The organism is Arthrobacter sp. Soc17.1.1.1 (assembly GCF_036867195.1).
Classification (GTDB): domain Bacteria; phylum Actinomycetota; class Actinomycetes; order Actinomycetales; family Micrococcaceae; genus Arthrobacter_D.
On sequence record NZ_JBAJII010000001.1, the window covers coordinates 568,829 to 624,107 of the forward strand.

The window sequence follows — 55,279 nt, forward strand, 5'->3', positions numbered from 1 at the left end:
AGCGCCGCCATCAGGAGGAAGGCGATCGGCAGGCAGAAGTAGGTGGCGAGCACGAAACCGGGCCACACCGTCCCCTGGAGGAAGGCGGTGGCGAGGATCGCCGCGAGCGAGACGAGTCCGACCGCGGCGAAGGCGACCGCGAGGATCAGCACGACGGACCGGCCGCGGGATCTCCCGTCCTGTGTGTCGCCGGTGCCGTGCCGGGGGTCGGGGGAGTGGGCCGGTGCCGGTTCGTCGGGGATCATAGCCGTCCCAGACTACAAGAACCACGGCGGCGGTGGCCCCGGGGGACGCTATATCCTAGGGGGTACAGACTTCCCCGGCCGGACCGAGCGGCAGTGCGCCCGGGCATCGGGACACCCGAGCGCTCACGGATCGGGGCCAGGACCGCAGGCGCTCGCCGCCCGGTACAGCTAAGAAGAGGTAGACGACGTGCCCATCGGCAAAGTGAAGTGGTTCGACGCGGACAAGGGCTTCGGGTTCCTGTCCACCGACGACGGCAAGGAGGTGTTCCTGCACGCCTCGGCGCTGCCCGCCGGGGTGAGCGAGGTGAAGGTCGGGACGAAGCTCGAGTTCGGGGTGGCCGACGGACGGCGCGGACCCCAGGCGCTCTCCGCACGCATCCTCGAGCAGGCCCCGTCGGTGGTCAAGGCCACGCGCAAGAGCGCCGATGACATGGCCGTCATCACCGAGGACCTCATCAAGCTCCTCGACGGGGTGTCCAACGGCCTCCGCAAGGGCCGCTACCCCGAGAAGGCGCATGCCTCGAAGGTCGCGGCCGTGCTGCGCGCCGTCGCCGACGACCTCGACGCGTAGGCTTCGATCATGACCTCGAGCAACCTTGAGACTGCCGGCGCCGCTGCGTCCACCGATGCCGGGACGCCGGCCGAGGTGTCGACGACCGCTCCGGTCGAGGCGCCGCGCAAGCCCCGGGCATCGCGTCGCATCCCCAAGTCCGACGTCGTGCTCGAGTCCGCCGTGGACCGTGCCCGCCTCGGCATCCTCGAGGTCGCTCCCGAGGAGCAGGTGGGCCGCCACGTGTCCGCGGTCGTCGAGGGCGAACGTCTCGTCACGCACCGGTTCGAGGCGTTCGTGCCGGGCTATGGGGGATGGCACTGGTACGCGAGTGTCGCCCGTGTGGCGCGCAGCAAGGACGTGACGGTGTGCGAGGTGGGTCTCCTGCCCTCCGCAGCGTCGCTCATCGCGCCCGAGTGGCTGCCGTGGTCCGAGCGTGTGCGTCCCGAGGACTCCCAGACGGACGGGCCGGTGCCGGCCGACGGCGCGGCGCAGGCCCAGGACGACGAGGCGTCGTCCGCTGCGGCCGGGACAGGGCTGGGCGCCGACGCCGCGGAAGTCCCCGACGCCGGGTGACCGCGTCGTGGCTCCGTAGCGGAAGGTGGGGGACGTGAGTACCTTCCGATCGCTCGGCATCCACAACTATCGGCTCTGGTTCGTCGGGGCCCTGATCTCCAACATCGGCACCTGGATGCAGCGGACGGCCCAGGACTGGCTGGTCTACGACATCCTGACGCCGCAGAACGCCTCGGCGCTCGGTATCGTCATGGCCCTGCAGCTGGGTCCACAGCTCGTCATCGCCCCCTGGGCGGGCCTCATCGCGGACAGTGTCGACCGGCGGCGTCTGCTCGCCGTCACACAGGTGGGCATGGCGCTCCTCGGTGTGGGGCTCGGCCTGATGGTCCTGCTCGACGTCGCCGTCCTCTGGCACGTCTATGCCTTCGCCCTGGCGCTCGGTATCGTCTCGGCCTTCGACGCCCCGGCGCGGCAGGCCTTCGTGTCCGAGCTCGTGCGTGACGAGTACCTGCCCAACGCGGTGGCCCTCAACAGCGCCTCCTTCAACGGCGCACGCCTGATCGGTCCGGCGATCGCGGGCCTCCTGACCGCCGGGGTCGGCCCCGGGTGGGTGTTCCTGATCAACGCCCTGACCTTCGGCGCGATGGTCTACGTGCTCCTCGCGATGCGCAGTTCCGAGCTGAACAGGCAACCGCGGCAGGCGCCGGGCAAGGGCAGGATCCGGGCCGGGTTCGCCTACGTACGGCACCGGCCCGACCTCATGATGGTGCTGCTCGCGATCTTCATCGTCGGTACGTTCGGCCTGAACTTCGCCGTCTTCATCGCCTCCATGGCGCGCACGGAGTTCGGGCAGGACGCCGGGGTCTTCGGCGTCCTCTCCTCCGTGATGGCCATCGGATCGGTCGCCGGGGCGCTGCTGTCCGCGCGGCGGGACCGCCCGCGCCTGCGCTTCGTCTTCGGGGCGTCGGCCGCCTTCGGTCTCGCGTGCATCCTTGCTGCCCTTGCGCCGACCCTCTGGCTGTTCGGGCTGGCGCTCGTGCCGGTGGGCCTGTTCGCGCTGACGCTGATGACGAGTGCCAACGCCTACGTGCAGACCACCACGGATCCCGTGATGCGCGGCCGCGTCATGGCCCTCTACTTCGCCATCTTCCTCGGTGGGACACCGCTGGGTGCGCCGGTGGTCGGCTGGGTCTCCGACGCCTTCGGTCCGCGGTGGAGCCTCGGGGTCGCCGCTGCCTCGGGGTTGATCGCGGCAGCGGCAGGGATCTTCTGGGCGTGGCGCTATCACGAGGTGCGGCTGCGCTACGACCGGTCCGCACCGCGCCGCCTGCGTCTCGACCACGAGGCCGGAGCGGGCGACAGTACTCCGTAGGGTTCGGGGACTGCACGTCACGCCCGGCCCATGATGCGTCACCGACGGCGATCACCAGGACCTGCCGGTCCGGCTGGTTCGGCTAGCCCGGAACGGACAGCATGTCCCGCCGCCCGACGTCCGCATCGATGGCCTGGCCTGCCCGCCAGAACAGGTTCCGCCGCGGTCCGACGGCGCGTCCCCCGCCGGTGAGCGGAGTGAACCACGGGATGCCGGCCCGTGACTGGACGTCCCAGGCGCCCCGATGGACGGTGTGATGGTGGTGCGAGCACAGCAGGACACCGTTGTCGATGCTGGTCGATCCGCCACGGGACCAGGGTGTCAGATGATGGGCCTCGCACCAGCCGGCGGGGATCGAGCAGTCGGGGAAGGCGCAGCCCCCGTCACGTGCGACCAGTGCACGGCGGAGGTGGGGAGGAAAGAGCCGCTGTGCCCGGCCGAGATCCAGCACCTGGCCGCGTCCTCCCAGGACCACCGGGATGAGGCCGGCGTCGCAGGCGAGTCTCCTGATGGTCCGGGCACTGGCCTGTACCGAGAACACAGTGGAGCCGGCCTGCTCGGTCATGCCGACGAGGTCCTGGTAGGCGATCGTCACCATGACCTGCGGACGGTGCCCTCCGGTTGCCGGGAGGCCTGGGGCGGACAGGGCGATCCTGCAGGCCGCTACAAGGCCGTCCAGCAGGTTCTGCGCCCTCGTGGGGGCAGCGCCGACCCCGGCTGTGGGTGTCGGGGGACCGCCGTCGCCGGCGGCCGGGGTGTTCGCAGGCTTCCCGCTGCTGCCGGTCCCGCGGGGATTGCCTGCAGAGTTCATCACGGTGGCGAGGTGCTCGAACTGCTCATCGGTCGCGCCGATCTCGAGGACGTGCAGGCCGTGGCGACGGCCCCTGAGGAAGACACCCTGCCGGGCACGCAGGATCTTCTCGGTGGGCTCCTGCCCGTCCTGGTCGAGCACTGATTCCCAGCGCCGCGCCAGCACCCGCAGGACGTCCTCGTCGGACTCGATGCCCTGACGTGTGAGGTGGTGCTCCATGGATGCGAGCTGATCCGGTGTCGCGAAGGAGTGCACCCGCTCGATGGCCTGCGCGATGACGGTGGCCGCCCGCCCACTGATCAGGCATGCCCTGGACGCGTCTCCGAGCACTCCGAGCGGCGCAGGGACGGTCGCTCCCGTGGCCGACAGGCCGGGCAGTACGACCGCAGCCAGGGCCAGCCGGCGTCTCGCCTCCGCCCGGCCGATGCCCAGCACGGCCCGCAGGAACTCCGCGCAGTCCCTGTACCCGGTGCCGGCCCCCTCCCGCACGGGTGTCGACGGCTGTTCCACGCCGGGCGCAGGCGCCGCAATCCGAGTTCGAACCGGTGCGGACGCGAGGCCGGCATCCGGGTGTTCGTCCGCCTCCAGATGATGGTCCGCAGCAACGCCGGCGACGAGGATCTGCAGGTGATCGACGATCCTGGACACGTGCTCGACCTCGACGACGAGGTCGCGGGCCTCGGTCCTGGACAGGACGTGGTGCCGTCGGCCCAGGGCACGCGCACAGTCGGCAAGGGCGGTGCGCGCCGAATCCAGCGAACTGCCCGCTCGCCTCAGTGGTCCGGTCGGTGCGACGGCCATGGCTCCATTTTATGGAACGCGTGTTCTATTCCGCAGGGCAGGACGTGGATGTGGAGGAGCAGTCATGCGATGGTGTCCACAGAGCGCGGGCCTGTGGACGACCGGCCCTAGAGGAGGTTCTCGACGACGTGATCGATGCAGGCGATCAGGGCCGAGACGTCGTCGGGCTCGATCGCCACGAACGTGGCGACCCTGAGCTGGTTGCGGCCCAGCTTGCGATAGGGCTCCACGTCGACGATCCCGTTGGCCCGGAGGATCGCGGCGATGCGTGCTGCATCCACGGCGTCGTCGAAATCCACGGTCACGATCACGTTCGAGCGGTCTTCGGGACGGACGACATACGGGCGGGCGACGGCGGACGCCTCGGCCCAGCGGTACAGGCGCCCCGCCGAATCCGCCGTCCGTGCGGCCGCGAAGGGCAGCCCGCCCTGCGCGTTGAGCCACTGCACCTGCGCGTCGAGCGTCACGAGCGTGGACAGCGACGGCGTGTTGTAGGTCTGGTTCAGGCGCGAGTTGTCGATGGCGGTCTGGAGGTTCAGGAAATCCGGGATCCAACGGTCGCCGGCATCGATCCGCGCGGCGCGTTCGAGTGCGGCGGGGGAGAAGAGTCCCAGCCACAGGCCGCCGTCGGACGCGAAGTTCTTCTGCGGCGCGAAGTAGTAGACATCGGCCTGCGCCACGTCCACGTCGAGGCCGCCGGCGGCCGACGTGGCGTCGACGACCACGAGTGCACCGTCGTCGGCGCCGTCGATCCTCCGGACCGGAGCGGCGACACCGGTGGACGTCTCGTTCTGCGGCCAGGCGTAGGTGTCCACGCCGGCCTCCGCGACAGGGTCCGGCCGCGTGCCGGGTTCCGACGTGATGACGGAGGACGCGTCCAGGAACGGCGCCCTGCCGGTCGCGGAGGCGAACTTCGAGCCGAACTCGCCGAAGGACAGGTGCTGCGCCTTCCGCTCGACGAGCCCGAACGTGGCGACGTCCCAGAATGCGGTGGATCCGCCGACGCCGAGGACCACCTCGTACCCGTCGGGGGCGCCGAAGAACGTGCTGAGACCCGACCGCACCCGGCCGACGAGGTCCCGGACAGGGGCCTGCCGGTGCGAGGTCCCGAGCAGGGACCGACCCGCCGCCACGAGGGCGTCCACCTGGCCGCTCCTGACCTTCGACGGGCCCGCGCCGAAACGGCCGTCCGAGGGCAGGAGGTGGTCGGGGATGCGGGGCGAGTCACTCATGCGATGCTCCAGCTGTTGGGCGGCAGGTACGGCCTCATTCTGCCCCAGCGGTCCCGGGCCCTCCATTTGTTAACCGGCCGCGGGAAGCCGCCCCGACGGCGTTCCGCCCGATTGCCGGGGCCAATGCGCCATGGGTTAACCTTGGGAGGCGTGGGGCGGAGCAGTCCGTGGCGGCTTTGGCCTGCCTCACCGGCGTGAGGCATTCCAGCCGCGCACCCGCACCGCACCAAGGAGCTGAACCGCATGACGGACCTCATCGACACCACCGAGATGTACCTGCGGACCATCCTTGAACTCGAGGAAGAGAACATCGTCGCCCTCCGCGCGCGCATCGCCGAACGCCTCCGCCACTCGGGCCCGACCGTCTCGCAGACCATCGGCCGCATGGAGCGTGACGGTCTGGTGGTCGTCTCCGGTGACCGGCACCTCGAGCTCACCGAACTGGGCCGCCACAGGGCCACGGGTGTCATGAGGAAGCACCGTCTGGCGGAGCGGCTGCTCAGCGATGTCATCGGCCTCGACTGGGCCTACGTCCACGACGAGGCCTGCCGCTGGGAGCACGTGATGAGCGAGCGGGTGGAGCGGCGGCTCTACGAACTCCTCGGCAAGCCCTCCGAATCGCCGTACGGCAACCCGATCCCCGGCCTCGCGGCCATCGGTGGGGTCGAGTCCGAGCGGTTCACCGACGGCGTGGTGACCCTGCTGTCCGCCATGGGCACGTATGCGCCCGGGAATCAGGTCACCCTGGTGCGCCTCGCCGAGCCGATCCAGGTGGATCCTGAACTGCTCACGCAGCTCGACGAGGGCGGCCTCCGCCCCGGAGCGCAGCTCACGCTCGAATCCGTGGGCGACTACGTGTCCGTCCGTGTGCCGGGGGTCGAGGGCGCCCTGGAACTGCCGCCCGAGGTCGCCTCGCACGTGTTCGTCTCCGTCGCTGCCTGAGGGCGCCGGGGTCGCCGCCTGGGGTCGCCGTCAGGCGGCGCCGGCCGGCGGATCCGCCGGGTCCCGAAGCGCCACCACGCCGGTGCACAGGCGGTCCCTGGAGTCGGCGTCGTCACCAAGAACACACCATTCCGTGATCGTAACGTGACAAACGGGTGTTTTTGTTGTAGCTTTCATCTCGTGCCAAATTCGCTCTAGATCCGGCACCCTCCTGCAAATCGCCTAGCTCTGCCATTGCTCGAGGTCCGTCCGCACCATCGCATGGCAGAGGCGGGGGAACCAATTTCTGGGTTTCGTAACCGAAATCCTTGGGGTTAAGTCGCTGCTTCACGCAGTGGCCGGGTGACTCCCATCCGAATCCGACAGCTCACCTCGCAGGCGTTGGGAGAGGCAATCCAACGTGTCCAATAGCTCTTCACTGGGCCGCCACCGTGCGGCCCGGAACGTCAGCGCGCTGACGAACCTGTCCACTGCAGTCACCTCGAACGCCGGATCGGTCGGCCGCCAGGCAGCCGTCATCGTCGCCGCCTCGGGCCTCGTCCTCACAGCCGGCCTCCCGGCCCACGGCGCCACCCCCGCAGAGCGTGAAGTAACCTCCTCCACGGCGTTGACCGTGAGCCGGGTCGTCTCGGCCGAGGTCACCGTCCCCGCCACCGCCACGGTCTCCTTCGACCGCGTGGCCGTCGAGGTCACCGCCGCCCCCGAACCCGTCGTCGAGGCACCTGCGCCCGTCGTCGAGGAGCAGGCACCCGCCGCGCCGGCCCCGGTCGCAGCACCCGTCGCCGTCGCTCCCGCCCCGGTCGCAGCGCCGGCCGCACCCGCCCCGGCGGCAGCACCTGTCGTCGCCGCTCCCGTCGCAGCGCCGGCTCCCGTGGCACCTGCCGCAGCGCCCGCCGCCGTCGCACCGGCCCCCGCGGCTCCCCAGCCCGCTCCTGCCCCCGCCCCGTCCTCCGGCGTCGCTGCCGGCCTGGTCGGCTCGGCGTACGCCCAGATCGGCGTGGCCCAGGACTGCACCGCCATGGTCGAGAAGGCACTGCGCTCGGTCGGCAAGTCCGTGGGCGATCTCGCCCCGGGCCAGTTCTTCCAGTTCGGCGACGTCGTCGGGAGCCCTGCGCCCGGTGATCTCGTCATCACCGGCGGCCACGTGGCCATCTACGTCGGCAACGGCCAGGTCATCAGTGGCGGCCTGAACGGTATGAACACCGGCCTCCACTCCCTGTCCGACCTGCCCGGCGCCAGCTTCGTCCGCGTCCGCTAGAAACCCACACCCGGAGTTATCCCCCATGCCTTCATCCGTCATGCCCGCACGCCACAGAGCAGAAGCGCGGTCCGCCGCCGGCTTCTCGGAGCTCGCCAGAGCAGTCACCTCGAACGCGACCGGGATGGGCCGCCAGGCCGCCGTCATCGTCGCCGCTTCGGGCCTCGTCCTCTCCAGCGGCGTCGCCGCCAACGCAGCCGACGTCCAGCCCCAGCGCGACGTCGCCGCGTCCAGCATCTCCCTCGCCTCGGCCCGCACCGCCGTCGTCGCGCCCGCCGAGCCCGTCGTCTCCTTCAACAGGACCGCGGTCAAGGTCAACGCGAAGCCCGTCGTCGCCCCCCAGGAGCCCGTCGCCGCAGCGCCGGTCGTCGAGGCCCCGGTGGCCGCAGCGCCCGTCGCCCCGGCTCCCGTCGCCGCCGTCGAGGTCCCCGTGGCCGTCCAGGCCGCAGCTCCCGTCGCCGCACCGGCACCCGTCGCCGCACCGGCAGCAGCCGCTGCTCCGGTCGCCCCGGCCCCGGCACCGGCAGCCCCCGCGGCTCCCGCCGCGTCGTCGGGCGTCGCCGCGACGATCGCCGCAGCGGCCAAGGGCCAGCTGGGCGTCACCCAGGACTGCACCCGCCTGGCCAGCAACTCGCTGGCCGCCGCGGGCATCAACTTCCACGGCTGGCCGGCAGGATACCTCTCCCTGGGACGCACGGTCAGCGCCGGCGAGGCCATCCCCGGTGACCTCATCTACTACGCCGACGGCGGCATGGGCATGGCCCACATCGCCGTGTACATCGGCGGCGGCCAGGCCGTCCACGGTGGGTTCAACGGCAACTCCACGGTCATCGCCCCCGCCGAGCTCGGCTCGGGCGGCGTGTACATCCGCGTCGGCGGCTGACCGGCCGACGGAGACGATCACGGGAGGACCGGCACCATGTGCCGGTCCTCCCGTGCATTCCCGGCATGAGCGGGTAGCAGATCCGGCTGTGCGCCACATGCGCGCCGCGGAATGCCGACGATTAGCCGCCTGCGTGTGTTTTGCTTACCCTTGCAGTGTCAATCCGAAGCACGTCTCCCGAACCCCGGGATGGCAACCGGTTGCGGGAACAGGTCAGCATCGAGGCTTTGTTCATGCGCACTCTTGTTCTGAATGCAGGGTATGAACCACTGGCGGTGGTCACCTTCCGCCGGGCACTGGTGCTTGTGCTCACGGGCAAGGCCAGCGTCGTCGCCGAGGACGACGATCCGGTCGTCGGACCGACGGAAGTGCTGGGCCGGCCGTCGGTGATCCTCCTCAACCGGTACGTGAAGGTCCCGTACCGGCACGACGTGACCGCCACGCGACGCGGGGTCCTGCGCCGCGACAACCACCTATGCGCCTACTGCGGGAAGACCGCCTCGACCATCGATCACGTGCAGCCGCGCTCCAAGGGCGGCGCCGACACCTGGGAGAACCTCGTGGCGTGCTGCCTCACGTGCAACAACGCCAAGGGCGACAAGACGCTCAGCAGCCTCGGCTGGAAGCTGAGGGTGGTCCCACGTCCGCCCCGCGGGCCGCAGTGGCAGATCCGAGAACTCGAGAAACCGGCACCGCAGTGGAGCGAGTTCCTCGCGGAGAACGCCGCGTGACCCCGGGCGCGCCGCCGTTCGACGCCGTCGTCCTGGCCGGGGGCCGTTCCACCCGCCTCGGCGGCGTCCCGAAGGCCGGCCTGGTGCTCGACGGCGAGACCCTGCTCGAGCGCACCTGCACCGCTCTCGCCTCGGCCCTGCACCTGACCGTCGTGGGGCCCGTGCCCGACGACCGCCCCGCGACGCGCCGAGCGTCGTTCGTCCGGGAGGAACCTGCCTTCGCCGGGCCGGCCGCCGCCGTCGTCGCCGCGTTCCGCGCCTCGTCCGACCGCGCCGCGACGCGGCCCGCGGCGCCGTGGTGCGCCGTCGTGGCCTGCGACATGCCCCGCGTCGGTGAGCTGCTCGCACTCCTCCTCGCCGAGGCTGCCGAGGGCGGCGACACCTCGCTGGTGGCGGTCGACGGCGGCCGCGACCAGCCGCTGGCGGCGCTGTACCGCACCGACGACCTCGCCGCCGCCGTCGATGCCGTGCTGGCCCGCGGGTCCGCCGACAACCTCTCGATGCGAAGCCTCCTTGCTAGTGTGAGCACCAGATACATCCCGGTTCCGCCGGGCACGACGCACGACGTCGACACCTGGCAGGACGCACGAGCGCTGGGTGTCGACGTCCCCTGACACCACCCGGAGGGCCCATGGACGACCGCGAGAAACTGCTGCACGAGTGGACCGAGAAGCTGCTCGCCGCCTTCGAGATCGAAGGGACCGACGTCGACATCGACGCCGTCCTCGGTCTGGCCGGACGGGCCGCCCACGGCGTGGTCCGGCCTGCGGCACCCCTCACCACGTTCGTGGTCGGCTACGCCGCCGGGCTCGCCGTCGGCAGCGGGCAGGCCGACGAGCAGGTGGCCATGCGGTCCGCGACGGCGGTGGCCGATGCCCTCTGCGCGCAGGCCGCTGCGGAGCGAGGCACCGCATGAGCGAGGCAGCCGCAGGACGCGGCGTCGACTGGGCGACCGCCCGCACGCTCGCGCACACCGCAGGCCGCCCCCTGCCGTTCCAGACCGTCACCCTCGCCGACGCCCTCGGGCAGACCCTCGCCGAACCGGTCCATGCACTGCAGGCCATCCCGCACTACGCGTCGTCCGCGATGGACGGCTGGGCGGTCAGCGGCGAGCCGCCCTGGACGCTGGTCAGCCACGCGGAGCCGGAGGAGCACCTGCGGGGCAGGCCCTCACCGCACGCCGATTCCGGCGGGGTGTCGCTCGCACCCGGCGAGGCGACGTTCATCCTCACCGGAGGAGTGGTGCCGCAGAACGCCCACGGCATCCTCCGCACCGAGCACGGCGCCGTCCGCGGCGGCACGCTCGAACGGAACGGGTCCGCACGACCCGACGAGCCCTCGCTGCACGAGCACGTACGGCCGGCAGGGGAGGAGGCCGAGGAGGGCTCCGAGGCCATCCCCGCGGGAGTCGTGCTGAACCCTGCACAGATCGCCCTGGCCGCGGTGTGCGGGCACGACACGCTCGCCGTCCTCAGGGCACCGCGCGTGTCGCTGCTCATGACGGGCGACGAGGTGATCGAGCACGGCCTGCCGCACCCCGGCCAGGTGCGGGACACCTTCGGCCCCCAGCTGCCCGGGTTCGTGGCGATGCTGGGCGGCCATGTCGACGTCGCGGGCCGCGCGAAGGACGATCTCGACGACGTCGTGGCGGCCATCAGCGCGGAGCCGACCGACGAGTTCTCGCTGGCGCGCGCCTCTGGCGACGTGCTGATCACGACCGGCGGCACCGGCAGCTCCTCCGCGGACCACATCCGCCGCGCGCTCACGGAACTCGGCGCGGAGATGATCATCGACGGCATCGCCATGCGGCCCGGGCACCCGACCCTGCTGGCGCGCCTGCCCGACGGACGCTTCCTCGTGGGGCTCCCCGGCAATCCGCTGGCCGCCATGATGGCCATGCTCACCGTCGCCGCACCGCTGCTCGCCGGACTGCGCGGAGCCGCGCTCGACGAGCCCCGGACGGTGGCGAGCGCGGACGCCTTCGAACCGCTGCCCGGCAGGAGCCGCCTCGTGCCCTACCGGCTGGAGGCCGGCCGGGCGGTACCGAGCACCCACCAGCGCTCGGGCATGCTGCGCGGCCTCGCCGCCGCGGACGGCGTCCTGGTGGTCCCGCCCGAGGGCTGCGCGGCGGGCGACGACGTCCCCGCCCTGTCCCTGCCCTGGCCCGCCCCCGGGATCTGAGGCCCCTGTCCACCTCCCCGCGGCGACGCCGGCGGACCGGACGACCGCCCGGGGTCGACTAACCTCGTTCTAGGACCGAGGCACGGACCGATGCAAGGAGCGCACCATGAACCGGGTCACCCAGCGACGCCGCATCACCAAGTTCCGCGTGGGGGCGCAGACGGGGCGCCGTGAGGACGTGCTGGCGGGGGAGGAGCCGCTCGAGATCCGTCTCGGCGGGAGCGCCTTCACCGTGACCATGCGCACCCCGGGCGACGACTTCGACCTCGTGGCCGGGTTCCTCGTCTCGGAGGGCGTGGTCTGGGAGCCCGGCCAGCTGCCGAGCCTGCGGTACTGCGCGGGCGTGGACGACAACGGCCAGCAGACCTTCAACGTGGTGGAGGCCCAGCTCCGGCCCGGCGTCGAACTGCCGGACACGGCGATGGAACGCCACGTGTACACGTCGAGCTCGTGCGGCATCTGCGGCACCGCGTCCATCGACGCGGTGCGGAAGTCCTCGCGGTTCGACCTGCACGAGGACACCGCGCCCGTGGACCTCGGGATCCTCGCGTCCCTGCCCGACCGGCTACGCGGGAGCCAGAAGCTGTTCGACCGCACGGGAGGCGTCCACGCCGCGGGTCTGTTCACCGCCGAGGGCGAGCTCCTGTGCCTGCGGGAGGACGTGGGTCGGCACAACGCCGTCGACAAGGTGGTGGGCTGGGCGCTGCGCGAGGGGATGCTGCCGCTGCGCGGGACCGTCCTGCAGGTCTCGGGCCGTGCCTCCTTCGAACTCGTCCAGAAGGCGCAGCTCGCCGGCATCCCCGTGCTGGCGGCCGTCAGCGCGCCCTCCTCGCTCGCGGCGGACCTCGCCGACGACGCCGGACTCACGCTCGTGGGCTTCAGCCGCGGCACCACACTGAACTGCTACTCGCACCCCGACCGCATCGTGGCCTGAGGGCCCTAGAACGGGTTGAGCAGGCGCTGGACGAACCTGCGCGTCCGTTCCTCGCGCGGATTGCGCAGCACCTGGTCGGGGTGGCCGTGCTCCACGACGACGCCGCCGTCCATGAAGACGACCTCGTCGGCGACCTCGCGGGCGAACGCCAGCTCGTGCGTCACGATCACCATGGTCCACTGCTCCTCGGCGAGTTCCTTGATCACGGTGAGCACCTCCCCGACGAGTTCGGGGTCGAGGGCCGACGTCGGCTCGTCGAACAGCAGCAGATCCGGCTGGAGCGCCAGCGCACGGACGATCCCGACGCGCTGCTGCTGGCCGCCGGAGAGGTTGAACGGGTAGTCGTCCCGCTTCGCGGCGAGGCCCACCCGCCCGAGGAGCCGCTCGGCGTCCGCGACGGCGTCCTTGCGGGGCCGCTTCCGCACCCGGACGGGACCCTCGATGATGTTCTCCAGGACCGTCATGTGGGGGAAGAGGTTGTAGTTCTGGAAGACCATGGCGCTGCGGTCCCGCAGCGACAGCGCCTCCTTCCTGGTGACCTTGCCGCCGAACTCCACGGACGGCCCGCCGCTGAAGGCGACGGTCCCGCCGTCGGGCGTCTCGAGGCCGTTGAGGCACCGCAGCACCGTGGTCTTGCCGGAGCCGGACGGGCCGACGAGCGCGACCACCTGACCGCTGCCGATACGCAGGTCGATGGATTTCAGCACCCGGGTGTCGCCGAACGACTTCTGCAGGCCGGTGACGGTCAGGAGGGGCTCAGTGGGCGACATAGCGGTCCAACCTCTTCTCGAGTGCGGACTGGCCGCTGGACAGGACGAGGCAGAACACCCAGTAGATGGCGGCGGCCTCGACGTAGAGCAGCATGAACTGCTGCGAGAACGCGGCGATCTGCTGGGCCTCGCGGAACAGCTCCGTCACGAGGATCAGCGACGCCAGGGATGTGTCCTTGACCAGGCTGATGAAGGTGTTGGAGAGCGGCGGCACCGAGACGCGGGCGGCCTGCGGCAGGATGACGCGGCGCAGGGTGAGCGCACGGGACATGCCGATGGTGTGGCCCGCCTCCCACTGGCCCTTCGGCACGGAGAGGATCGCGGCGCGCAGGATCTCCGCGGCATAGCCAGCGACGTTGAGCGAGAACGCGATGATCGCGCTCGGCCACGGATCGATGGTCAGGCCGATGGACGGCAGGCCGTAGAAGATGACGAACAGCTGGACCAGCAGGGGGGTACCCCGGATGACCGAGACGTAGAAGCGGGCGATCCCGGAGAGCACCGCCTTGCCGCTGATCCGCATGAGCGCGATGACGAGTGCCAGCGCCAGGCCGATCACGAACGAGGCGAGCGAGAGCGGGATGGTGCCCGTCAGGCCCCCGGAGAGCATGGGCCAGAAGGAGGTGCGCAGCAGTTCCCAGTCCATCAGTCAGACCCTCCGCGGCCCGTCGGGTACCTCCACGCCGGCATCACTCGCTGACGTCGGTGCCGAAGTACTTCTCGGAGATCTCCGCGAGCGTGCCGTCGGCGCGCAGCTCGGCGAGGGCCGTGTCGATGGCGTCCACGAGCTCGGTGCTGCCCTTGCGGACCGCGACGGCGCTCTGGGACTGCTCCTCCGTGGTGGCCGCGATCTTGATGCCCTCGTTGTTGTTGGTCTTCTGGTAGTCGAGGTAGGTGAGCTCGTCGTTGATGGTGGCGTCCACGCGGCCCTGCTCGAGGAGCGTGACGGACTGCGCCCAGCCCTCGACAGGCTCCACGTTCGCGCCGCTCTCCGTGGCGAGCTCGTACCAGTTGCTGGTCAGGGACTGCGCCGTCGTCTTGCCGGAGAGGTCCTCGAACGAGGTGATCTCGGTGTTGTCGGCCGTCGTGACGATCACGCCCGAGCTGACGGTGTATGGCTCGGAGAAGTCGTACGTGGCCTTGCGCTCGTCGGTGATGGAGACCTGGTTGGCGATGACGTCGAACCGGCCGGCCTCGAGGCCCGCGAAGATCGCGTCCCACTGCGTCTCCTCGAACTCGGCCTCGACGCCCATCTTCTCCGCGACGGCGGTGATGACCTCGACGTCGTACCCGGTGAGCTCCCCGCTGCCGCCCTCGTGGAAGCTGAAGGGCTGGTAGGTGCCCTCGGTGCCCACGGTCAGCACACCGGAATCCTGGATCTCCTGCAGCGACGACGACGCCGCCGATTCCGACGATCCGCCGTCACCGGCCGGGGACGACGACGAGCAGCCGGCGAGCGCGAGGGTGAGGGCTGCGGCGGTTCCGAGGACGGACAGGCGATACTTCATGGGGGCTTCCTTCGGTTGCATGGGCGGACACGGCAGGCGGGGAAATAGAAGACGCCGGGAACGGCTTGAACCCTACGTACCTCCGCCCCGGCCGGGACCGGAGTCGAACACTACTGGCGTCAACACCGGAGCATCCACTTATTGTTCCGAAGTGTTGCGCCACGGGTCCAGACACCGGCAATCCCACGGTGGGACTGGCATCCCCGGAAGGAATCGCAATGAGCATGGAAGGCGCGGCCTGGAGCTCGCTGTACAGGATCTCGACCGCGAAGGACGCGAAGCACGGCTTCTCCCGGGAATCGGTCCGCCGGATCCTCACGTTCGCCGTGCCCTACCGGTCGAAGCTCGTGCTGTTCATCCTGCTGTCCGTGGTGGGCGCGTTCCTCGCGGTCGCGACGCCGGTGCTCGCCGGCCAGGTGGTCGACGTCATCGTCGCCGACGGCGAGACGAGCACGGTCATCTGGCTCGCCGTCGTCATCGCACTCGTGGCGGTGGCGGACGCCGCGGTGTCCCTCGTGACGCGCTGGTACTCGGCGCGCATCGGCGAGGGCGTGATCCTGGATCTCCGCACCGCCGTGTTCAACCACGTGCAGAAGATGCCGATCGCCTTCTTCACCCGCACCCGGACCGGCGCCCTGGTGAGCCGCCTCAACAACGACGTCATCGGCGCGCAGCAGGCCTTCAGCGGCACGCTCTCCGGGGTGGTCACCAATCTCGTGGCCCTGATCCTCACGCTCGCGGTGATGCTGAGCACGTCCTGGCTGGTCACGGTGCTCGCCGTCGTCATGCTGCCCGTCTTCCTCGTGCCCGCCCGCCGCATGGGCAGCCGCCTGGCCGCCCTGCGCCGCGAGGCGGCGGACCACAACTCGGCCATGAGCACGCAGATGACCGAGCGTTTCTCCGCCCCCGGAGCCACCCTGGTGAAGCTCTTCGGCCGGCCGGACGAGGAGTCCGAGGAGTTCCGCGTCCGCGCCGCGCGGGTCCGGGACATCGGTGTGCGGACGGCGATGCTGCAGTTCGTGTTCTTCACGGCCCTCATGCTCGTCTCCGCCCTGGCCCTGGCCCTGGTCTACGGGCTGGGCGGCTTCCTGGCGCTCGCCGGCCAGCTCGACACGGGTGAGGTGGTCACCCTCGCGCTGCTGCTCACGCGCCTCTACGCGCCCCTGACGAGCCTCGCGAACGCGCGCGTGGAGATCATGAGCGCCATCGTCAGCTTCGAGCGCGTCTTCGAGGTGCTCGACCTCCAGCCCCTCATCCAGGAGAAGCCCGACGCCGGCACCGTGCCCGCGGGCCCGGTCGCGGTGGAGTTCGACGACGTCCGCTTCGCCTACCCGTCCGCGGACAAGGTCTCGCTCGCGTCCCTCGAGGAGGTCTCCACGCTCGACACGCGCGGCGGCGAGGAGGTGCTGCACGGGGTGTCCTTCCGGATCGAGGCCGGGCAGACGGTCGCCCTCGTGGGCACCTCGGGTGCCGGCAAGTCGACCATCGCGCAGCTCCTGGCACGCCTGTACGACGTCGACAGCGGTGCGGTGCGGCTGTCGGGGACCGATGTGCGCGACGTGACCTTCGCGTCGATGCGGGAGACGCTCGGCATGGTGACGCAGGACGGCCACCTGTTCCACGAGACGATCCTCGCCAATCTCCGGCTCGCACGACCGGAGGCCACCGAGGACGAGGTGTGGGACGCCGTCCGGCGGGCTCGGCTGGAACCGCTCGTCCGGTCGCTGCCCGACCAGCTGGACACGATGGTCGGTGAGCGCGGCTACCGGCTCTCCGGCGGAGAGCGGCAGCGCATGACCATCGCGCGGCTGCTGCTCGCCCACCCGCGCGTCGTCATCCTCGACGAGGCGACGGCGGCGCTCGACTCGACGTCGGAGGCGGCCGTGCAGGCAGCACTCAGCGAAGCACTCGAGGGACGCACCGCCATGGTCATCGCCCACCGCCTGTCCACGATCCGCAGCGCGGACATGATCCTCGTGGTCGAGGACGGCCGGATCGTGGAACGCGGCTCGCACGACGAGCTGCTGGCCCTCGGTGGCCGCTACGAAGAACTGCACCGTACCCAGTTCGCGGTGCGGAAGAACGTGGCGGTGGACGAGGAACCCGAGGCCCTGAGCGAGGTCTAGGCCCGCCCCTCCCGCGCCTCCCGCATCGTCAGGAGGGCGGGGACCACGAAGTCGGTCAGCAGCGGGGCGAGGTCCCGGCGCGCCGTCGCGTCCCCGAGGTCGAGCCAGTCGACCTCCTCGATCTCGGCCGCAGGATGCGGCTCGCCGGTCAGCGGGCACAGGAAGACGGTGGCCACCAGATGGGTGTGGGACTCGTTGGCGGCCGGCCCTTCCCAGGTGCCGAGCAGGGTGAGGTCCTGCACCCTCGCCGCGAGACCCAGCTCCTCGGCCAGCTCGCGCACGCCGGTCTCTGCCGGCGTCTCATCCGGCTCCGGCTTGCCGCCCGGCTGCATGAAGAGCGTCGTCCCGCGCTTGCGCACCAGGAGCAGGCGCCCGCGGTCGTCCAGCAGGCACAGGGCGGTGACCGTGATGACCGGAAGGTCAGCCATCGGCCTCGGCGACGTCCTCGCGCAGGAACCCGATCGTGCCGCTGTTCCACCCGATGCTCTCCGGGTAGAGCACACCCGTACCGTCCGCGTTCCCGACCTTGAAGTGGACGGAGAACGTGTCCATGTCGGCCGTGACGTCGACGAAGACGGTGACGGACTCGCGGAGGATCTTCTCGAGCTCGGCGTAGTCATTGGTGTCGGTCCTGACGACTACATCCGACTGATACCCGGCACCGTATTTGCCGAAGTCCGCCTCTGCGGACGTGACCCCCGGTACCTCCTCCAGTGCCGCGGCCCATCCCTCGGGGTCCGCCTTCGCTCCGGAGGAGCACGCGGGGAGCAGCAGCGCCAGTGCGAGAACGGCGGTGGTCCGGAAGCGCTGTGTGCCCTGCATCATGAATTCCTTCGGCTGATGGGAACGACGACGCCCGCGACGACCTCGATGTCCCTGGGCACGGCGGTGACCGTGATGGTGGGCAAGCGGGCCATCAGTCGCCCGATGCGGCGGCGACGTCCTCGCGCAGGAACGTGATGGGGCTGGTGTTCCACCCGATGGCCTCCGGGTAGAGGGCGCGTGTTCCGTCCGCGGTCCGGACCGAGTAGTCGAGGGCGAACGTGTCCATGTCGGCCGTCACCTCGACGAAGGCGGTGACGGATTCGCGGAGGATCTTCTCGAGCTCCGCGGAGTCGTCGGTGTCGGTCCTGACAATGACATCCGCGTGATTCCCCGGACCGTAGCTGCCGAACTCCACGTCCGCGGTCATCACCCCGGGTACCTCCTCGAGTGCTGATGCCCACGCCTCGGTGTCCGCCTCCGGCGTGTTGGAGCAGGCAGGGAGCAGCAGGATTGCCAGTGCGACCACCATCGCTGTCCGACCGCGCTTCAGCCTCTGCTTCATCAATGACTCCTCCTTACAGGAACGACGACGCCCGAGACGTCGGACGGGTCGGATGAGAGGAACCGCCCGAAGGACTGGTCCCCGTAGGAGTCGGCGGGGCCACCGGCCGACTCCGCCGCCGAGATGGACGTGACGTATCTGTCGGGATCGTGGTTGCCCATCGCGTCGTACCAGGGGGTCCCGTCCGGATTGGGCAGGGTGATGACGTCCGCATTGTTCGGTCTCTCATGAAAGGTCTTGTCCACGCTCAGCCCGCCGAGGTCGAGGCGGGGCACCACATCGGAGGCGTGCTGGAAGGCGACGATGTCGATGTCCCCGGGTACGGCGGTGATGTCGACGGGCGAGCCGAAGGTCAGGACGTTGGTGACGGCGAACTGGTCACGGAACGCCGGGTCCCCGGCCAGTTCCATGGCGATCATGCCGCCCTGCGAGTGACCGGACAGCAGGACGGGCGCACCGGACGGGATGCCTGCCTCCATCATCGCCAGACGGACCGCTTCGGAGGCCGTCGACGACTGGCCGGACGCGACCTCGAGGTTGCCCGTCAGATCGGCGGGGATGTCGCCGGTCGGCGCCCAGGTCTGCGTACCCGGGATCGAGACGATGAACGAGGGACCGTCAGGGCCGTTCACCGTCGTGATCCGCACGGCGCCATTCTCTGCGCCGTCGACGTCCGCGTCGCCGTACGCTCTAACAGTGCTGTTAGCGATAGCTGACAGAGAGCTCGGCATCACGACCGGCGCGAAATCATCGTCCTTCCCGTCGACCGCTACTCCCCGTGAAGCGTCCGGAAGCGGGATCGCGTCGCCGACCTCCGCTTCGCCGTCGTCGAGGATGTGCGGATCGGCCTTACCGACGGTGCCGACCCGGTAGGCGAGGTTTCCGGCGCTTCCCGCGAGAAGCGCGCCCCCGGCCACGACCTCCGTGACCGAGGGTGGCTCGGTCCCCAGGAAGAGCCCTCCGAAGTGCAGCAGATCCTCGGTGACGTCGGGCAGGGAGCCGGCGATCTCTTCCGGAACCTCCATCCCACCGGCGATGATGAACTCGCCAGTGTCGGTCAGCCGGTCGACGCCCCAGTCGAGGCCGTCCCCGGCCCAGTCACCGATCCGCGTGACGCCGTCGCCGATCGTGTCGATCGCGCTGTCCACGCCGTCGACGGCGTCGCCCCACAGATCCGAGAATGGATTGCCCGGGTCCTCGTCGACGGAAGGGATCCCGGACCGGCCGGCTCCGGCGGTGGTCAGGGCGCTTGCGTCCTCCTGCTGGTCGGCGTCGGCCAGGGCCGTGCGCGACGTCTCGTGGAGGGCGATCCCGACCTGGCGCAGGACCGGTGCGTGCCGACCGAACCAGGCGTGGCGGAACTGCTCGGCGTCGGCCCCGCCCCAGGACGTTCCCCGGATCGCGGTCCCGACGAGGGACGCCATGTCGTCGAGCGAGCGCGAGGACACGTCGAGCAGGCGGGCGAGGTCCCGGACCTGCCCGGGGTCCATGCCGATCAGGCCCGTCATGCCGCACCTCCTCGAGCCGCGGCTGCAGCAAGTGATCCGACGAGCGCGAACCCGAGTTCCCGGGCGATGTGCCCGGCCTGCACGGGGACGACGACGGTGACCGGTCGTCCGTCCACGCGCCGGGTCCTGATGGAGTACAGCTGATCATCGTGCAGGGCCCACATCCCCGCCCAGACGGTGGGCGTCCCGCCGCCGGTCGAGGCCAGTTCGGCCGTGACCTGGGAGGTGTGGTGCAGGGCGACGTCGCGCGCCTCCGCGTCGTCGACCCCGGGTCCCGCACCGAGGACCGAGGTGGCGTCCGCTGCGCCGGCGCGGAGCTGGGGGAGGGGCGGGAGGACGCGCCGCACGCCGTCCCAGAAATCGTCCGTGGAGAAGAGGTTGACCTCGACCGCCGGTTCCTCGGCCGTGAGCCGGATGCCGCCGTCGAGCGTCGAGTCGAACGCGCGGCGCCGGTGCACGCAGACGATACGCGCTCCGGCGATGCTGAGGGTGCTCTGCCCGGAGATGCCGTTGTAGGTCGCGGTGAGGCGGACGACGACGTCCGGCTGTGCCACCACGGCGAGGGCCTGCTTCCAGGTGTCCGTCAGCCCGTCCCCGGCGGCCATCCCTGCGACGGACAGCTCATGCCGGGCGGCGCTGTCGGAGCCGTGGCGATCACCCGGCGCATCACCGCCGCCGCTCCCGGCCCGCACGCCCAGGGCCTGCGCCACCTGCCAGGCCGAAGGCGAGATCCTCACGAGCCGCGCCGGCGCCCCTCCGTCATTCCCCATGCGGTCCAACCTACCCGGACGCGACGAGGGGGAGGATGGGCAGTCCTGCCCATCCTCCCCCTCGAGCGTGCCTGTGCCCCTGGCCGGAATCGAACCGACGACCTTCCCTTTAGGAGAGGGACGCTCTATCCTACTGAGCTACAGAGGCCGGGATCGGTGGAATCCACCGATCCGGCGGTCCTAGCTTACCCGCTCGCCGCGCGGTTTCCCCGCCCCACCGACACCCCGGAGATGCGCGGGCAGGAAGACTGCCGCCGCGCCCGCCAGCAGGCTCAGGGCGAGCAGCACCCACCGCAGCACCGTCAGCGTCGATGCGAGCAGCACGGCACCCGGAGCGGCGGCCGCCTGCGCCAGCGCGGTGTCGATCGCGATGTTCTCCCACAGGTCGACGACGACGAACAGGATCACCGGGCTCCACAGGAGCCAGCGCAGCCGGCGGCGGCCCGCGTTGAGCTGGACCAGCAGGAGCCAGGCGAACGCGAAGATCAGGGGGAAGAGCGTGCCCGCCGTGCGGTGGAGGTAGCTCAGCTGGCCGCGGGCGTCGTCGTCCATCTCCCCGTGCAGGCGCTGCACGTACGCGGTGTCGTAGCCGCCGATCATCATGTCCGGCATGGTGAGGCCGCCCGAGAGCTGCGTCATCTGGCCGAGGGTGAGCAGGTGGAAGTACCAGAAGAGGAGCAGGGACGCGATGGCGGCGGGGACGATCACGAGCGTCCCGTTGCCCTGCCTGTTCCGCGCGGGCGCGGCAGGCAGGGGGGATGGGACGGGTGTCGCGCCCGTCGCGTGCTTGCGTGCTATCTGAGCCCTTGTCTTTCCCACTCCTCCAGTATGGGTGGAAGTGCCCCACCCGTCCCCGGAAGGGCGAGTGTCGGGGGCACGGCCTAGACTTGATGCACCATGGACATGCTCTTCGATCCCTACGTCTCCCCGCCCACGCCCGCCGAGAAGAAGCGAGCACGCGAGGCGGCGATGGCGGGGACGGCGGAGCCCGCGGACCCCGCCACCGAGCACGTGCCGTCGCGTGTCGGCGTCGACGAGCACCGCGCGCAGGAACTCCTGGTGGGGCTGAACCCCCAGCAGGAGGAAGCAGTCAAGCACGGCGGGTCGCCGCTGCTGATCGTCGCGGGAGCCGGCTCCGGCAAGACCCGCGTGCTGAGCCATCGCATCGCGTACCTGCTCGCCACCGGCCGCTCCCACCCGGGGCAGATCCTCGCCATCACGTTCACCAACAAGGCCGCCGCCGAGATGCGCGAGCGCATCGAGGGGCTGATCGGTGACGTTGCCAAGCGCATGTGGATCTCGACGTTCCACTCCTCCTGCGTGCGGATCCTGCGCCGGGAGGCAGCTTCCGTGGGCCTCAACTCCAACTTCTCCATCTACGACTCCGCCGACACGCTGCGCCTCATCACGCTCGTGGCCAAGGGACTGGACCTCGACCCCAAGAAGTTCGCCCCGAAGGCCATCCAGCACAAGATCTCCGCGCTCAAGAACGAGCTGATCGACGAGGAGGCCTTCGCCTCCGACGTGGACCCCTCCGATCCCTTCGAGCAGGCCGTCGCCGAGGTCTACTCGGGCTACGCGCAGCGCATGCGCCAGGCCAACGCGATGGACTTCGACGACCTGATCGCGCAGACGGTGTTCATGTTCCGTGCCTTCCCCGGCGTGGCCGACTACTACCGGCGCCGCTTCCGGCACGTCCTCGTCGACGAGTACCAGGACACCAACCACGCCCAGTACGCCCTGGTCCGGGAGATCGTCGGCGTCCCGGGCGAATCCTCCGACGACCCGGCCGAGCTCACGGTCGTCGGCGATTCGGACCAGTCCATCTACGCCTTCCGCGGCGCCGACGTCCGGAACATCGTCGAGTTCGAGAACGACTACCCGAGTGCCCGCACCATCCTGCTCGAGCAGAACTACCGCTCGACCCAGAACATCCTCAGCGCCGCCAACGCCGTGATCTCCCGCAACCCGAACCGGCCGGAGAAGCGGCTGTGGACCGCCGAGGGCAGCGGCGAGAAGATCATCGGGTACGTCGGCGAGAACGAGCACGAGGAGGCCCGCTTCATCGCGGAGGAGATCGACCGGCTGCAGGACGAGGACGGCATCCGTCCCGGCGACGTCGCCATCTTCTACCGCACCAACGCGCAGTCACGGTCCATCGAGGAGATCCTGCTGCGCGTCGGCCTGCCCTACAAGGTGGTGGGCGGCACGCGGTTCTACGAGCGCAAGGAGATCAAGGACGCCCTGGCGTACCTGCGGGTCCTCGTGAACCAGGACGACGTCGTGAATCTCCGCCGCATCCTCAACGAACCCAAGCGCGGGATCGGCGACCGCGCCGAGTACGCCATCGCGGCCCTGAGCGAGCGCGAGCGGGTCAGCTTCATGGAGGCCCTGCGCCGGGCGGACGAGGCACCGGGCATGGCCACGCGCTCGGTCAACGCCGTGGCCGGGTTCGTCAAGCTGATCGACGACCTCGCGGAGGTGGCCAGCGGCTCCGGCGCGTCCGCCGCCGTCGAGGCGGTGCTGGAGCAGACCGGGTACCTCGAGCAGCTGCGGACCAGCAACGACCCGCAGGACGAGTCCCGCGTGGAGAACCTCGCGGAGCTCGTCGCCGTCGTCCGCGAGTTCGAGCGCGACAACCCCGAGGGCACACTGGGGGACTTCCTGGAGCAGGTGTCCCTCGTGGCCGACGCCGACCAGATCCCCGACGCCCCCGAGGGGTCCGCCGCCGACGTGCAGCGTGCGGTCGAGGAGGCCCGGCGCCAGGGCGTCGTCACGCTCATGACCCTCCACACCGCCAAGGGCCTCGAGTTCCCCGTGGTGTTCCTGACGGGCATGGAGCAGGGCATCTTCCCGCACCAGCGCTCCGCCACCGACCCCAAGGAGCTCGCCGAGGAACGGCGGCTGGCCTACGTGGGGCTGACGCGCGCGCGGCAGCGCCTCTACGTCACCCGTTCCGAGGTGCGCAGCATGTGGGGGCAGAGCCAGTACAACCCCGAGAGCCAGTTCGTCAGCGAGATCCCGGAGGAGCTCATCCTGTGGAAGCGCGAGGGCGCCGCGAAGCCCGCGTGGACCACGGGCGGCAGTATCAGTGGTCCGCGGTTCAGCGGCTCCTACTGGGGCGCGAGCGGCGGGGGCTTCGACGGCGGTACCACCTCACCGTCCAAGGCGGTGGGGCGTGTGCAGCCCCAGAAGGAAGTCGTCTCGGTCACGGCCGGGGACAAGGTCAATCACGCGAGTTTCGGCAACGGCACGGTACTGTCCGTCGAGGGCGCCGGCGACAAGACGGTCGCCAAGGTCCGGTTCGACGTCGGGGAGAAGCGGCTGCTGCTGCGCTACGCGCCGCTCACCAAGGTGGCCTGAGCCCCCGGCCGCAGTGGGGGAGGGTCCGATCATGGGGAAGACCGGTACACGCGGGACCATCCGCCTCGGGGTCATTCGAGGGCGTGCCGTCCGGGCCGGCGCGACCGCCGCGGCCGCCCTGCTCCTGGCGGGCTGCGTGCAACTGCCTGCAGCGGGGCCGGTGGCGGCTCCGGCGGACCTCCCTCCGGCGGAGGAGCTCGCCGCGATGGAGGTCCTGGCACCCGAGGACCTCGGCCTCCCCGAGGACGCCCCCGCCATCGCCGTGCTGGCGGCGGACCGGAGCGCCTACTGCGCCATCAGCACCAAGCAGGGCCGTGTCTTCGCCAATCCCGTGGACCCGCTCATGGCCGGAGGGGAGAAGGACGACAACGAGCTCGAGGTCGACGCCGCCTACTGCGAACTGGCGGCCTACCCGGCGCCCGCCGAGGTCACCGACGACTGCAACGGGACGAACCTCGGCTTCAAGGGCGGCACCCTCATGCTGACGGCCGACTCCTTCGCCCACGGGGGCTGCAGGATCGGCCTGACCCCGATGGAGGCCGAGTTCACCGCCGGCACCGCCGCAGAGGACGGCCCCCTCGCGAAGCTCCCTCTCCTCGAGCGGGGACAGGCCGTGGAACTACGCGGATTCCGCTGCGGTCTCGGCCGGGACGGCATGATCTGCGGCAACATCGCGAGCGGCAGGGGATTCGTCGCCGACCGCGCGACGGTGACGGAATTCGGGTGAAAATCCCCAACGAACGGCAGGCCGGTTTCTACAAAAGATAGAACTGTGGCCTTACTCACTAAACCGGTACTCTGGGGAGGGCCTCGGGCCCGAGAGGCTACAGTTCCCTCTTGTACACCTGCTTCGACGTAGAAGGACTTCAACTCAGTGGACCTGTTCGAATATCAGGCGCGCGATCTTTTCGAGGCACACGGAGTTCCCGTGCTCGCCGGTATCGTGGCGCACACCCCGGAAGAAGCTAAAGCAGCGGCCGAGAAGATCGGCGGCGTCGTCGTCGTCAAGGCCCAGGTCAAGGTCGGCGGCCGCGGCAAGGCCGGCGGCGTCAAGGTGGCCAAGACCCCCGACGAGGCCTTCTCCTACGCCTCGGACATCCTCGGGATGGACATCAAGGGACACACGGTCCACACGGTCATGATCGCGCAGGGCGCGGACATCGCCGAGGAGTACTACTTCTCCGTCCTGCTCGACCGCTCCAACCGCAACTACCTGGCCATGTGCTCGGTGGAGGGCGGCATGGAGATCGAACAGCTCGCCGTCGAACGCCCCGAAGCGCTCGCGCGCATCGCCGTCGACCCCGGCACCGGGATCGACCAGGCCAAGGCCGAGGAGATCGTCGACGCCGCAGGCTTCGCCCCCGAACTCCGCAGTGGCGTCATCAACACCATCCTCAAGCTCTGGGACGTCTTCGTGAAGGAGGACGCCACGCTCGTGGAGGTCAACCCGCTGGTGAAGACCGGAAGCGGCGACATCCTCGCTCTCGACGGCAAGGTCACCATCGACGAGAACGCCGGCTTCCGGCACTCCGAGCACGCCGCGCTCGAGGACAAGGACGCCGCCGATCCGCTCGAGGCCAAGGCCAAGGAGCACGACCTCAACTACGTCAAGCTCGACGGCCAGGTGGGCATCATCGGCAACGGCGCCGGTCTGGTCATGTCCACCCTCGACGTCGTCGCCTACGCCGGCGAGGCCCACGGCGGCGTGCTGCCCGCCAACTTCCTCGACATCGGCGGTGGAGCGTCCGCCGAGGTCATGGCCGCCGGCCTCGACGTCATCCTCGGCGACAGCCAGGTCAAGAGCGTCTTCGTGAACGTCTTCGGCGGCATCACCGCGTGCGACGCCGTCGCCAACGGGATCGTGAAGGCACTCGAGATCCTCGGCGACGAGGCCAACAAGCCCCTCGTGGTGCGCCTCGACGGCAACAACGTCGAAGAGGGCCGCCGCATCCTCGCCGAGGCGAACCACCCGCTGGTCACCCTCGCCGACACCATGGACGAAGGCGCCGACAAGGCTGCCGCGCTGGCCTACGGAAAGTAAGAGAACCCCCATGTCTATCTACCTCACCAAGGACTCCAAGGTCATCGTCCAGGGCATCACGGGCGGTGAGGGCACCAAGCACACCGCCCTCATGCTGAAGGCCGGCACCCAGGTGGTCGGCGGCGTCAACGCCCGCAAGGCCGGCACCACCGTCACCCACGGCGACGTCACGCTGCCCGTGTACGGCACCGTCGAGGAAGCCATCAAGGAGACCGGCGCCGACGTGTCGATCGTCTTCGTCCCGCCGGCCTTCACCAAGGACGCCGTCGTGGAGGCCATCGAGGCCGGCATCGGCCTCGTCGTCGTCATCACCGAAGGCGTGCCCGTGCAGGACTCGGCCGCCTTCTGGGCCCTCGCCCAGTCGAAGGTCGACGCCGACGGGAAGCAGATCACGCGCATCATCGGCCCGAACTGCCCCGGCATCATCACGCCCGGTGAAGCGCTCGTCGGCATCACGCCGGCGAACATCACCGGCAAGGGCGGCGTGGGCCTCGTGTCCAAGTCCGGCACCCTGACGTACCAGATGATGTACGAGCTCCGCGACCTCGGTTTCTCCACCGCGATCGGCATCGGCGGCGACCCGGTCATCGGCACCACCCACATCGACGCCCTCGCGGCGTTCGAAGCGGACCCCGAGACCAAGGCCATCGTGATGATCGGCGAGATCGGCGGAGACGCCGAAGAGCGTGCCGCCGAGTTCATCAAGGCGAACGTCACCAAGCCGGTCGTCGGCTACGTGGCGGGCTTCACGGCCCCCGAGGGGAAGACCATGGGCCACGCCGGTGCCATCGTCTCCGGATCCGCCGGGACCGCACAGGCCAAGAAGGAGGCCCTCGAGGCCGCGGGCGTCAAGGTCGGCAAGACGCCGTCCGAGACCGCGACGCTGCTCCGCGAGGTCTACGCCACGCTCTGATCCTGGTTCCTCGGCAACAGCCTCCTCCGCTCGCGCGGGGGAGGCTGTTCTGTTTGCGGGGACCCTGCAGGCGCGGATGGTCCTGCCGTGTCAACCCGCGTCGGGCCGCCGCCGCCCCGCGAGAGTGCCCGCGGGGGACGTAGCGTGAGGAGTGCGCCGCTCGAAGCGGAACAGTGGCGCCGGATGATGGCACGGGCGGCGGCGGCGGCGCGGCGGAGTCGGAGGAGCAGCAGGAGATGAGCGGACGATGAGCAGTACGACGAGGCACGGCACGGCGGCAGGCGCCGACGGCGCCACGCAGCGCAGGTACCTGCGGCGCGCCACCTGGGTGGCCACGCTGGGCGGTCTGCTCTTCGGCTTCGACACCGGGGTGATCAACGGGGCCCTGCCGTTCATGGTGGACGACCTGCGGCTCACGGCCTTCACGGAGGGGCTCGTGGCGAGCTCGCTGGTGTTCGGAGCGGCGTTCGGGGCCCTCGCCGGCGGCAGGCTGGCCGATGCCTACGGGCGGAAGAAGATGATCATCGTGCTCGCGATCGTCTTCCTGGTCGGGACCCTCGGCACCGCCCTCGCCCCGGATGTCACCGTCATGGTGGTGTCGCGGCTCGTCCTGGGGCTCGCCGTGGGCGGCGCGTCCGTGATGGTGCCGATCTTCCTCGCGGAGCTGTCACCCGCCGGACGGCGCGGACAGGTGGTGACGCGCAACGAACTGATGATCGTGACCGGACAGCTGCTCGCCTTCAGTACCAGTGCCTTCCTCGGGAACGTGTTCGGTGACAGCCACGGCATCTGGCGCTGGATGCTCGTCCTGGCGACCCTCCCGGCCATCGGCCTGTGGATCGGGATGCACTTCGTGCCGGAGAGTCCCCGCTGGCTGGCCGGTCAGGGCGCCTTCGGTGGCGCCCTGGGCGTGCTGCAGCGGCTCCGTCCCCCGGCCGTGGCACGGCAGGAGTACGAGGAGGTCAGGTCGATGGCCATCGAGGACCGCGAACGCGACGAGGCGGGCTTCCGCGACCTGCGCGTGCCGTGGCTCCGCCGGATCGTGGTGGTGGGCCTCGGCCTCGCCGTCATCCAGCAGATCACCGGCGTGAACTCGATCATGTACTACGGCACGCAGATCCTCGTCGTCGCGGGCTTCGGGACGCAGGCGGCGCTGACGGCGAACATCGCGAACGGGGTCATCTCGGTGGGTGCCACCTTCGTGGGGATCTGGTTGCTGGGCAAGGTGGGGCGCCGGCCCATGCTGCTGGTGGGCCAGATGGGGACGACGTCGGCCCTGCTCACCATCGGGATCGTCTCGCTGCTGGTCCCCGAAGGCACGGTGCGGGGCTTCCTCGTCCTGTCCCTGACGGTGACGTTCCTCGCCTTCCAGCAGGGCGCCATCTCGCCCGTGACCTGGCTGATGCTGTCGGAGATCTTCCCCATGCGCCTGCGCGGCCTCGGCATGGGCGCCGCCGTGTTCGTCCTGTGGATGGTCAACTTCGCCGTGAGCCTCAGCTTCCCGATCCTCATGGAGGCCATCGGGATCTCGAGCACGTTCTTCGTGTTCGTGGTCCTCGGGATCGCGGCGATCGTCTTCGCCCGCCGCTACATCCCCGAAACCCGCGGGCGGAGCCTCGAGGAACTCGAGCAGGAGTTCAAGTCCGCCACGGGGACACCCCGGCGGTAGGGCCGCCGCCGCGCTGCTTGTACAGTGGCGGCAGGGGAACCTTTACTTGCGTCAGGCAACTTCCAGGAGATCACATGCGCGCCACCATCATCCACGGACCGGGCGATATCCGCGTCGAGGACCGCGACTACCCGACCATCATCCGTCCCACCGACGCCGTCGTCCGCGTGACGGCCTCGTGTGTCTGCGGCTCGGACCTCTGGCCCTACCGGGGGGTCCGGCCCACCAAGGAGCCCAAGGCGATCGGCCACGAGTTCGTCGGTGTGGTGGAGTCCGTCGGCGACGACGTGGCGGACCTCGCGGTCGGCGACTTCGTGATCGCGCCCTTCGTGGACAGCTGCGGGAAGTGCCCGCAGTGCCTCAACGGCGTGACGGTCGCGTGCGACCATCTCGCCGGCTGGGGCAGCACCGACGAGCACGGCGACTTCCTGCAGGGCGGCCAGGGCGAAGCCGTGCGCGTCCCGCAGGCCGACGGCACGCTGCGCAAGGTCGAGGGTGTCTCGGAGCCCGACGCCGCCCTGACGGCCAGCCTCCTGACCCTCTCCGACGTCATGTCCACCGGACATCACGCCGCCGTGTCGGCGAACGTGGGCCCGGGCAGCACCGTGGTGGTGGTCGGTGACGGGGCCGTGGGCCTCTGCGGCGTCCTCGCGGCCAAGCGCCTCGGCGCTGCACGCATCATCGCGATGTCACGCCACGAGGACCGCCAGGCGCTCGCCCGTGAGTTCGGGGCGACCGACATCGTGGCCGAGCGTGGCGACGAGGGCGTGGCGAAGGTGCGTGACCTGCTCGGGGGAGTGCTCGCCGACTCGGTGCTCGAGTGCGTGGGCACCAAGGAGTCCATGGACCAGGCGCTGCGCAGCACGCGGCCCGGCGGCCACCTCGGCTTCGTGGGTGTGCCGGCAGGCGGACCGGAACTGCCCATCGGCGTCCTGTTCGCGAAGAACATCACGGTGGGCGGCGGCATGGCTCCCGCCCACACCTACATCCCCGAACTGCTGAAGGACGTCCTCGACGGGACGATCAACCCCGGGCGCGTGTTCGACGTCGAGATGCCCCTCGAGGACGCCGCCGAGGCGTACCGGGCCATGGACGAGCGCCGGGCCATCAAGGTGCTGCTCAAGCCCTGACCCGCTGGGCCGGGCCCTCCCGCACGGAAGGGCCCGGTCGTCGGACCCGGGTGCGACGACCGGGCAGAATGGGCACATGACGACGACGCCCGGCACGGACCCCTACCTCATCGCGCGCGAACGGATCATCCATGCGCCCGCCGGACAGATCTTCGAGGTCCTCGCGACCCCGGCCCTCCACAGCGTGATCGACGGGTCCGGGACCGTGCGCGGCGAGCAGCCCGGCGGTCCGGCGCGACTGTCGCTGGGCGCGAGATTCGGGATGGACATGAGGATGGGCGCGCCCTACAGGATCCTGAACCGGGTGGTCGAGTTCGAGGAGGGCCGCCGCATCGCCTGGCGGCACTTCTCGGCCCACGTCTGGCGCTACACGCTCGAACCCCACGGCGACGCGACCCTGGTGCGGGAGGAATGGGACGGCCGCGCCGTGCCGTGGAGGTTCGTCTTCCGGCTGACCGGCTTCACCCGCAGGCACCCCGCGAGCATCGAGGCGACACTCGGCAAGCTCGAGGACCACGTCCTGCAGCAGCGCGACGCCGCCTAGCTGTACCTGACCGGCACCCCTGGGGGGATCGCCGCCCTCAGGGGACGCGCAGTTCCTCGGGCTGGACGACGATGTCCACTAGGGCCCCATTGCGCCAGACCGTCATCTCCATCCGGCGTCCGATCGCCGTCTCGACCATCAGCCGCTGGATCCCCGTCGCGCTGCGGACGGGGAGATGATCCAGGGAGATGACGATATCGCCGGCGCGTGCCCCGGCGCCTGCGGCAGGGCTGCCCGCGACGACGGAGGCCACCTGCATCCCGGTGCGCGATCCCACGCGGGCCGCGAGTTCGGGGCTGAGGCCGATCTGGGCCCCGACCACCCCCAGCCATGCGCGCCGGACCCGGCCACGGGTGATGAGCGCGTCGATGATCTCCCGGGTGGTCGCATTGATCGGTACGGCCAGGCCGAGTCCGATGCCGGCGACGGCGGTGTTGACGCCGACCATGCGCCCGGCACTGTCGGCGAGCACGCCTCCGCTGTTGCCCGGGTTCAGGCTCGCGTCGGTCTGGATGACCTCGTCCACCACGCGCCCGGAGAGTGTGGGCAGCGACCGGCCGAGCGCGGACACGATCCCCGCGGTGACGCTGCCTGCCATGCCCAGCGGGTTGCCGAGCGCGACCACGAGCTGTCCGACGCGCAGCTTCGCGGCGTCCCTCCAGGGCACGGGCGGCGGGGTGCTGCCGTCGGCCTCGAGGACGGCGAGGTCCGACAGCGGATCGCTGCCCACGACGCGCGCCCGGAGGACGGATCCGTCGCCGAACGCGACCTCGGTGCGCTGTGCGCCGGCGACCACGTGGGCGCTCGTCAGCAGGTGCCCGCTGGTCGAGATGACCGACGCACTGCCTGCCCCGGTGCCGCGCGCGGTCTGCACCGACACCGCCGCCACCGACGGCAGGGTGGACTCGGCGATCCGTACGACCGCCGCCGAGTACGCGTCGAGAGCCTCCTGCTCGTCCATAGGGACCATTGCAGCACCGCACGGGTGGCCGGGGGGAGACACGTTCGCGCAGGGCGCACGCGGAAGCTTCCTGGTCAGGCCACCGAGGTGCCGAAGAGCAGGCCGAGCAGGTAGGTCACGCCGGCGGCACCGAGTCCGATGGCGAGCTGCCGCAGCGCGAGGCGCAGCGGTGACGCGCCGGAGAGCAGGGCGACCACGGCGCCGGTGGCCATCAGGGCCAGCCCCACGAGTACGCAGGCCACGACGACGGCGGTCAGGCCGCCGAGGCCGACGAGATACGGCAGCACCGGGATGATGGCGCCCGAGGCGAAGAAGCAGAAGCTGGAGGCGGCGGCGCCGAGGCCGGTCCCGACCGCCTCGTGCTGGTCGACGTCCTCGTCCTCCTCGGGCTGCAGGGAGAAGCTCGGATCGCAGTCACAGCTGTACAGGCCGAGCCGCTCCGCCGCCCGGTGCTCCGCCGCCGCCGGCGTCATGCCGCGCGCCCGGTAGACGAGCACCAGCTCGTTGGCGTCGATGTCCAGTTCCTTGGCCGCGGTGAGGGTGATCTGCGTGGGGCGTGTCGCCGAGAGCAGCTCGCGCTGCGAGCGGACCGAGACGTACTCGCCGGCGCCCATGGACAGGGCGCCCGCGAGCAGCCCGGCCAGGCCGCTGAACAGGATGAACGAGGTGGAGACGCCTGTGGCACCGATACCCATGACGAGCGCGAGATTGCTGACGAGGCCGTCGTTCGCCCCGAAGACGGCGGCCCTGAAGTTGCCGGAGAGCCGGTTGCGGCCACGGGTGGCGAGGCCCCGCACCACCTCCTCGTGGATCTGCTCGTCGGCCACCATGGCGCTCGTTGCGGAGGGATCCGTCCCGTAGGGGGAGCGGCCTTCGGCGCGCTGCGCGAGGGCCAGGATGAAGACGGACCCGAAGCGCCGCGCGAGCAGGCCGAGGAGCCGGTTGCGGAAGGAGGGGCGCTGGGGGCGTCCGACGTCGTCGCCGAGAAGGGCCAGCCAGTGCGCCTCGTGGCGGCGTTCGGCGTCGGCGAGGCCGAGGAGGATCTCCCGCTCCTCGCCGGTCCGGCGTCGGGCGAGGTCCCGGTAGGTGGCGGCCTCCGCACGCTCGTCGGCGAGGTACTGGCGCCACCGGCGGATGTCGTCGCGGGAGGGGGACTGTTCGGGGGGTGTCACGGGTGCTCCGGTGGGTGTCGTGCGCCTGCGCATCCGGCACCGAAGCGGGGGCTCCGGCCGGTGGACGCAGGTGCGTCGGTTCGGCCGAAGGTCTCGCTCGCCGGGTGGACCGGTGGATTGCCGGGCACCATCGGTGCCAGTATGTCGACAGGCCGCACGTCCTGACGACGTGGAGCTACTCCCCTTCGACCCACCAGTCTACCCGACCACGCGCCCCGGCCCGGGCAGGCGAGGATGGACGGAGTGCGGGTACCGTGGCCCGGCCACCCGCGATATCCTCGAACGGATAACAGAAAGCAGGCTTATGGATTTGGCAGCCCGACCGTGGGTCGCACGCTACGCACCGGACGTGCCGCGCGTCTTCGACGTACCCGACGGCACCCTCCCGGACCTGCTCGACGCCTCGGTGCGGGAGTACCGGACGGCACCGGCCCTCGAATTCTTCGGCGCCCCGACCACATACCGGGAGTTGGGGGAAGCCGTGGCCCGGGCCGCCGCGGGCCTCGCCTCCCTCGGGGTGGGCCCGGGTGACCGCGTGGCCCTCGTGCTGCCGAACTGCCCGCAGCACATCATCGCGTTCTACGCCGTCCTGCGGCTCGGCGCGATCGTCGTCGAGCACAACCCCCTGTACACCGACCGCGAGCTGCGGCACCAGTTCGAGGACCACGGGGCCACCGTGGCGATCGTCTGGGACCGCGTGGTGCCCCGCATCCAGCGCCTGCCCGCGGACATCGCCGTCACCACCGTGGTGTCGGTCGACCTCGTCAGCGCCATGCCCGCCTCGCGCCGCCTCGCCCTGGCCCTGCCCGTGCGCCGGGCCCGGGAGGCGAGGAACGCGCTCACGACGACGGAGAAGCTCACCGGCCTGCGGAAGCTCGTACGGTGGCGGGACCTGCTGCGTCACGGTCCGCTGTCGCCCAGGCATCCGCGCCCCGCGGCGGAGGACACCGCGGTGCTCCAGTACACCAGCGGCACCACCGGCGTGCCCAAGGGCGCGGTCCTCACGCACCGGAACCTGCTCGCCAACGCGGCGCAGGGCCGGGCCTGGGTGCCCGGCCTCGAGGCCGGACGGGAGACGGTCTACGCCGTGCTGCCCATGTTCCATGCCTACGGCCTGACCCTCTGCCTGACCTTCGCCATGAGCATCGGGGCGAAGCTCGTGCTGTTCCCCAGGTTCGACGTCGACCTGGTCCTCGACGCCGCGAGGAAGAGCCCGCCCACCTTCCTGCCCGCCGTCCCGCCCATCTACGAGCGGCTCGCGGCCGGAGCTGCCGAGCGCGGGGTCGACCTGCGCAGCATCCGCTTCGCGATCTCCGGCGCCATGAACCTGCCGCAGTCCACCGTGAAGACCTGGGAGGCGGCCACGGGCGGCTACCTCATCGAGGGCTATGGCCTGACCGAGACCTCGCCCGTCGCCGCGGGCAACCCGATCGGCCCCACACGGCGCCCCGGGACCGTCGGGGTGCCCTTCCCCGGCACCGACGTCCGGATCGTCGACCCCGAGGACCCTGCCCGTGCCCGGGCACCGGGGGAGGCGGGGGAACTGCTCGTCCGCGGACCCCAGGTGTTCCAGGGCTACTGGCGGCGCCCCGACGAGACCCGCGCGGCCCTGCTCGACGGCGGCTGGTTCCGCACCGGCGACATCGTCAGCATCGACGGGGACGGCTTCCTCACGATCGTGGACCGCATCAAGGAGCTCATCATCACGGGCGGCTTCAACGTGGCGCCCTCCGAGGTGGAGGACGCCCTGAAGGCGCACGCGGACGTCGCCGATGCGGCCGTCGTCGGCCTCCCACGCGCCGGCGGCGGCGAGGACGTGGCGGCCGTCGTCGTCCTCGCACCCGGCGCACGCCTCGACGAGGAGGCCCTGCGCTCGCACTGCCGCGGCCTGCTCGCCGCCTACAAGGTCCCGCGCACCATCGTGCAGGCGGAGGACCTCCCCCGATCGCTGATCGGCAAGGTCCTGCGCCGCGAGGTGCGCACACAGATACTCAACGATGGCCCTCGTGCCGAAGGAGAAGGTGACAGTCGATGACTCAACCCGTAGACATGCGGGCGGGTACATCCGCCCCGAAGGGCCCGTGGCGTGACAGCCTCGGTCACGCCAGCATCCGCTCGGTGCAGGTCCTGATGATCCTGGTGCTGGCCGTGGTGGCGGTGTACGCGCTGATCCAGGTGCGGCTCGTGGTGATCCCGATGCTGCTCGCGCTCATCCTGGCCGCCGCGATCGGGCCGTTCGTCAACTGGCTGCGGCGGAAGGGCTGGGGTCCGTCCCTCGCCACCGGCGTGTCCTTCCTGCTGCTCCTGCTGGTGTTCGGCGGGCTCATCACGGGCATCGTGTTCGCCGTGATGGGACAGGCCGGCGAGCTCGTCTCCAGTGCGACCGAGGGCTTCGACCAGCTCTACGCCTTCGCGCAGAACGGTCCCATCCCGATCGACGACGCGCAGATCCAGCAGGCGCGAGACGCGGCCGTCGATTTCGCCACGAGCAGCACCGCCGGTGCCGGTGCCATCTCGGGCCTCAGCGCGGCCGGCAACTTCATCGCCGGGGCCCTGCTCATGGTGGTCATCCTGTTCTTCTTCCTCAAGGACGGCGAGAAGATCTGGGCCTTCATGCTGCGCGCCTTCAAGGGCAAGCGCCTGGTCAAGGCCCGCCGCGTCGGCTACAGCAGCATGGCCGTGCTCGGCGGCTACGTGCGCGGCACGGCGATCGTCGCACTCGTCGACTCCGTGTTCATCGGGATCGCACTTGTGATCCTCGGTGTCCCTCTCGCCCTCCCGCTCGCGGCGATCGTTTTCATCGGTGCCTTCATCCCGCTGGTCGGCGCGACCCTCGCCGGTGTGCTCGCGGCCCTGATCGCCCTCGTGGCCAACGGTCCGTTCGTGGCCCTCATGGTCATCGTCGTGGTCATCGTGGTGAACCAGCTCGAGGGCAACTTCCTGCAGCCCGTGGTCATGGGCCGCACGCTGCAGGTGCACGCCCTCGTCATCCTGCTCGCCCTGACCGCCGGCACCATCCTGGCCGGGATCATCGGTGCGATCCTCTCCGTGCCCGTCGCCGCAGTCGGCTGGGCCGCCATCAAGGCCTGGAACCAGGAGAAGGACGACGAGATCACGGAGCGGGAGGTCGCGGAGGCCGAGACGCTGACGGCCCTCGACGAGACGGGCCACGGCCTCAGCTCCACTCCGAAGGAGGAGCACGCCCAGAAGAAGGCGGAGGCGGCGATCGCCGTCGAGGAGGCACACGAGAGGCCCGGGACGCAGGAGCGCAGGGTCGAAGGGCACGACGACGGCGACGACCCCGACGGCACCGACCGGTTCGAGGGCTCACGCGCCCTCGATGACGCCCGCCCGTCCGACACCGCCCGGCCGTCCCGCACCACGGGACGTCACGGAGGATCCTCGCCGGCAGGAAGCTGACGGTCCGGACGCCCTCGGGCACGGATGGACAGAAGGGGCTCCCGGCATCGGCCGGGAGCCCCTTCTGCAGATCGGACGGGTCAGCGCGCCGCGTCGACCGGGACGTCGTCGGGCACCTCGCCGGCGACCCGCCGGTCCCAGGACGCCATGACCTCCGGGTCCGTCGGTCGCGTGGCGAGGGACACCGCGCAGTACACGATCGCTGACACCGCGAGTCCCCAGTAGATGGGGTAGTTGGAGTAGATGCCGTCGTACCGAACCTCGGCGGTGATCTCCAGGTAGGTCATGACGCCGAGCGTCACGAGGGTGCCCGCGGCCATCGACGCGCCGGCGCCCACACCGTTGCCGCGGCGCCAGACGAGGCCGCCGAGGATCGCCACGAGGAGTCCGCCCACGAGGATGTCGTAGGCGATGGTGAGGGCCGCCACGACGTCCTGCACGATCACGGCGAGGGCGATCGTCACGAGCCCCAGGCCGAGGACCCACCAGCGGCTGGAGGCGACGTCGTGCTCAGAGGCCGCGCGCTCGGTACTGCCCTCGCCGCCCGTGCCACCCCTGCCGAACCAGCCGGCCACGAACGGCACGACGTCGGTCCTCGCCACGGTGGCCGCGGCGATCAGTGCGCCGGAGGCGGTGGACATCATGGCCGCGACGGCCGCGGCGAGCACGAGCCCGCCGATGCCGATGGGCAGGACGTTCAGGGCGACGTCGGCGTAGACGTCGTCGCGCGACTCGATGGCAGGCAGGATCACGCTGGCGCTCATGCCGATGACCGCACCCGCGACCCCGTAGAGGATGCAGTAGATGCCTGCGGCGGAGCCGCCCCAGCGTGCGATTTCCGGGGTGCGCGAGGTGAAGACGCGCTGCCAGATGTCCTGGCCGATGAGGAGCCCCAGCGTGTAGACCACGAAGTAGGTGATGATGCTCTGCGCGCCGATGCCGGTGATGCTGAAGAACTCGTCCCCGGCGCGTTCGGCGATCCCCGAGAAGCCGCCCGCCGCAGCGAGGGAGAACGGCAGCATAAGAGCGAAGACGCCGATGGTCTTGATGACGAACTGGGCCATGTCGGCCAGCGTGATCGACCACATGCCGCCGATCGTCGAGTAGACGAGCACGATCGCGCCGCCGACGGCGATGGACAGCGCGCGGTCCCAGCCGAAGAGCACCACGAAGATGGTGGCGTAGGCGCCGGTCGAGGTGGCGCAGAGCATGAGGGTGTACGCGAGCATCACGATGCCCGACACGCGGGTGGCGCGGTGCCCGTAGCGCAGGGTGAGCATCTGCGAGACGGTGTAGATCTTGAGCCGCTGGATGGTGGGGGCGAACAGGAGGCTGAGCAGCAGCACCCCGGTGCCGATGGCCACCACGAGCCACATGCCGGAGATGCCGTACTGGTAGCCGAGGCCCACGCCGCCCACCGTGGAGGCCCCGCCGAGGACGACGGCCGCCATGGTGCCCGTGTACAGCAGCGGGCCGAGACGCCGGCCGGCCACGAGATAGTCGCTCGCGTTGCGCGTGCGGGACTTGCCCCACCAGCCGAAGCCCAGCATGGCGACGAGATAGGCCACCACGATCGCTATATTGAGTGCCTGCATGGAGGAGCCTTCCGGTCGAGATTCCCGCGTCGATGCCCTGTGAGCAACTAATGTTGCCTAGTAAGCTACTCGTGACGCGGGTCACGCGTCAACCATGGCACGACCGTCGAAGGCCGCCGTCCTCCCGGGGACGAGAGGGCTTCCCGGAGTGCCGGAGGAGAGGACACGCATGAAGGCACTGCCCGTCGAGCCCAGCAACATCCCGGTCGCGATCGGCTCGCGGATCCGTGCCGCACGGCAGGCGCAGCGCATGACGATCGAGCAGGTGGCTGACTCCACCGGCCTGACGAAGGGGTTCCTCAGCAGGGTGGAGCGTGACCTCACGTCGCCGTCCGTCGCCTCGCTCGTGACCCTGTGCCAGGTACTCTCCATCTCGATCGGGGACCTGTTCCAGGTGCCCGAGACACACCTGACACGGTCGGCGGAGGCTCCGCGGATCAGCCTCGGCGGGGAGGGCATCAACGAGCGGCTCATGACCGCCCGCTCGGAGCGCCGGCTCCAGATGATCCGGGCCGTCGTCGAGCCCCGCGGCAAGGGCGAGGACGAGCTCTACTCGGTGGACTGCGAGGTGGAGACCCTCCACGTGGTCCAGGGCCGCTTCGTCCTGATCTTCTCCAACACCCGGTACGAGCTCGAGGCCGGGGACACCGTCACCTTCCCCGGCCGCGAGCCCCACACGTGGCTCAACCCGGACGACCGCGAGGCCGTGGTGCTGTGGACGCTCGTCCCGGCGGCCTCGCGCGCGTAGGCGCTCAGCCCACATGCACCCAGGGGCGCTTCGTCACGTCCGGCTCGGCCGCACGCAGCACCTCGCGCGTGACGGGAGCGATCTCGCCCTCGCCGGTGAAGAGGAACTTGAACAGGTTGGCCACCGGGTCGCCTTCCGTCCAGCGGAAGTAGACGTGGGGCATCAGCCCCGTGATGTCGCGGATGTGCAGCATGACGGCCGCGATGGTGTTCGGCACGTTGGAGCTGTGGACCTCGAGGATGCGGTAGCCGTGCCGCACCACGCCGCGCACGCGCAGCTCGGTCTCGAACTCGGACGAGTCGTCCACCGTCACCTCGATGAAGAGCGGGCGTGCTGAGCCCGGGAAGTGCGAGACGGCGCAGGCATGCTGGAGCTTGTGCCGGTAGGCGGAGCCACTGAGGCGCTTGGGTTCGTGCGCGATCAGCAGGATGTCGCCGTCGTCCTGCGAGCTGACGAAGGACAGCGCCGCCTCGTCCATGCGGATGCTCGTGGCCCGCAGCTCGAACGCGCGGCGCGAGCGGGAGACGAACGAGATCACGATGATGCCGAGGATGAAGCAGGTGGCGATCTTCAGGCCGTCGGGGCGCTCGATCATGTTGACGGCCGTCGTCAGGACGAACACCACCGTCGCGATGCCGAAGCCGATGGTCAGGCCGCGCTGGCGCTTGCGGTGGGCCGAGAGCGTGACCGCCACGGAGGCGGACGTGATGAGGGCCAGGACACCCGTGGCGTACGCGCCGCCCTGGGCCTCGACGTCGGCCCTGAAGAAGAAGGTGACGAGGACGGCGATGAGCGTGATGACCAGCACGAGTGGTCGCACGGCCTTCGCCCACGCCGGGGCCATGCCGTAGCGGGGCAGGTAGCGCGGCACGAGGTTCAGCAGGCCGGTCATCGCCGAGGCGCCGGCGAACCAGAGGATGCCGATCGTCGAGATGTCGTACGCGGTGCCGAAGCCGTCGCCGAGGTAGAGGTGCGCGAGGTAGGCCAGGGCGCGGCCGTTGGCCGGGCCGCCCTCCTCGAAGGCCTCGGCGGGGATCAGCAGCGTGGTGACGAAGCTCGAGGCGACGAGGAAGCCGCTCATGATGAGCGCCGCCGAGGTGAGGAGCTTGTGGGCGCCGGCGATCCGGCCGGCCGGGTCCTCCTCGGTGTCGCCGGGCTTGCCGTCGATCTGGGGCATGACGACCACGCCCGTCTCGAAGCCCGAGAGACCGAGGGCCAGGCGCGGGAAGATCAGGACGGCCAGGCCGAGCATGATCAGCGGGTTGCCGTGCTGCGTGGTCAGTGCCGTCCACCAGTTCCCCACGAGGCCGCCCTGCTGCACGATCTGCACCACCGAGATGACGACGACGCACAGGTTCAGCACGAGGAACGCGGCGACGAGTGCGACGGCGATACCGATGGCCTCGCGGAAGCCGCGGAGGAAGACCCCGGAGAGCAGCCCGAGGAACACCACGGTGATGAGGACCTCCTGGCCCTGCAGCCAGGCCGGGGCGAAGGGGTTCTCGATCAGGTGCGCGCTCGCATCGGCGGCGGAGAGGGTCATGGTGATGAGGAAGCTCGTGGCGGCGAAGCCGAGCAGCACCAGCACGAAGACCTTGCCGCGCCACTTGGGCAGCAGCTTCTCGAGCATGGCGATCGAGCCCTCGCCGCGCGGGCTCTCCGACGCGACGCGCTTGTACACCGGGAGTGCGCCGAAGAGCGTGACGGCGACGAGGACGAGGGTCGCGAGCGGGGACAGGACGCCGGCGGCGGCAGCGGCGATGGCGGGCTGGTAGCCGAGGGTCGAGAAGTAGTCGACGCCCGTGAGGCACATGACCTTCCACCACGGCTGGGTCCGCTCCGGCTCGGGCTGGTGGGTGCTGGGCTGCGCCGGCTCGTTGAGCAGCCAGCGCCCGAGGCGCTTGCTGCGCTGTACCTGGGGCTGTACCTGGGGCTGTGCCTGGGCCCGGGGGCTGCGTACGGAGGAACTCACTCGATCACCGTAGGTCCCGCCGGGTCCCCGTCGGCCCGTCTTAACGGTTCCTTAACAGGCAGACCCGATGGCGTCGGTCACAGCCGCCTACGACGCCGCGGTGCGGGGGATGTCCACGTGCCTGATCTTCGACGGTTGACCCCCTTTCCCCGCGGCAATAGCCTTATGCAAAACCTTTGATGCATATTGGGCAACTCCGCACGGGCGAGAGGAGCCCGGACGGGATGGAAGCTGTGGAAGAACTGCGCGTCACCGGAGGCGGGCACGTGGGCCCGATCGACTCCTCCCGCATCCCCCGCTACGCAGGGGCGGCCACCTTCGCGCGCCTGCCGCGCCTCGACCAGGTGGACCGGGCCGACGTCGCCGTCGTCGGTGTCCCCTTCGACTCCGGCGTCTCCTACCGGCCCGGCGCCCGGTTCGGCGGCAACCACATCCGCGAGGCCTCGCGCCTCCTCCGGCCGTACAACCCGGCCCTCGACGTCTCGCCCTTCGAGCGCGTGCAGGTGGCCGACGCCGGTGACATGGCGGTCAACCCCTTCAACATCCACGAGGCCATCGAGACGGTGCAGCAGAACGCGCTGGACCTGACCGCCGACGGCGCGCGCCTGGTCACCCTCGGCGGCGACCACACCATCGCGCTGCCCCTCCTGCGGGCGGCGGCCGAACGGGCGGGCTCGCCCGTGGCCATGCTGCACTTCGACGCCCACCTGGACACCTGGGACACCTACTTCGGCGCCGAGTACACGCACGGCACGCCCTTCCGCCGCGCGGTGGAGGAGGGGATCCTCGACACCGAGGCCATCTCCCACGTCGGCACGCGCGGCCCGCTCTACGGCGTGCGGGACCTCGAGGACGACCGCCGCTTCGGCTTCGGCATCGTGACGTCCTCGGACGTCTACCGCCAGGGCGTCGACGAGGTGGTCGACAAGCTCCGCACGCGTATCGGCAACCGGCCGCTCTACGTCTCGGTGGACATCGACGTCCTCGACCCCGCACACGCGCCCGGCACCGGCACGCCCGAGGCCGGCGGCATCACGAGCCGCGAACTGCTCGAGATCCTCCGCGGGCTCCGCGGCCTGAACCTCTTCGGCGCCGACGTCGTCGAGGTGGCGCCCGCCTACGACCACGCCGAGATGACCGGCGTGGCGGCCTCCCACGTCGCCTACGATCTCGTGACGCTGATGGCCGACACCCTCACGCCCGCACCCGCTCCGATGACCGAGGACCACTGATGGAGATCACCGACGGCGCCGCATCCGCGCCCCCCGCCCCCGTCACCGGCCAGCGCAACGGCGGCGACCTCGTGGTCGAGACGCTCTCGGCCCTCGGCGCGACGACGGTCTTCGGCATCCCCGGGCAGCACGCACTCGGCCTGTTCGATGCGCTGTCCCGCTCCGACCTGCGCTTCGTCTCCTCGCGCGTGGAGAACAACTCCGCGTTCGCCGCCGACGGCTTCTCGCGCGCGACCGGCGACGTCGGCGTCCTGTTCCTCTCCACGGGTCCGGGCGCACTGACCTCCCTCGCCGGCCTGCAGGAGGCCTACGCGACGGGTGTCCCCATGGTGGTCGTCGCGAGCCAGATCCCCCTCGAGGGCCTCGGTGCGCGCCGCAAGGGCATGCTGCACCAGCTCGACGACCAGAAGGCCTCGGCCGCGAACGTCACCAAGAGCCAGCGGCTCATCCAGCACGCCTCGGGCATCCCGTCGGCCATCCAGGACGCCTGGACCGAGGCCGTGTCCTCACCCCAGGGGCCCGTGTGGATCGAGGTGCCGCAGAACGTGCTGCTGGATCCCGTGATGGTGCCCGAGGTCGAGGACGCACTCGCCGAGCCCTTCGACAACCCGCCGCGGATCGAGCTCACCCGCGAGGCCGTGGCCTGGCTCCGCGACTCGAAGCGCCCGGCGATCGTCGCCGGCGGCGGCGCGCGGCGCGGCAGGGCCGAGAAGTGGCTGCTCTCGATCGCCGAGAAGCTCGGCGCGCCGGTGGTCTGCTCGCCGGGCGGCAACGGCGCCTTCCCCTGGACCCACGAGCTGTCGCTGCAGTCGTGGGTGGAGGACCGTCACGTCACCGAGGTGCTCGAGGACGCCGACGTGCTGCTCGTGGTCGGCTCGTCCCTGGGCGAGGTGACGTCCAACTACTTCACCCTCGAACCGCGCGGCCGCATCATCCAGATCGACGCCGAACCGCGGGTCCTCGAGTCCAACCGGCCCGCGCTGGGGATCCGCGCCGACGCCGGCCAGGCCCTCGCGGCCCTCGACGAGGCCCTCGAGCCGCTCGACCGGGACCGCGAGCCCGGCTACGACGCCGCCGCCCTCGTCGCCACGACCTTGGCACGCGTGGGTGCGCGGCTCGACGCGCAGGACCTCGCCAAGGAGCGCGCGTTCATGCAGGACATCCGCGACGCCGTCCCGGCGGATATGCAGACGTTCTGGGACATGACCATCTCCGCCTACTGGGCCTGGAGCTGCTGGGACGCGCGCGAGGGCCAGTTCCACTCCGCGCAGGGCGCCGGGGGCCTCGGCTTCGGCTTCCCCGGTGCTATCGGTGGCTCGATCGGCCTCGAGTCGCGCGGACTGCCCGCACGGGTGCTCGCCGTCTCGGGTGACGGTTCCGCGATGTACTCCATCGCCGAGCTCGCCACGGCCCGCCAGCACGACATCCCCGTCACCTGGCTGATCATCGACGACGGCGGCTACGGCATCCTCCGCGAGTACATGGAGGGCGCGTTCGGCAAGGCGACGGCGACCGAGCTGGCCCGGCCCGACTTCGTGGCCCTCGCCGAATCCTTCGGTGTCCCGGCGCGCCGGGTGGCCCCCGAGGACGTCGGCGCCGCCCTGCGCGAGAGCCTCGCCGCGGACGGCCCCAACGTCGTCGTCGTGGAGACGCTCCTGCGGCTCTTCGCGCCCACGCACCTGGATTCCTAGGGTTTCCTTTTCCTCCACGGGATGACAGGGTCGGAAGCACCACTGCCTCGAGGAGGGAACGCAATGTCATTCAGCAAGGGCGACAAGGTCACCTGGAACACGTCGCAGGGCACCACGGAGGGGAAGGTCGTGGAGAAGCACGACAAGGAGTTCACCTTCGACGACCAGACGTTCAAGGCGTCCAAGGACGAGCCCTACTACACGGTGGAGAGCGCGAAGTCGGGCAAGCAGGCGGCGCACAAGGAGAGCGCGCTGTCCAGGAAGTAGCCCGGGAGGACACACAGGGCGCCCCGCACCGGCGGGGCGCCCTGTGTCGTCTCCTGCGGCTCCGCTACTTCAGGGGATCGTGGCCCCAGTTCATCAGCGAGTAGCGCCACTTCGAGGACCCGATGTCCTCCTTGGTCGGCCGCTGGGCGAGATGCCGGTGCACGTACCCCACCACCTTGTGCATGTGCCTGACGTCGTCGTCCTTCAGGTCGTCGCGCCTCGTGCCGAGGATCTCCACGATGCGGCGACCCGATTCATGGCCCACGGACTCGTCCGACCCCGACTCCTTCTGTCCCACCGCCTGTGACTCCTCGGTGTCAAGCCATTTCTTCAGTTCGGAGGCGCTCATGTTGACGGCGTCCTTCCACTGGGGCCATACCTCGTCGAGATCGTTCGTATCCTCGGCCATCCGTCCCGGACCTTTCGTAGCAGTTCCGCGGACGGGATCCCATCCGCACACCATCTGAAGCTGGCAATAGCTTAATCCTAAGCAGGCTGATAAATGTAGAGGGGTAGGTGGAACCACGTCTAAGGAGCTCACATCATGGCAGGAAACCTTTTGGCACGATCGGCCCACGACCTCGGCGCTGCAGCGTGGTTCGGCGGTACCCTGATGGGCGCGGTCGGACTCAACGGTGCAACCGGCAAGGCGAAGGACCCCAAGGAGCGCACGCGCCTGTCCGCGCTCGGCTGGGCCAAGTGGACCCCGGTCCAGATCGCGGCGTTCGCCGTCCACGCCATCGGCGGCATCGGGCTGATCATCGGCAACAAGGGCCGTGTCGCGGCCCAGGACTCGGTCGGTTCGAACACCGTCTGGAAGTCCGTCGTCACGGTCGCGGGCATGGCGCTCTCGCTGTACTCCGGCATTCTCGGCAAGAAGGTCGGCGAGCTCGCTGAGCAGGGTGGAGAGGGCGCAACCGAGCCCCGCCCCGGTGCCAGCGACGAACTGGCCAAGGCACAGTCGCAGCTCAAGGCCACCCAGTGGCTCCTGCCCCTCATCAGCGGCATCGTCGTGGTGATGGGATCCAAGCAGGGCGAGATGCAGCGTCCCGAGAACGTCAAGAAGGGCCTGCTCAGGAAGTAGACCCTCCGGCCCTCGCGGGTCTCGAGCGACCCCCGCTGCGTCCGTGCCGGCCGACACCCGAGAGTGTCGGCCGGCACCGGTCCGCGGGGGTTCTGCCGTTAAAACGAAGGTTCTCCCGTCGAGGCGGCTCACTGCATGGTGAAGGCCCGGGCCACGCCCCCGTGCACGGCGTCGTTCCGGATGAGCGCGCCCAGCACGGCGTTGCGCGGGCGCATGAGCGGCGCCGGCAGGGGGCGTCCGAGGGCCATGTTGAGGTGCGCCTTCCGCCGGGCGAGCGCCGCCTGCGCCCGGCGCTCCCTCTCGTAGGAGGCCAGCCGTGCGGCGACGTCGTCGCCGTCCCGCAGCGATGCCGTGATGATGGGGACGAGCCGGACGGCATCGAGCCAGCCCAGGTTCATGCCCTGCCCGCCGATCGGGGACACCTCGTGCGCTGCATCGCCCACCAGGACGGTGCGGCCGGCGACGAACCGTTCGGCCAGGCGTGACTGGACCTCGAACGCACTCAGCATGGAGTTGGTGCCGGGATCGACGTCGACGCCCGTCCGGTCCCGGATGAGCCGGGTCAGGTCCTCCGCCGTCGGCCGGTCCATGAGGCAGCCGACGCGCACCACCCATCGTCGGATGCCGCCGGGCAGGGGGAAGGACTCGACGATGCCGCCGGTCTCGAGGTAGAGGACGGCGTCGTCGCCGTCGTCGGTGGAGTCCTGGAAGTCGCCCATGACGTAGCAGTCCGGATAGCGGCGCAGGGGAGCGCGGATGCCCGCGTCGTCGCGGACGGAGCTGCGGGCACCGTCGGCGGCGACGAGGAGCCTCGCCTCGAGCGCGGCATCCCCGCCGGGCGTCCTGGTCACCGCGAGCACATGGTCGCCGTCGTCGTGCGTGGAGAGCACCGAGACGCCCCGCCGCACCGTGCCGGGGAACCGCTCCTGGAGCCGGCGCTCGAGGATCTCCTCGGTGACCGCCTGCGGCACGGCCAGGACGTACTTCTCACCGCCGGGCAGGGTGGAGAAGGACACCGTGCCCACGTGGCGTCCGGCGCTGCGCGCCACGCCGTCGCGGATGAGCACGCCGCGGGAGCGGAGCTCGTCGGCGATCCCCCCGGCCTCGAGCGCGCGCAGGGCGGGCGGGTGGATGCCGATGGCCCGCGAGTGGTCGCTGCGCGCGGTGCGGCGCTCCAGCACGATCGCGTCGAGGCCCGCCTGTCGCAGGAGCAGCGCCGTGTACAGCCCGACGGGCCCGCCGCCGACGACGATCACGTCATGCATGGCCGGAGCCCCCGTGCCCGTCCCGGCGATCGAGCACCAGGTGGTTGATGAACGGCATCGCCGTGCGTACCTGCCAGCCCGGCCGGTCGGCGACCGCGGCCCTCAGCTCGGCCGGGGTGTAGCTGCGGCGGATGGAGGTCAGGCCGTCGCGGCGGATGTAGGACCCGGGCAGCGGCAGTGTGCCCACCGAGAACAGGCCGTACCCGACGGGATGGCGTGCGATGTCGCTGTGCACGGCGATGCGCCGGGTCAGCCGGTCCGAGTCGTCGAGCAGGGCGGTGAACGCGGCGCGGTCCAGGTGGTGCAGCACATGGTTGGAGACGACGGCGTCGAACACCTCGCCCTGCGCCACGAGCTCCGAACTCAGGGCGCGGCGGAACGACAGCCCGGGGAGGGAGGGCCGTGAGACCGCGTAGTCGTGGGCCCGCTCGTCGGGATCGATCGCCGTCACCTCGAGGGTCAGGCCGTCGAGCCGCGCCCAGCGGGTCAGAGCGCGCGGCACGTCGCCGCCGCCCGAGCCGATGTCCAGCAGGGTGTTGGTGCGGTCCGGCGAGAACGCGGGCCGCAGCAGGCTCGTGTAGGTGCGGCGCAGCCCGGACACCGCGGCGTTGACGATGCCGAACTGCGCATAGGTGCGTGTCAGCCGCTCGGGATCGCAGTCGGGCCGGTCCATCTCCTCGATGGCCTCCAGGTCCCGTACGGCGAGGAACCCCCGTCGGCTCATGCGCCCGCTTCGGTGAGGATGGGTTCGAGGTCCGCGGGGACGGCGTCGCCGACCTCGACGGCTGACCCGGGCGCGGCGGCCCGGGCACCGGCGGGGATCGCACCGATCCGGGTGAAGAGGGCGGTCTCGACCGTGAGCCCGGGGCCGAAGGCCATCGAGCAGATGCGGTCGTTCCCCGGGGAGGCCGGCTGGTCGAGGATGTTCTTGAGCACGAACATGACCGTCGCGCTGCTCATGTTCCCGTAGTCGCGCAGCGTCTCGCGCGCGGGCACGAGCTGCTGCTCCGTCAGCCCGAGCTTGGCCTCGACCTTGTCCAGGATGCTGCGGCCGCCCGGGTGGATGGCCCAGTGCTCGATCTCGGAGTAGGCGAGGCCCTGCAGGGAGGCATCCCGCGCCAGCAGCGGTTCGAGCGCCCCGACGATGTGGTCGTCGATGATGTGGGGTACATACGTGCCGAGGACCATCTCGAAGCCCTCGTCGCCGATGTTCCAGGCCATGGCCTCCTCACCCACGGGCGTCAGCACCGTCTCGAAGTGGTCGAGGCTGAGCGCGGGAGCGGTCAGGGGGATCTCCCGCGCGGAGACCACGGCCGCGGCGGCGCCGTCGGCGAACAGCGACGACCCCACGATGGTGTCGGGGTTGTTGGAGGAGCGCACGTGCAGCGAGCACAGCTCGGCGGCGATCACGAGGACGACGGCGTCCGGATCGGCATCGCAGAACGCCTTCGCCGAGCGGAGCGCCGGGAAGGCGGCGTAGCAGCCCATGAAGCCGAGGTGGTAGCGCTGCACCGAGGGATCGAGCCCCAGGGCGCGCACCACCTTGTAGTCGGGGCCGGGAGCGAAGAACCCCGTGCAGGACGCCGTGACGACGTGCGTGATGTCCGACGCCTCGATGCCCGGCGCCGCGGCCAGCGCCTTCCGGGCGGCCTCGACGAAGAGCTTGGTGCCCTCCTCCGCATACACCTCGTTGCGGACCTTGGTGCTGGGGGACAGGATCCGCAGCTCCTTCCGGTCGAAGAAGAGGGGTTCGTCGAAGGACCGGTCGAGCGTCAGTTCGTCGAGGACCGTGTAGCGGGTCTCGATGCCGGAGGAGTCGAAGGCCGCTCCGACGAGGCGCTGGCCGAGCCGGGTGAGACCGGGCTGGGCCGCGAACACGTCGCGGACCTGGGGCTGCACCATGACTGTCGCGGGCACGGCTGTCTCGAGGGACCTCAGGATCACTGTCATAGATCCATTACTAGAGGACTAACGCGCCAAACACAATGACAGTAGGCTTAGTGTTCACGCAGCATACGGCACGTCCGACGGCAGGAGCACCATGGGTAACGACCCCTCAGGCACCCTCGACCAGGAGGATCCGCGCGGTCCCGACGTCGACGCCTCCACCGAACTGCAGGAGTACCCGGGCTTCACCGAGCGCATGGATCCGCGGCCGGATCACGGCGAGGACAGCTACACGGGCCACGGACGGCTGGCCGGACGGCGCGCCTTCATCACGGGCGGCGATTCGGGGATCGGCAGGGCCGTGGCGCTCGCCTTCGCCCGTGAGGGGGCCGACGTCGCCATCGGGTACCTGCCGGAGGAGGAGGAGGACGGCGCCAGTTGCCTCGAACTCATCCGCGCCGAGGGCCGCACCGCGCTCGCCGTCCCCGGCGACCTGCGGGAGGAGGACTACGCGCCCTCGGCCATCCGGCAGGTGCTCGACGGACTCGGCGGGCTGGACATCCTCGTGAACAACGCGGGGTTCCACATCGCGCAGCCGAACGGGCTGCCGGACATCGACGCCGGCCAGCTGCGCCGGACGTTCGAGACGAACGTGTACGGCACCATCTGGCTCACGCAGGCGGCTCTGCCCCACCTGGAGGAGGGCGCCTCCATCATCAACACCACCTCGGTCCAGGGCTACCACCCGTCCACGAGCCTCATGGACTACGCGGCCACGAAGGCCGCACTCAACAACCTGACGTTCAGCCTCGCCGGACTGCTCGGCGAGCGCGGTATCCGGGTGAACGCCGTCGCGCCGGGACCCGTCTGGACGCCCCTGCAGCCAGCCACCACCACGAGCGAGAAGCTGGAGTCCTTCGGTGAGGGCACGCCGCTCGGCCGGATGGGGCAGCCGGCGGAACTGGCGGGGGCGTACGTCTTCCTCGCCTCGAACGACGCCCGCTACGTCTCCGGCGAGGTGCTGGGCGTGACCGGTGGCAAGCCCCTCGCCTGACCGGGCACCCGGGTGCGCCGGGACCCGGACCAAGCCGGGCGGCGCCGTGCGACGAATCACGTCCACCAGCGCCGAAGGTTCGCCGTCCGGCGGCCGGCTGACACGGACAGGCTGATCGTGAACCTCCTGAGTGCACTGCCCTCGACACCGCGCACCACCCTGGCCGCCCTCGCGCTCGCGGGTGCGCTGGCTCTGACGGGGTGCGGCGCCGTCGAGGAGAACCCCCTTGGCGTCAACACGGCGGACGGGCAGGCCCCGCCGGCGGCGCCGGGCGCTCCGGAGGCCGGCAACCAGGCGGCGTCCGTGGCGGGCGGTCTCGGCGACCTCGGCGACGATCCGCTGAACGTCGGGATCGACGGGGCGGAGCTCTGCGGGGTGCAGCCCGACGACAGCCGCCTGCGCTACACCGTGATGCTCCACAACCCCACGCTGGAGACCTTCACGTTCGGCGAGATGGCGCTGGGCGATCCGCAGGGCCTGAACATCCTCTCGTCCATGGTCCAGACGGCCAACCGCGAGGGGCACAATCACGGGGGCGCCGATGCGGGCGCCCACGGCGGGCACAGTGCGACCCCGGCGCCGGCACCCAGCGCCCCGCCCGAGCCGATCGGCCCGCCGGTCCCGGCCGAGGGCTACCGGTTCGCGCCCGATGCACACGTCAACATCATCGTCACCGTCGAACTCGCCGAAGGGGTCACCCACGGCAGCGCCGACAACATCCTCGTCGCCTTCTCCACGCCCGAGCGGGACTACTCGGTGGCGCATGACCTGAAGATCGACGTCGACGCCACGTCCTGCGGATAGCGGTACCGGTTCGGGCGTCGAAACACTGAGCCCCCGCCTCGGGGAGGCGGGGGCTCAGTGTTTCAGCCGTGGTTCAGCTGTTGTCAGGCTCCGGTTCGACGCGGGCCGAACCAGGATCCGGACTAGGCCGGGAGCTGCAGGACGTGACCGGTGAAGATCAGGTCGGCGTGGATGACGGTGTCGGCGTTGGCGGCGAAGAGTGCCTGCCAGCCGCCCGTGACGCCGAGCTTCGTCGCGATGGAGCTCAGGGTGTCGCCCGACTGGATGGTGTAGGTCTCGCCGCTCAGGGCGACGGGAGCCACGGCCACGGGAGCCTCGGCGACAGGAGCGACGGCGACGGGGGCCTGGACCGGCGCCTGGTACTGCACGGGGGCCTGGACCGGCGCCTGGTACTGCACGGGGGCCGGAGCCGTCTGGTACTGGTACTGCACGGGAGCCGGAGCGGCCTGGACCGGGACGGCGCCCGGGTTGGCGCCGCTGCTCAGGCCGAGCTTCGCGGAGCAGGCGGGCCATGCGCCCCAGCCCTGACCGGCGAGGACGTTCTCGGCGACGGCGATCTGCTGCTCGCGGGAGGCGTTTGCTGCGTTGCCCTGGCCGCCGAAGGCTGCCCAGGTGGAGGGGGTGAACTGCAGTCCGCCGGAGAAGCCGTTACCGGTGCTGATGCCCCAGTTCCCGCCGCTCTCGCACTGGGCGAGTGCGTCCCAGTCGCTGGCGGGAGCTGCGTTGGCCGCGCCGGCCGCTGCGCCGAGGCCGAGGCCGGTGAGTGCTACTGCGGCAAGTCCGCGACGCGCGCTGGTGCTGAATGTGTGTGTATTCATGGGGGTACGATGCTCCGAAAGGCCACCCGCACTAGGTCCGTCCCCGGACTTCTTCGCGCCGCTGCTCACCTTGACGGTTTAGAGGTCATGGTTCGGCAGCCGCCTGTTGAGCAACGAGCGGTGGAGAGCGGTGCCGGGCATTCAGTGCTGCTCGATCATCGGCAGCTATTCGCTTCCCCGGACGGGGAACTGCCTCCACCGTAGGGCATATTTCATTCGTTGCCAAACCGGTACAGCGTCGTGCTTGACATTGAGTAAAAACAGGGATTCAGCGCTGGCCCATTTGAGGATTGTCTGCCACACTGGGCGCCGCACGTCCCGGGACCGGCGCGGGAAGGGCCCGGACGGCAGGTCCGGGCCCTTCCCTGACAGAGTCCTGCGGCCGGTGTCAGGCGGCCTTGGCGAGGTACCCGTTCGGGTCCAGCACGTACTTCGTCGCCGCGCCGGCGTCGAATTCCTCGTAGCCGCGCGGTGCGTCGTCGAGCGCGATCGACTTCGCGTTCACGGCCTTGGCGATCTGCACGCGGTCGTGCAGGATCGCCATCATCAGGCTGCGGTTGTACTTCATCACCGGACACTGGCCGGTGGTGAAGGACAGCGACTTCGCCCAGCCGGTGCCGAGGCTGAGCGACAGGGAGCCGACCTTCGCGGCGTCGTCGATGCCGCCCGGATCACCCGTGACGTACAGGCCGGGGATGCCCAGGGCGCCGCCGGCCGCGGTGACCTCCATGAGGGAGTTCAGCACCGTCGCCGGCGCCTCCGTGCCCGCACCCGAGCCGTGGCCGCGCGCTTCGAACCCGACGGCGTCGACGCCGCAGTCCACCTCCGGCACGCCCAGCAGCTGCTCGATCTGGTCACGCGGATCGCCCTTGGACACGTCGACGGTCTCGCAGCCGAAGCTGCGCGCCTGTGCCAGCCGGTCCTCGTTGAGGTCGCCCACGATCACGACGGCCGCACCCAGCAGCTGGGCGGACGCAGCAGCGGCGAGGCCCACCGGGCCGGCGCCCGCGATGTAGACGGTGGAGCCGACACCGACCCCCGCCGTCACCGCGCCGTGGTAGCCCGTGGGGAAGATGTCCGACAGCATCGTCAGATCGAGGATCTTCTCCAGCGCCTGGTCCCGGTCGGGGAACTTCAGCAGGTTCCAGTCCGCGTAGGGCACGAGGACGTACTCGGCCTGCCCGCCGACCCAGCCGCCCATGTCGACGTAGCCGTAGGCGGCCCCCGGGCGGGCCGGGTTCACGTTGAGGCAGATGCCGGTCTTGCGCTCCTTGCAGTTACGGCATCGGCCACACGAGATGTTGAAGGGGACCGAGCAGATGTCACCCACCTTGATGAACTCGACGTCAGGCCCCACCTCCACGACCTCGCCCGTGATCTCGTGCCCGAGCACCAGATCGGCCGGTGCCGTGGTGCGCCCGCGGACCATGTGCTGGTCCGACCCGCAGATGTTGGTGGCGACGGTCTTCAGGATCACCCCGTGATTGAGTTTCCGGCCGATGTTGGCCGGGTTCACACCCGGGCCGTCCTTCAGTTCGAATGTCGGGTAGTCGGTGTCGATGACCTCGACCTTCCCTGGTCCCTTGTACGCAACAGCTCTGTTTCCGCTCATGGAACTTCCTCTTCGTCAGTCCGTTCGTGGTGCGTCCGGCTTCCCGGACGCTGGAACCGGTGGAGGCGGGACAGACGCATCCGCCTCCACCGGTAGCGCCGAACCTACAGTCCGGGAGGTCGCATGGACGTTGCATGCCCGTCCGCGGTCTTGCGGAACTCCGCCGTGGCAGGGAGGGTGACTCCATGACTGACACGGTCCTCATCACCGGGGCGACCTCCGGCATCGGGGCGGAGTTCGCCCGCCAGTTCGCCGCGCGCGGCTGCGACCTGGTGCTCGTGGCACGCGCCGTCGTCCCGCTCGAGGAGACAGCGGCAACACTCCGCACCCAGTGGGGTGTGGCCGTCGAGACGATCGCTGCGGACCTGCTCGACGACGGCGGCCTGGCGCGGGTACTCGCGCGCCTGCGCGCTGCCGCACCGGGCGGCGAAGCGGCGGCAGGGGCGGCAGGGGTGGCAGGGGCGGCGGGAGCCGGCGCAGGGGAGCGCACGGGGGGAGCGCCGGTCACGGTCCTCGTGAACAACGCGGGCTACGGGCTGGTGCGGCCGTTCGCGGACGACGCACTCGACGACGAGGTCCGCCATCTCCGGATCCACGTCGAGGTGCCGCTGTCGCTGGCGCACGCGGCCCTGGAGTCGATGCGCCCACGCCGCTCGGGCACGATCATCAACGTGGCGAGCGTGGCCGGCTTCACGCCGAGGGGGACCTACGGGGCGGCCAAGGCGGCGATGATCAGCTTCAGCCGCTGGGCGAACCTCGCCTACGGGCGCGAGGGTATCCGGGTGACGGCTCTCTGTCCGGGCTTCGTGCACACCGACTTCCACCAGCGCATGGGCGCCGACAAGGGGAGTGTGCCCGCCCTCCTGTGGCTCGATGCCGGGCGCGTGGTCCGCGAAGGCCTGCGGGACACCGCTGCCGGGAAGGCCGTGTCCGTCCCGAGCCGCCGCTACAAGGTCCTCACGGCGCTCGCGCGGGTGGCGCCGTCGTCGCTCGTGGCGCGCCTCGCGGCGCGGGGCCGCTGACGGGGCTGCTCCGGACCTGTCGCGGCCGGAACTGCTGCGGCGGACCTGCGGCCGGACCTACTGCGGCAAGCCGCCGTCCCAGGCATCGGGCTCGTCGGCGGCGTCCTCGGGGTGGCGGTGCCCGGGGCCCGGCGCGCCGTCGCCGTCGAAGGCTGCGGGCACGGCGCCCGCCTCGTGCGTGCCCTGTTCCTCACGGATGCCTGCCGCGGAGTGCCCGGCCGACCCGGCCGAGGGGTCGAGGGCGTTCTCGCGCCGGTCGCCGCCGGGGTGGCCGTCACCGGCATGCCGGGGGGCGTCACCGTCCGCCACGCCGGGGCGTCCATCAGCCCGTTCGCCGGTCGGTCCACCGGTCGGTCCACCGGTCGGTCCATCGGCTCCGGGCGCATCGTCCGTCGTCGTGCCGCCGTCGGGTCTCGCCTCCCGGGCGGCGTGCACCGCTTCCTTCTCGCGCGGTGGGACGGGCACGGCGGGGCCGAGCGGGTGGTCCGACGGAAGGGCCGCACCCTCGGGATTGCCTGCGCTGCTCGGCTCGGTCATCGTGCTCCTTCGTGATCGCGCGTGCTGCTGGAGGGCCGTCCGGACGGCGGTCCCCGGGCCCTGCGGGCCCGGGTCACCGGGAGGTCTCCCGGTGTCCGTCCGCGTACACGTCCGGACAGGTGGCCGCCAGGGGTTAAAACGGTCGATAAGTATGCTTATCATAGGAGACCGCAGGTTTGTGGAGATCGCCCCTTACAAGGAGGTAGGACGATGGCAGGTTACTTCAAACTGGTGGACGCTCACGATGAGGGTTTCCGTGTGAAACTCACCGCTCCCGATGGAACGCTCGTCGCCGTCTCCACCTTCTACGCCTCGAAGGAGGAGGCGATCGCCGGTATCGAACTGATCCGCGAGATCGCCGGAACGGGTCCCGTGGTGGACCACAGCCGGGTGGAGTCCCCCGAGCAGGACGAACTGTTCTTCGGGCTGCAGGGCACCTCCGGCAGGGACGGCGCGCGCCGCGACGCCTGACGGTACCGCCGGCAGGGCAGGACCCGGGAGATCCCGCGACACGGTGTACCACTGTATACAGTGACGCCGGAGGTGGAATAGACTGGAGCTATTCCACGAATCTCTCTGAAGGGACCCGACGTCATGACGACTGCGGACTCATTCGGCGCGAAGGGCGTACTCGATGTCGCCGGCGCTGAATACGAAATTTTCAGGCTCAGTGCGGTCGAAGGCTCCGAGAACCTTCCGTTCAGCCTCAAGGTGCTCCTCGAGAACCTGCTGCGCACCGAAGACGGTGCCAACATCACCGCGGACCACGTCCGCGCCCTGGCCGGGTGGGACGCCGACGCCCAGCCCGACACCGAGATCCAGTTCACCCCCGCCCGCGTGATCATGCAGGACTTCACGGGCGTGCCCTGCGTCGTCGACCTGGCGACGATGCGCGAGGCCGTGGCCGACCTCGGCGGCGACCCCAAGCGCGTCAACCCCCTCGCGCCCGCCGAGATGGTCATCGACCACTCGGTGCAGATCGACGCCTTCGGCAACGCCGGCGCACTCGAGCGCAACATGGAGATCGAGTACCAGCGCAACGGCGAGCGGTACCAGTTCCTGCGCTGGGGCCAGACCGCGTTCGACGACTTCAAGGTCGTCCCCCCGGGCATGGGCATCGTCCACCAGGTCAACCTCGAGTACCTGGCGCGCACCGTCATGACCCGCGAGGTGGACGGCGTCCTGCGCGCCTACCCCGACACCTGCGTCGGTACCGACTCGCACACCACCATGGTCAACGGCCTCGGCGTCCTCGGCTGGGGCGTCGGCGGCATCGAGGCCGAGGCGGCCATGCTCGGCCAGCCCGTCTCGATGCTCATCCCGCGCGTCGTCGGCTTCAAGCTCACCGGCGACATCCCCGCCGGTGCCACCGCCACCGACGTCGTCCTCACCATCACGCAGATGCTGCGCCAGCACGGCGTGGTCGGCAAGTTCGTGGAGTTCTACGGCGAGGGCGTCGCCTCCGTGCCGCTCGCCAACCGCGCAACCATCGGCAACATGAGCCCCGAGTTCGGTTCCACGGCCGCGATGTTCCCGATCGACGGCGTCACGCTCGACTACCTGCGCCTCACGGGCCGGCCGGCCGAGAACGTGGCGCTCGTCGAGGCGTACGCCAAGGAGCAGGGCCTCTGGCACGACCCCTCGCGCGAGATCCGCTTCTCCGAGTACCTCGAGCTGGACCTGTCCACCGTGGTGCCCTCGATCGCCGGTCCGAAGCGCCCGCAGGACCGCGTGGAGCTCACCAAGTCGAAGAGCCAGTTCCGCGAGGACCTCCGCAACTACTCCGACGACCCCGAGCTGGACTTCGCGCCCGGCGGCACCGTCGACGAGGCGTCGCAGGAGAGCTTCCCGGCCTCCGACTCCCCGACCTTCACCCCCGGCACGGCCGCCTCGACCATCGAGGAGAACGCGAAGCCCCGCGAGACTGTGGGCGCCGGGGCATCGGACTCGCGTCCGTCGAAGAAGGTCAGCGTGAGCATGAAGGACGGCCGCGAGTTCGAACTCGACCACGGC

At 70.5% G+C, this 55,279-nt stretch carries 54 protein-coding genes, 1 tRNA gene and 1 riboswitch (2 of these 56 cut by a window edge); of the genes, 31 read left to right on the forward strand and 24 right to left on the reverse strand.

Annotation, left to right across the window (positions count from 1 at the left end; translation table 11 throughout):
- Positions 1–245: the 5' portion of a hypothetical protein gene (locus V6S67_RS02675; protein WP_334208767.1), read on the reverse strand. The gene continues 37 nt to the left of window position 1, outside the view; only the first 245 of its 282 coding nucleotides appear in the window; it begins with the start codon at positions 243–245; its stop codon lies beyond the left edge, outside the window.
- 187 nt (positions 246–432) lie between these two features.
- On the opposite strand from V6S67_RS02675, the gene V6S67_RS02680 reads away from it, so the two are divergent.
- From V6S67_RS02680 to V6S67_RS02690, 3 genes are read left to right on the forward strand one after another with little or no spacing between them, the layout of a single operon-like run.
- Entirely contained in the window at positions 433–816 is a 384-nt protein-coding gene (locus V6S67_RS02680) for a cold-shock protein (protein ID WP_104051854.1), read from the forward strand.
- Positions 817–825: 9 nt separating this feature from the next.
- The gene (locus V6S67_RS02685) at positions 826–1,371 is read left to right on the forward strand and encodes a DUF3027 domain-containing protein (protein ID WP_334208768.1); all 546 of its coding nucleotides are present in this window, start codon (positions 826–828) and stop codon (positions 1,369–1,371) included.
- Between the two features lie 34 nt (positions 1,372–1,405).
- The gene (locus tag V6S67_RS02690) at positions 1,406–2,683 is read left to right on the forward strand and encodes an MFS transporter (RefSeq protein WP_334208769.1); all 1,278 of its coding nucleotides are present in this window, start codon (positions 1,406–1,408) and stop codon (positions 2,681–2,683) included.
- A gap of 82 nt (positions 2,684–2,765) precedes the next feature.
- On the opposite strand, the gene V6S67_RS02695 is transcribed toward V6S67_RS02690, so the two are convergent.
- Complete coding sequence (locus V6S67_RS02695; protein ID WP_334208770.1) at positions 2,766–4,295, reverse strand: HNH endonuclease signature motif containing protein; 1,530 nt, start codon at positions 4,293–4,295, stop codon at positions 2,766–2,768.
- 107 nt (positions 4,296–4,402) lie between these two features.
- Positions 4,403–5,527, reverse strand: coding sequence for a phosphoserine transaminase (serC, locus tag V6S67_RS02700; protein ID WP_334208771.1), 1,125 nt, complete (start codon positions 5,525–5,527; stop codon positions 4,403–4,405).
- A gap of 243 nt (positions 5,528–5,770) precedes the next feature.
- On the opposite strand from serC, the gene V6S67_RS02705 reads away from it, so the two are divergent.
- The 8 genes from V6S67_RS02705 to fdhD all read left to right on the forward strand — a co-directional run bounded on the left by V6S67_RS02705 (position 5,771) and on the right by fdhD (position 12,456).
- A complete protein-coding gene (locus V6S67_RS02705; RefSeq protein ID WP_334208772.1) occupies positions 5,771–6,469 on the forward strand; it encodes a metal-dependent transcriptional regulator in 699 nt (232 codons plus the stop codon).
- Positions 6,470–6,711: 242 nt separating this feature from the next.
- Positions 6,712–6,864: riboswitch (cyclic di-AMP (ydaO/yuaA leader) on the forward strand.
- Between the two features lie 5 nt (positions 6,865–6,869).
- A complete protein-coding gene (locus V6S67_RS02710; RefSeq protein WP_334208773.1) occupies positions 6,870–7,727 on the forward strand; it encodes an NlpC/P60 family protein in 858 nt (285 codons plus the stop codon).
- 25 nt (positions 7,728–7,752) lie between these two features.
- Positions 7,753–8,610 carry an NlpC/P60 family protein gene (locus tag V6S67_RS02715; protein ID WP_334208774.1) on the forward strand — a complete coding sequence of 286 codons (858 nt, stop codon included), beginning with the start codon at positions 7,753–7,755 and terminating at the stop codon, positions 8,608–8,610.
- 233 nt (positions 8,611–8,843) lie between these two features.
- Complete coding sequence (locus tag V6S67_RS02720; protein ID WP_334208775.1) at positions 8,844–9,341, forward strand: HNH endonuclease; 498 nt, start codon at positions 8,844–8,846, stop codon at positions 9,339–9,341.
- Positions 9,338–9,955, forward strand: a complete 618-nt coding sequence (gene mobA, locus V6S67_RS02725; protein ID WP_334208776.1) for a molybdenum cofactor guanylyltransferase — start codon at positions 9,338–9,340, stop codon at positions 9,953–9,955. Before V6S67_RS02720 ends, mobA begins: the two co-directional genes overlap by 4 nt.
- A 17-nt stretch (positions 9,956–9,972) precedes the next feature.
- Positions 9,973–10,257 (forward strand): DUF6457 domain-containing protein, encoded by a 285-nt coding sequence (locus tag V6S67_RS02730; protein WP_334208777.1) that lies wholly within the window; start codon positions 9,973–9,975, stop codon positions 10,255–10,257.
- Positions 10,254–11,522: a molybdopterin molybdotransferase MoeA gene (locus tag V6S67_RS02735; RefSeq protein WP_334208778.1), complete on the forward strand. Its 1,269-nt coding sequence runs from the start codon at positions 10,254–10,256 to the stop codon at positions 11,520–11,522. The genes V6S67_RS02730 and V6S67_RS02735 overlap by 4 nt, the downstream gene beginning before the upstream one ends.
- 106 nt (positions 11,523–11,628) lie before the next feature.
- Complete coding sequence (gene fdhD, locus V6S67_RS02740) at positions 11,629–12,456, forward strand: formate dehydrogenase accessory sulfurtransferase FdhD (protein ID WP_334208779.1); 828 nt, start codon at positions 11,629–11,631, stop codon at positions 12,454–12,456.
- A gap of 5 nt (positions 12,457–12,461) precedes the next feature.
- On the opposite strand, the gene V6S67_RS02745 is transcribed toward fdhD, so the two are convergent.
- Genes V6S67_RS02745 through V6S67_RS02755 form a run of 3 tightly spaced genes read right to left on the reverse strand, consistent with a single transcriptional unit; the run spans position 12,462 to position 14,734 of the window.
- Positions 12,462–13,226: an amino acid ABC transporter ATP-binding protein gene (locus V6S67_RS02745; RefSeq protein ID WP_334208780.1), complete on the reverse strand. Its 765-nt coding sequence runs from the start codon at positions 13,224–13,226 to the stop codon at positions 12,462–12,464.
- Entirely contained in the window at positions 13,213–13,872 is a 660-nt protein-coding gene (locus tag V6S67_RS02750) for an amino acid ABC transporter permease (protein ID WP_334208781.1), read from the reverse strand. The genes V6S67_RS02745 and V6S67_RS02750 overlap by 14 nt, the downstream gene beginning before the upstream one ends.
- Before the next feature lie 43 nt (positions 13,873–13,915).
- Positions 13,916–14,734, reverse strand: a complete 819-nt coding sequence (locus V6S67_RS02755; RefSeq protein WP_334208782.1) for an amino acid ABC transporter substrate-binding protein — start codon at positions 14,732–14,734, stop codon at positions 13,916–13,918.
- 218 nt (positions 14,735–14,952) lie between these two features.
- Here V6S67_RS02755 and V6S67_RS02760 point away from each other — a divergent pair, with 218 nt between their 5' ends.
- The gene (locus V6S67_RS02760) at positions 14,953–16,860 is read left to right on the forward strand and encodes an ABC transporter ATP-binding protein (RefSeq protein ID WP_334208783.1); all 1,908 of its coding nucleotides are present in this window, start codon (positions 14,953–14,955) and stop codon (positions 16,858–16,860) included.
- Here V6S67_RS02760 and V6S67_RS02765 read toward each other — a convergent pair.
- From V6S67_RS02765 to V6S67_RS02795, 7 genes are all read right to left on the reverse strand, one after another.
- Positions 16,857–17,288, reverse strand: coding sequence for an NUDIX hydrolase (locus V6S67_RS02765; RefSeq protein ID WP_334208784.1), 432 nt, complete (start codon positions 17,286–17,288; stop codon positions 16,857–16,859). The genes V6S67_RS02760 and V6S67_RS02765 overlap by 4 nt on opposite strands.
- Positions 17,281–17,685 (reverse strand): hypothetical protein, encoded by a 405-nt coding sequence (locus V6S67_RS02770; protein WP_334208785.1) that lies wholly within the window; start codon positions 17,683–17,685, stop codon positions 17,281–17,283. The genes V6S67_RS02765 and V6S67_RS02770 overlap by 8 nt, the downstream gene beginning before the upstream one ends.
- Positions 17,686–17,776: 91 nt before the next feature.
- Positions 17,777–18,187: a hypothetical protein gene (locus V6S67_RS02775; protein WP_334208786.1), complete on the reverse strand. Its 411-nt coding sequence runs from the start codon at positions 18,185–18,187 to the stop codon at positions 17,777–17,779.
- Positions 18,187–19,695 carry a PGAP1-like alpha/beta domain-containing protein gene (locus tag V6S67_RS02780; protein WP_334208787.1) on the reverse strand — a complete coding sequence of 503 codons (1,509 nt, stop codon included), beginning with the start codon at positions 19,693–19,695 and terminating at the stop codon, positions 18,187–18,189. Before V6S67_RS02780 ends, V6S67_RS02775 begins: the two co-directional genes overlap by 1 nt.
- Positions 19,692–20,465 carry a hypothetical protein gene (locus V6S67_RS02785; RefSeq protein ID WP_334208788.1) on the reverse strand — a complete coding sequence of 258 codons (774 nt, stop codon included), beginning with the start codon at positions 20,463–20,465 and terminating at the stop codon, positions 19,692–19,694. Before V6S67_RS02785 ends, V6S67_RS02780 begins: the two co-directional genes overlap by 4 nt.
- A gap of 74 nt (positions 20,466–20,539) precedes the next feature.
- Positions 20,540–20,613: transfer RNA gene (locus V6S67_RS02790), tRNA-Arg, on the reverse strand.
- Positions 20,614–20,645: 32 nt separating this feature from the next.
- Complete coding sequence (locus V6S67_RS02795) at positions 20,646–21,284, reverse strand: hypothetical protein (protein WP_334208789.1); 639 nt, start codon at positions 21,282–21,284, stop codon at positions 20,646–20,648.
- Positions 21,285–21,362: 78 nt separating this feature from the next.
- Between V6S67_RS02795 and pcrA the strand changes: the two genes are divergently transcribed.
- From pcrA to V6S67_RS02830, 7 genes are all read left to right on the forward strand, one after another.
- The gene (gene pcrA / locus V6S67_RS02800; RefSeq protein WP_334208790.1) at positions 21,363–23,828 is read left to right on the forward strand and encodes a DNA helicase PcrA; all 2,466 of its coding nucleotides are present in this window, start codon (positions 21,363–21,365) and stop codon (positions 23,826–23,828) included.
- 31 nt (positions 23,829–23,859) lie between these two features.
- On the forward strand, positions 23,860–24,555 hold the full coding sequence (locus V6S67_RS02805) for a hypothetical protein (protein ID WP_334208791.1): 696 nt from the start codon (positions 23,860–23,862) through the stop codon (positions 24,553–24,555).
- A gap of 147 nt (positions 24,556–24,702) precedes the next feature.
- Positions 24,703–25,869: an ADP-forming succinate--CoA ligase subunit beta gene (sucC, locus tag V6S67_RS02810; protein WP_334208792.1), complete on the forward strand. Its 1,167-nt coding sequence runs from the start codon at positions 24,703–24,705 to the stop codon at positions 25,867–25,869.
- 10 nt (positions 25,870–25,879) lie between these two features.
- Entirely contained in the window at positions 25,880–26,782 is a 903-nt protein-coding gene (gene sucD / locus V6S67_RS02815) for a succinate--CoA ligase subunit alpha (RefSeq protein WP_334208793.1), read from the forward strand.
- A gap of 247 nt (positions 26,783–27,029) precedes the next feature.
- Entirely contained in the window at positions 27,030–28,451 is a 1,422-nt protein-coding gene (locus tag V6S67_RS02820) for a sugar porter family MFS transporter (protein ID WP_334208794.1), read from the forward strand.
- 74 nt (positions 28,452–28,525) lie between these two features.
- Positions 28,526–29,581 (forward strand): zinc-dependent alcohol dehydrogenase family protein, encoded by a 1,056-nt coding sequence (locus V6S67_RS02825; protein WP_334208795.1) that lies wholly within the window; start codon positions 28,526–28,528, stop codon positions 29,579–29,581.
- 76 nt (positions 29,582–29,657) lie between these two features.
- The gene (locus V6S67_RS02830; RefSeq protein WP_334208796.1) at positions 29,658–30,125 is read left to right on the forward strand and encodes an SRPBCC family protein; all 468 of its coding nucleotides are present in this window, start codon (positions 29,658–29,660) and stop codon (positions 30,123–30,125) included.
- A gap of 37 nt (positions 30,126–30,162) precedes the next feature.
- Here V6S67_RS02830 and V6S67_RS02835 read toward each other — a convergent pair whose 3' ends face one another.
- Both V6S67_RS02835 and V6S67_RS02840 read right to left on the reverse strand, forming a co-directional pair.
- Positions 30,163–31,086 (reverse strand): S1C family serine protease, encoded by a 924-nt coding sequence (locus V6S67_RS02835; RefSeq protein WP_442884683.1) that lies wholly within the window; start codon positions 31,084–31,086, stop codon positions 30,163–30,165.
- A gap of 74 nt (positions 31,087–31,160) precedes the next feature.
- Complete coding sequence (locus V6S67_RS02840; RefSeq protein ID WP_334208798.1) at positions 31,161–32,291, reverse strand: VIT1/CCC1 transporter family protein; 1,131 nt, start codon at positions 32,289–32,291, stop codon at positions 31,161–31,163.
- A 271-nt stretch (positions 32,292–32,562) separates the two neighbouring features.
- Between V6S67_RS02840 and V6S67_RS02845 the strand changes: the two genes are divergently transcribed.
- On the forward strand, positions 32,563–34,293 hold the full coding sequence (locus tag V6S67_RS02845) for a long-chain-fatty-acid--CoA ligase (protein WP_334208799.1): 1,731 nt from the start codon (positions 32,563–32,565) through the stop codon (positions 34,291–34,293).
- Positions 34,290–35,678 (forward strand): AI-2E family transporter, encoded by a 1,389-nt coding sequence (locus V6S67_RS02850; RefSeq protein WP_334208800.1) that lies wholly within the window; start codon positions 34,290–34,292, stop codon positions 35,676–35,678. Before V6S67_RS02845 ends, V6S67_RS02850 begins: the two co-directional genes overlap by 4 nt.
- Positions 35,679–35,758: 80 nt before the next feature.
- Here V6S67_RS02850 and V6S67_RS02855 read toward each other — a convergent pair whose 3' ends face one another.
- Complete coding sequence (locus tag V6S67_RS02855; protein ID WP_334208801.1) at positions 35,759–37,273, reverse strand: sodium:solute symporter; 1,515 nt, start codon at positions 37,271–37,273, stop codon at positions 35,759–35,761.
- Between the two features lie 169 nt (positions 37,274–37,442).
- On the opposite strand from V6S67_RS02855, the gene V6S67_RS02860 reads away from it, so the two are divergent.
- The gene (locus tag V6S67_RS02860; protein ID WP_334208802.1) at positions 37,443–38,021 is read left to right on the forward strand and encodes a helix-turn-helix domain-containing protein; all 579 of its coding nucleotides are present in this window, start codon (positions 37,443–37,445) and stop codon (positions 38,019–38,021) included.
- A gap of 4 nt (positions 38,022–38,025) precedes the next feature.
- Here V6S67_RS02860 and V6S67_RS02865 read toward each other — a convergent pair whose 3' ends face one another.
- Positions 38,026–39,834, reverse strand: coding sequence for an amino acid transporter (locus tag V6S67_RS02865; protein WP_334211503.1), 1,809 nt, complete (start codon positions 39,832–39,834; stop codon positions 38,026–38,028).
- A gap of 392 nt (positions 39,835–40,226) precedes the next feature.
- On the opposite strand from V6S67_RS02865, the gene speB reads away from it, so the two are divergent.
- From speB to V6S67_RS02880, 3 genes are all read left to right on the forward strand, one after another.
- Positions 40,227–41,225, forward strand: a complete 999-nt coding sequence (gene speB, locus V6S67_RS02870) for an agmatinase (RefSeq protein WP_334211504.1) — start codon at positions 40,227–40,229, stop codon at positions 41,223–41,225.
- Complete coding sequence (locus V6S67_RS02875; protein ID WP_334208803.1) at positions 41,225–42,916, forward strand: thiamine pyrophosphate-binding protein; 1,692 nt, start codon at positions 41,225–41,227, stop codon at positions 42,914–42,916. The genes speB and V6S67_RS02875 overlap by 1 nt, the downstream gene beginning before the upstream one ends.
- Before the next feature lie 63 nt (positions 42,917–42,979).
- Entirely contained in the window at positions 42,980–43,183 is a 204-nt protein-coding gene (locus V6S67_RS02880; protein ID WP_334208804.1) for a DUF2945 domain-containing protein, read from the forward strand.
- Between the two features lie 64 nt (positions 43,184–43,247).
- Here the strand turns inward: V6S67_RS02880 and V6S67_RS02885 are convergent, their stop codons facing one another.
- Positions 43,248–43,592 carry a DUF3140 domain-containing protein gene (locus tag V6S67_RS02885; RefSeq protein ID WP_334208805.1) on the reverse strand — a complete coding sequence of 115 codons (345 nt, stop codon included), beginning with the start codon at positions 43,590–43,592 and terminating at the stop codon, positions 43,248–43,250.
- 135 nt (positions 43,593–43,727) lie between these two features.
- On the opposite strand from V6S67_RS02885, the gene V6S67_RS02890 reads away from it, so the two are divergent.
- Positions 43,728–44,267, forward strand: a complete 540-nt coding sequence (locus tag V6S67_RS02890; protein WP_334208806.1) for a hypothetical protein — start codon at positions 43,728–43,730, stop codon at positions 44,265–44,267.
- A 128-nt stretch (positions 44,268–44,395) separates the two neighbouring features.
- On the opposite strand, the gene V6S67_RS02895 is transcribed toward V6S67_RS02890, so the two are convergent.
- The 3 genes from V6S67_RS02895 to V6S67_RS02905 are packed head-to-tail and all read right to left on the reverse strand — an operon-like array spanning position 44,396 to position 47,482.
- Positions 44,396–45,532 carry an FAD-dependent oxidoreductase gene (locus V6S67_RS02895; RefSeq protein WP_334208807.1) on the reverse strand — a complete coding sequence of 379 codons (1,137 nt, stop codon included), beginning with the start codon at positions 45,530–45,532 and terminating at the stop codon, positions 44,396–44,398.
- A complete protein-coding gene (locus V6S67_RS02900; RefSeq protein ID WP_334208808.1) occupies positions 45,525–46,256 on the reverse strand; it encodes a class I SAM-dependent methyltransferase in 732 nt (243 codons plus the stop codon). Before V6S67_RS02900 ends, V6S67_RS02895 begins: the two co-directional genes overlap by 8 nt.
- Positions 46,253–47,482, reverse strand: coding sequence for a type III polyketide synthase (locus V6S67_RS02905; RefSeq protein ID WP_334208809.1), 1,230 nt, complete (start codon positions 47,480–47,482; stop codon positions 46,253–46,255). The genes V6S67_RS02900 and V6S67_RS02905 overlap by 4 nt, the downstream gene beginning before the upstream one ends.
- Before the next feature lie 91 nt (positions 47,483–47,573).
- Here V6S67_RS02905 and V6S67_RS02910 point away from each other — a divergent pair, with 91 nt between their 5' ends.
- Positions 47,574–48,473, forward strand: coding sequence for an SDR family oxidoreductase (locus tag V6S67_RS02910; protein ID WP_334208810.1), 900 nt, complete (start codon positions 47,574–47,576; stop codon positions 48,471–48,473).
- Positions 48,474–48,590: 117 nt separating this feature from the next.
- Positions 48,591–49,277 (forward strand): hypothetical protein, encoded by a 687-nt coding sequence (locus tag V6S67_RS02915; protein ID WP_334208811.1) that lies wholly within the window; start codon positions 48,591–48,593, stop codon positions 49,275–49,277.
- Positions 49,278–49,399: 122 nt separating this feature from the next.
- Here V6S67_RS02915 and V6S67_RS02920 read toward each other — a convergent pair whose 3' ends face one another.
- A complete protein-coding gene (locus tag V6S67_RS02920) occupies positions 49,400–50,095 on the reverse strand; it encodes a transglycosylase family protein (RefSeq protein ID WP_334208812.1) in 696 nt (231 codons plus the stop codon).
- Positions 50,096–50,483: 388 nt separating this feature from the next.
- Positions 50,484–51,707 (reverse strand): formaldehyde dehydrogenase, glutathione-independent, encoded by a 1,224-nt coding sequence (fdhA, locus tag V6S67_RS02925; RefSeq protein WP_334208813.1) that lies wholly within the window; start codon positions 51,705–51,707, stop codon positions 50,484–50,486.
- A 185-nt stretch (positions 51,708–51,892) separates the two neighbouring features.
- On the opposite strand from fdhA, the gene V6S67_RS02930 reads away from it, so the two are divergent.
- Positions 51,893–52,729: an SDR family NAD(P)-dependent oxidoreductase gene (locus V6S67_RS02930; RefSeq protein ID WP_334208814.1), complete on the forward strand. Its 837-nt coding sequence runs from the start codon at positions 51,893–51,895 to the stop codon at positions 52,727–52,729.
- Between the two features lie 57 nt (positions 52,730–52,786).
- On the opposite strand, the gene V6S67_RS02935 is transcribed toward V6S67_RS02930, so the two are convergent.
- The gene (locus V6S67_RS02935; protein ID WP_334208815.1) at positions 52,787–53,266 is read right to left on the reverse strand and encodes a hypothetical protein; all 480 of its coding nucleotides are present in this window, start codon (positions 53,264–53,266) and stop codon (positions 52,787–52,789) included.
- A 210-nt stretch (positions 53,267–53,476) separates the two neighbouring features.
- Here V6S67_RS02935 and V6S67_RS02940 point away from each other — a divergent pair, with 210 nt between their 5' ends.
- Positions 53,477–53,737 (forward strand): YegP family protein, encoded by a 261-nt coding sequence (locus V6S67_RS02940; RefSeq protein WP_334208816.1) that lies wholly within the window; start codon positions 53,477–53,479, stop codon positions 53,735–53,737.
- 123 nt (positions 53,738–53,860) lie between these two features.
- A protein-coding gene (locus tag V6S67_RS02945) for an aconitate hydratase (protein WP_334208817.1) crosses the window boundary here: on the forward strand, positions 53,861–55,279 show its 5' end (the start). Its footprint extends 1,422 nt past the window's final position; only the first 1,419 of its 2,841 coding nucleotides appear in the window; the start codon lies at positions 53,861–53,863; its stop codon lies off the right edge, out of view.

Bases quoted from the DNA above. Each gene is read 5' to 3' on its own strand.
- V6S67_RS02890 (WP_334208806.1), top strand. From the start codon at position 43,728: ATGGCAGGAAACCTTTTGGCACGATCGGCCCACGACCTCGGCGCTGCA.
- serC (WP_334208771.1), bottom strand. From the start codon at position 5,527: ATGAGTGACTCGCCCCGCATCCCCGACCACCTCCTGCCCTCGGACGGC.
- V6S67_RS02860 (WP_334208802.1), top strand. From the start codon at position 37,443: ATGAAGGCACTGCCCGTCGAGCCCAGCAACATCCCGGTCGCGATCGGC.
- V6S67_RS02940 (WP_334208816.1), top strand. From the start codon at position 53,477: ATGGCAGGTTACTTCAAACTGGTGGACGCTCACGATGAGGGTTTCCGT.
- V6S67_RS02755 (WP_334208782.1), bottom strand. From the start codon at position 14,734: ATGAAGTATCGCCTGTCCGTCCTCGGAACCGCCGCAGCCCTCACCCTC.
- V6S67_RS02685 (WP_334208768.1), top strand. From the start codon at position 826: ATGACCTCGAGCAACCTTGAGACTGCCGGCGCCGCTGCGTCCACCGAT.
- V6S67_RS02705 (WP_334208772.1), top strand. From the start codon at position 5,771: ATGACGGACCTCATCGACACCACCGAGATGTACCTGCGGACCATCCTT.
- V6S67_RS02905 (WP_334208809.1), bottom strand. From the start codon at position 47,482: ATGACAGTGATCCTGAGGTCCCTCGAGACAGCCGTGCCCGCGACAGTC.
- V6S67_RS02835 (WP_442884683.1), bottom strand. From the start codon at position 31,086: ATGGACGAGCAGGAGGCTCTCGACGCGTACTCGGCGGCGGTCGTACGG.
- V6S67_RS02745 (WP_334208780.1), bottom strand. From the start codon at position 13,226: ATGTCGCCCACTGAGCCCCTCCTGACCGTCACCGGCCTGCAGAAGTCG.
- fdhA (WP_334208813.1), bottom strand. From the start codon at position 51,707: ATGAGCGGAAACAGAGCTGTTGCGTACAAGGGACCAGGGAAGGTCGAG.
- V6S67_RS02910 (WP_334208810.1), top strand. From the start codon at position 47,574: ATGGGTAACGACCCCTCAGGCACCCTCGACCAGGAGGATCCGCGCGGT.
- V6S67_RS02765 (WP_334208784.1), bottom strand. From the start codon at position 17,288: ATGGCTGACCTTCCGGTCATCACGGTCACCGCCCTGTGCCTGCTGGAC.
- V6S67_RS02770 (WP_334208785.1), bottom strand. From the start codon at position 17,685: ATGATGCAGGGCACACAGCGCTTCCGGACCACCGCCGTTCTCGCACTG.
- V6S67_RS02920 (WP_334208812.1), bottom strand. From the start codon at position 50,095: ATGAATACACACACATTCAGCACCAGCGCGCGTCGCGGACTTGCCGCA.
- V6S67_RS02775 (WP_334208786.1), bottom strand. From the start codon at position 18,187: ATGAAGCAGAGGCTGAAGCGCGGTCGGACAGCGATGGTGGTCGCACTG.
- V6S67_RS02930 (WP_334208814.1), top strand. From the start codon at position 51,893: ATGACTGACACGGTCCTCATCACCGGGGCGACCTCCGGCATCGGGGCG.
- V6S67_RS02760 (WP_334208783.1), top strand. From the start codon at position 14,953: ATGAGCATGGAAGGCGCGGCCTGGAGCTCGCTGTACAGGATCTCGACC.
- V6S67_RS02805 (WP_334208791.1), top strand. From the start codon at position 23,860: ATGGGGAAGACCGGTACACGCGGGACCATCCGCCTCGGGGTCATTCGA.
- V6S67_RS02715 (WP_334208774.1), top strand. From the start codon at position 7,753: ATGCCTTCATCCGTCATGCCCGCACGCCACAGAGCAGAAGCGCGGTCC.
- V6S67_RS02695 (WP_334208770.1), bottom strand. From the start codon at position 4,295: ATGGCCGTCGCACCGACCGGACCACTGAGGCGAGCGGGCAGTTCGCTG.
- fdhD (WP_334208779.1), top strand. From the start codon at position 11,629: ATGAACCGGGTCACCCAGCGACGCCGCATCACCAAGTTCCGCGTGGGG.
- V6S67_RS02900 (WP_334208808.1), bottom strand. From the start codon at position 46,256: ATGAGCCGACGGGGGTTCCTCGCCGTACGGGACCTGGAGGCCATCGAG.
- V6S67_RS02845 (WP_334208799.1), top strand. From the start codon at position 32,563: ATGGATTTGGCAGCCCGACCGTGGGTCGCACGCTACGCACCGGACGTG.
- V6S67_RS02855 (WP_334208801.1), bottom strand. From the start codon at position 37,273: ATGCAGGCACTCAATATAGCGATCGTGGTGGCCTATCTCGTCGCCATG.
- V6S67_RS02840 (WP_334208798.1), bottom strand. From the start codon at position 32,291: ATGCGCAGGCGCACGACACCCACCGGAGCACCCGTGACACCCCCCGAA.
- V6S67_RS02885 (WP_334208805.1), bottom strand. From the start codon at position 43,592: ATGGCCGAGGATACGAACGATCTCGACGAGGTATGGCCCCAGTGGAAG.
- V6S67_RS02895 (WP_334208807.1), bottom strand. From the start codon at position 45,532: ATGCATGACGTGATCGTCGTCGGCGGCGGGCCCGTCGGGCTGTACACG.
- V6S67_RS02735 (WP_334208778.1), top strand. From the start codon at position 10,254: ATGAGCGAGGCAGCCGCAGGACGCGGCGTCGACTGGGCGACCGCCCGC.
- V6S67_RS02730 (WP_334208777.1), top strand. From the start codon at position 9,973: ATGGACGACCGCGAGAAACTGCTGCACGAGTGGACCGAGAAGCTGCTC.
- V6S67_RS02750 (WP_334208781.1), bottom strand. From the start codon at position 13,872: ATGGACTGGGAACTGCTGCGCACCTCCTTCTGGCCCATGCTCTCCGGG.
- V6S67_RS02720 (WP_334208775.1), top strand. From the start codon at position 8,844: ATGCGCACTCTTGTTCTGAATGCAGGGTATGAACCACTGGCGGTGGTC.
- V6S67_RS02875 (WP_334208803.1), top strand. From the start codon at position 41,225: ATGGAGATCACCGACGGCGCCGCATCCGCGCCCCCCGCCCCCGTCACC.
- V6S67_RS02850 (WP_334208800.1), top strand. From the start codon at position 34,290: ATGACTCAACCCGTAGACATGCGGGCGGGTACATCCGCCCCGAAGGGC.
- V6S67_RS02880 (WP_334208804.1), top strand. From the start codon at position 42,980: ATGTCATTCAGCAAGGGCGACAAGGTCACCTGGAACACGTCGCAGGGC.
- V6S67_RS02780 (WP_334208787.1), bottom strand. From the start codon at position 19,695: ATGACGGGCCTGATCGGCATGGACCCCGGGCAGGTCCGGGACCTCGCC.
- V6S67_RS02865 (WP_334211503.1), bottom strand. From the start codon at position 39,834: ATGTGCCTCACGGGCGTCGACTACTTCTCGACCCTCGGCTACCAGCCC.
- pcrA (WP_334208790.1), top strand. From the start codon at position 21,363: ATGGACATGCTCTTCGATCCCTACGTCTCCCCGCCCACGCCCGCCGAG.
- V6S67_RS02830 (WP_334208796.1), top strand. From the start codon at position 29,658: ATGACGACGACGCCCGGCACGGACCCCTACCTCATCGCGCGCGAACGG.
- V6S67_RS02825 (WP_334208795.1), top strand. From the start codon at position 28,526: ATGCGCGCCACCATCATCCACGGACCGGGCGATATCCGCGTCGAGGAC.
- sucD (WP_334208793.1), top strand. From the start codon at position 25,880: ATGTCTATCTACCTCACCAAGGACTCCAAGGTCATCGTCCAGGGCATC.
- V6S67_RS02785 (WP_334208788.1), bottom strand. From the start codon at position 20,465: ATGGGGAATGACGGAGGGGCGCCGGCGCGGCTCGTGAGGATCTCGCCT.
- V6S67_RS02935 (WP_334208815.1), bottom strand. From the start codon at position 53,266: ATGACCGAGCCGAGCAGCGCAGGCAATCCCGAGGGTGCGGCCCTTCCG.
- V6S67_RS02820 (WP_334208794.1), top strand. From the start codon at position 27,030: ATGAGCAGTACGACGAGGCACGGCACGGCGGCAGGCGCCGACGGCGCC.